Source organism: Roseomonas sp. E05 (assembly GCF_030063475.1).
In the GTDB taxonomy this organism is placed as follows: Bacteria; Pseudomonadota; Alphaproteobacteria; order Acetobacterales; family Acetobacteraceae; genus Pseudoroseomonas.
The window spans coordinates 1-55,165 of sequence record NZ_JASIRT010000033.1 but is presented as its reverse complement, the minus strand read 5'-3'; the positions used below and the strand labels follow the sequence as shown (position 1 = coordinate 55,165).

51 protein-coding genes, 2 tRNA genes and 1 pseudogene are annotated in these 55,165 nt (G+C 70.9%); 21 read left to right on the top strand and 33 right to left on the bottom strand.

Annotated elements, in window-relative coordinates:
• Nucleotides 1-955 precede the first annotated feature (955 nt).
• The 4 genes from QMO56_RS22350 to QMO56_RS22335 all read left to right on the top strand — a co-directional run bounded on the left by QMO56_RS22350 (nucleotide 956) and on the right by QMO56_RS22335 (nucleotide 4,744).
• On the top strand, nucleotides 956-2,257 hold the full coding sequence (locus tag QMO56_RS22350; protein WP_283529449.1) for a primase-helicase family protein: 1,302 nt from the start codon (nucleotides 956-958) through the stop codon (nucleotides 2,255-2,257).
• 159 nt (nucleotides 2,258-2,416) lie between these two features.
• Nucleotides 2,417-3,028, top strand: coding sequence for a hypothetical protein (locus QMO56_RS22345; protein WP_283529448.1), 612 nt, complete (start codon nucleotides 2,417-2,419; stop codon nucleotides 3,026-3,028).
• Between the two features lie 210 nt (nucleotides 3,029-3,238).
• A complete protein-coding gene (locus tag QMO56_RS22340) occupies nucleotides 3,239-4,432 on the top strand; it encodes a site-specific integrase (RefSeq protein WP_283529447.1) in 1,194 nt (397 codons plus the stop codon).
• Between the two features lie 75 nt (nucleotides 4,433-4,507).
• Nucleotides 4,508-4,744, top strand: a complete 237-nt coding sequence (locus tag QMO56_RS22335) for an AlpA family transcriptional regulator (RefSeq protein ID WP_283529446.1) — start codon at nucleotides 4,508-4,510, stop codon at nucleotides 4,742-4,744.
• A gap of 196 nt (nucleotides 4,745-4,940) precedes the next feature.
• Here the strand turns inward: QMO56_RS22335 and QMO56_RS22330 are convergent.
• From QMO56_RS22330 to ffh, 9 genes are all read right to left on the bottom strand, one after another.
• Nucleotides 4,941-5,017: transfer RNA gene (locus QMO56_RS22330), tRNA-Arg, on the bottom strand.
• Nucleotides 5,018-5,077: 60 nt separating this feature from the next.
• Nucleotides 5,078-6,190 carry a 3-isopropylmalate dehydrogenase gene (gene leuB / locus QMO56_RS22325; RefSeq protein WP_283529445.1) on the bottom strand — a complete coding sequence of 371 codons (1,113 nt, stop codon included), beginning with the start codon at nucleotides 6,188-6,190 and terminating at the stop codon, nucleotides 5,078-5,080.
• Between the two features lie 64 nt (nucleotides 6,191-6,254).
• Entirely contained in the window at nucleotides 6,255-6,866 is a 612-nt protein-coding gene (gene leuD / locus QMO56_RS22320) for a 3-isopropylmalate dehydratase small subunit (RefSeq protein ID WP_283529444.1), read from the bottom strand.
• A gap of 1 nt (nucleotide 6,867) precedes the next feature.
• Nucleotides 6,868-8,283 (bottom strand): 3-isopropylmalate dehydratase large subunit, encoded by a 1,416-nt coding sequence (gene leuC / locus QMO56_RS22315; RefSeq protein WP_283529443.1) that lies wholly within the window; start codon nucleotides 8,281-8,283, stop codon nucleotides 6,868-6,870.
• A gap of 280 nt (nucleotides 8,284-8,563) precedes the next feature.
• Nucleotides 8,564-8,932: a 50S ribosomal protein L19 gene (rplS, locus tag QMO56_RS22310; protein ID WP_283529442.1), complete on the bottom strand. Its 369-nt coding sequence runs from the start codon at nucleotides 8,930-8,932 to the stop codon at nucleotides 8,564-8,566.
• Between the two features lie 61 nt (nucleotides 8,933-8,993).
• Nucleotides 8,994-9,701: a tRNA (guanosine(37)-N1)-methyltransferase TrmD gene (gene trmD / locus QMO56_RS22305; protein WP_283529441.1), complete on the bottom strand. Its 708-nt coding sequence runs from the start codon at nucleotides 9,699-9,701 to the stop codon at nucleotides 8,994-8,996.
• Nucleotides 9,698-10,312 carry a ribosome maturation factor RimM gene (gene rimM, locus QMO56_RS22300; protein WP_283529440.1) on the bottom strand — a complete coding sequence of 205 codons (615 nt, stop codon included), beginning with the start codon at nucleotides 10,310-10,312 and terminating at the stop codon, nucleotides 9,698-9,700. The genes trmD and rimM overlap by 4 nt, the downstream gene beginning before the upstream one ends.
• Before the next feature lie 29 nt (nucleotides 10,313-10,341).
• The gene (rpsP, locus tag QMO56_RS22295; RefSeq protein WP_283529439.1) at nucleotides 10,342-10,683 is read right to left on the bottom strand and encodes a 30S ribosomal protein S16; all 342 of its coding nucleotides are present in this window, start codon (nucleotides 10,681-10,683) and stop codon (nucleotides 10,342-10,344) included.
• A 30-nt stretch (nucleotides 10,684-10,713) separates the two neighbouring features.
• Entirely contained in the window at nucleotides 10,714-12,117 is a 1,404-nt protein-coding gene (gene ffh, locus QMO56_RS22290) for a signal recognition particle protein (RefSeq protein WP_283529438.1), read from the bottom strand.
• A gap of 519 nt (nucleotides 12,118-12,636) precedes the next feature.
• On the opposite strand from ffh, the gene QMO56_RS22285 reads away from it, so the two are divergent.
• Nucleotides 12,637-14,799 carry an anthranilate synthase component I gene (locus QMO56_RS22285; protein WP_283529437.1) on the top strand — a complete coding sequence of 721 codons (2,163 nt, stop codon included), beginning with the start codon at nucleotides 12,637-12,639 and terminating at the stop codon, nucleotides 14,797-14,799.
• A gap of 265 nt (nucleotides 14,800-15,064) precedes the next feature.
• Complete coding sequence (locus QMO56_RS22280) at nucleotides 15,065-15,343, top strand: hypothetical protein (RefSeq protein WP_283529436.1); 279 nt, start codon at nucleotides 15,065-15,067, stop codon at nucleotides 15,341-15,343.
• A 114-nt stretch (nucleotides 15,344-15,457) separates the two neighbouring features.
• Here the strand turns inward: QMO56_RS22280 and QMO56_RS22275 are convergent, their stop codons facing one another.
• The 5 genes from QMO56_RS22275 to QMO56_RS22255 all read right to left on the bottom strand — a co-directional run bounded on the left by QMO56_RS22275 (nucleotide 15,458) and on the right by QMO56_RS22255 (nucleotide 19,935).
• Nucleotides 15,458-15,871 (bottom strand): hypothetical protein, encoded by a 414-nt coding sequence (locus QMO56_RS22275; RefSeq protein WP_283529435.1) that lies wholly within the window; start codon nucleotides 15,869-15,871, stop codon nucleotides 15,458-15,460.
• Between the two features lie 86 nt (nucleotides 15,872-15,957).
• Nucleotides 15,958-17,229 (bottom strand): EAL domain-containing protein, encoded by a 1,272-nt coding sequence (locus QMO56_RS22270; RefSeq protein ID WP_283529434.1) that lies wholly within the window; start codon nucleotides 17,227-17,229, stop codon nucleotides 15,958-15,960.
• A gap of 226 nt (nucleotides 17,230-17,455) precedes the next feature.
• The gene (locus QMO56_RS22265; RefSeq protein ID WP_283529433.1) at nucleotides 17,456-18,856 is read right to left on the bottom strand and encodes a M20 family metallopeptidase; all 1,401 of its coding nucleotides are present in this window, start codon (nucleotides 18,854-18,856) and stop codon (nucleotides 17,456-17,458) included.
• Between the two features lie 106 nt (nucleotides 18,857-18,962).
• The gene (locus tag QMO56_RS22260; RefSeq protein ID WP_283529432.1) at nucleotides 18,963-19,319 is read right to left on the bottom strand and encodes a hypothetical protein; all 357 of its coding nucleotides are present in this window, start codon (nucleotides 19,317-19,319) and stop codon (nucleotides 18,963-18,965) included.
• Nucleotides 19,309-19,935 (bottom strand): glutathione S-transferase N-terminal domain-containing protein, encoded by a 627-nt coding sequence (locus QMO56_RS22255; RefSeq protein WP_283529431.1) that lies wholly within the window; start codon nucleotides 19,933-19,935, stop codon nucleotides 19,309-19,311. Before QMO56_RS22255 ends, QMO56_RS22260 begins: the two co-directional genes overlap by 11 nt.
• A gap of 182 nt (nucleotides 19,936-20,117) precedes the next feature.
• Here QMO56_RS22255 and QMO56_RS22250 point away from each other — a divergent pair, with 182 nt between their 5' ends.
• Nucleotides 20,118-20,570, top strand: coding sequence for an Lrp/AsnC family transcriptional regulator (locus tag QMO56_RS22250; protein ID WP_283529430.1), 453 nt, complete (start codon nucleotides 20,118-20,120; stop codon nucleotides 20,568-20,570).
• A gap of 3 nt (nucleotides 20,571-20,573) precedes the next feature.
• On the opposite strand, the gene QMO56_RS22245 is transcribed toward QMO56_RS22250, so the two are convergent.
• The gene (locus tag QMO56_RS22245; protein WP_283529429.1) at nucleotides 20,574-21,494 is read right to left on the bottom strand and encodes a glycosyltransferase family 9 protein; all 921 of its coding nucleotides are present in this window, start codon (nucleotides 21,492-21,494) and stop codon (nucleotides 20,574-20,576) included.
• Nucleotides 21,491-22,627 carry a glycosyltransferase family 4 protein gene (locus QMO56_RS22240; protein WP_283529428.1) on the bottom strand — a complete coding sequence of 379 codons (1,137 nt, stop codon included), beginning with the start codon at nucleotides 22,625-22,627 and terminating at the stop codon, nucleotides 21,491-21,493. The genes QMO56_RS22245 and QMO56_RS22240 overlap by 4 nt, the downstream gene beginning before the upstream one ends.
• A gap of 133 nt (nucleotides 22,628-22,760) precedes the next feature.
• On the opposite strand from QMO56_RS22240, the gene QMO56_RS22235 reads away from it, so the two are divergent.
• Nucleotides 22,761-23,774 carry an alpha/beta fold hydrolase gene (locus QMO56_RS22235; RefSeq protein ID WP_283529427.1) on the top strand — a complete coding sequence of 338 codons (1,014 nt, stop codon included), beginning with the start codon at nucleotides 22,761-22,763 and terminating at the stop codon, nucleotides 23,772-23,774.
• Nucleotides 23,775-23,844: 70 nt separating this feature from the next.
• Here the strand turns inward: QMO56_RS22235 and QMO56_RS22230 are convergent, their stop codons facing one another.
• The 3 genes from QMO56_RS22230 to QMO56_RS22220 are packed head-to-tail and all read right to left on the bottom strand — an operon-like array spanning nucleotide 23,845 to nucleotide 26,911.
• The gene (locus QMO56_RS22230; protein ID WP_283529426.1) at nucleotides 23,845-24,663 is read right to left on the bottom strand and encodes a carbohydrate ABC transporter permease; all 819 of its coding nucleotides are present in this window, start codon (nucleotides 24,661-24,663) and stop codon (nucleotides 23,845-23,847) included.
• Nucleotides 24,660-25,580, bottom strand: coding sequence for a carbohydrate ABC transporter permease (locus QMO56_RS22225; protein ID WP_283529425.1), 921 nt, complete (start codon nucleotides 25,578-25,580; stop codon nucleotides 24,660-24,662). The genes QMO56_RS22230 and QMO56_RS22225 overlap by 4 nt, the downstream gene beginning before the upstream one ends.
• The gene (locus QMO56_RS22220; RefSeq protein ID WP_283529424.1) at nucleotides 25,580-26,911 is read right to left on the bottom strand and encodes a sugar ABC transporter substrate-binding protein; all 1,332 of its coding nucleotides are present in this window, start codon (nucleotides 26,909-26,911) and stop codon (nucleotides 25,580-25,582) included. Before QMO56_RS22220 ends, QMO56_RS22225 begins: the two co-directional genes overlap by 1 nt.
• A gap of 127 nt (nucleotides 26,912-27,038) precedes the next feature.
• On the opposite strand from QMO56_RS22220, the gene QMO56_RS22215 reads away from it, so the two are divergent.
• On the top strand, nucleotides 27,039-28,184 hold the full coding sequence (locus tag QMO56_RS22215) for a fumarylacetoacetate hydrolase family protein (RefSeq protein WP_283529423.1): 1,146 nt from the start codon (nucleotides 27,039-27,041) through the stop codon (nucleotides 28,182-28,184).
• A complete protein-coding gene (locus tag QMO56_RS22210) occupies nucleotides 28,181-28,948 on the top strand; it encodes a carboxylesterase (protein ID WP_283529422.1) in 768 nt (255 codons plus the stop codon). The genes QMO56_RS22215 and QMO56_RS22210 overlap by 4 nt, the downstream gene beginning before the upstream one ends.
• 45 nt (nucleotides 28,949-28,993) lie before the next feature.
• On the opposite strand, the gene QMO56_RS22205 is transcribed toward QMO56_RS22210, so the two are convergent.
• From QMO56_RS22205 to lipB, 3 genes are all read right to left on the bottom strand, one after another.
• Nucleotides 28,994-30,547, bottom strand: coding sequence for a UxaA family hydrolase (locus QMO56_RS22205; protein ID WP_283529421.1), 1,554 nt, complete (start codon nucleotides 30,545-30,547; stop codon nucleotides 28,994-28,996).
• 25 nt (nucleotides 30,548-30,572) lie between these two features.
• On the bottom strand, nucleotides 30,573-31,655 hold the full coding sequence (locus QMO56_RS22200; protein ID WP_283529420.1) for an Ldh family oxidoreductase: 1,083 nt from the start codon (nucleotides 31,653-31,655) through the stop codon (nucleotides 30,573-30,575).
• Nucleotides 31,656-31,878: 223 nt separating this feature from the next.
• Nucleotides 31,879-32,541: a lipoyl(octanoyl) transferase LipB gene (gene lipB, locus QMO56_RS22195; protein WP_283529419.1), complete on the bottom strand. Its 663-nt coding sequence runs from the start codon at nucleotides 32,539-32,541 to the stop codon at nucleotides 31,879-31,881.
• A 75-nt stretch (nucleotides 32,542-32,616) separates the two neighbouring features.
• Between lipB and QMO56_RS22190 the strand changes: the two genes are divergently transcribed.
• From QMO56_RS22190 to QMO56_RS22140, 11 genes are all read left to right on the top strand, one after another.
• Nucleotides 32,617-32,699 (top strand) — tRNA-Leu (locus QMO56_RS22190).
• Between the two features lie 90 nt (nucleotides 32,700-32,789).
• Complete coding sequence (locus QMO56_RS22185) at nucleotides 32,790-35,051, top strand: NADP-dependent malic enzyme (RefSeq protein WP_283529418.1); 2,262 nt, start codon at nucleotides 32,790-32,792, stop codon at nucleotides 35,049-35,051.
• A 70-nt stretch (nucleotides 35,052-35,121) separates the two neighbouring features.
• Nucleotides 35,122-35,823, top strand: coding sequence for a VWA domain-containing protein (locus QMO56_RS22180; protein ID WP_283529452.1), 702 nt, complete (start codon nucleotides 35,122-35,124; stop codon nucleotides 35,821-35,823).
• Nucleotides 35,824-35,833: 10 nt separating this feature from the next.
• Complete coding sequence (locus QMO56_RS22175) at nucleotides 35,834-36,511, top strand: DnaJ domain-containing protein (protein ID WP_283529417.1); 678 nt, start codon at nucleotides 35,834-35,836, stop codon at nucleotides 36,509-36,511.
• 140 nt (nucleotides 36,512-36,651) lie between these two features.
• Nucleotides 36,652-37,521 (top strand): UTP--glucose-1-phosphate uridylyltransferase GalU, encoded by an 870-nt coding sequence (gene galU, locus QMO56_RS22170; protein WP_283529416.1) that lies wholly within the window; start codon nucleotides 36,652-36,654, stop codon nucleotides 37,519-37,521.
• Nucleotides 37,522-37,530: 9 nt separating this feature from the next.
• Entirely contained in the window at nucleotides 37,531-38,835 is a 1,305-nt protein-coding gene (locus QMO56_RS22165) for a UDP-glucose/GDP-mannose dehydrogenase family protein (protein ID WP_283529414.1), read from the top strand.
• A 16-nt stretch (nucleotides 38,836-38,851) separates the two neighbouring features.
• Nucleotides 38,852-40,264, top strand: coding sequence for a phosphoglucomutase/phosphomannomutase PgmG (pgmG, locus tag QMO56_RS22160; RefSeq protein ID WP_283529413.1), 1,413 nt, complete (start codon nucleotides 38,852-38,854; stop codon nucleotides 40,262-40,264).
• A 38-nt stretch (nucleotides 40,265-40,302) separates the two neighbouring features.
• The gene (locus QMO56_RS22155) at nucleotides 40,303-40,599 is read left to right on the top strand and encodes a gamma-glutamylcyclotransferase family protein (protein ID WP_283529412.1); all 297 of its coding nucleotides are present in this window, start codon (nucleotides 40,303-40,305) and stop codon (nucleotides 40,597-40,599) included.
• The gene (locus QMO56_RS22150) at nucleotides 40,542-41,171 is read left to right on the top strand and encodes a nucleotidyltransferase family protein (protein WP_283529411.1); all 630 of its coding nucleotides are present in this window, start codon (nucleotides 40,542-40,544) and stop codon (nucleotides 41,169-41,171) included. The genes QMO56_RS22155 and QMO56_RS22150 overlap by 58 nt, the downstream gene beginning before the upstream one ends.
• 210 nt (nucleotides 41,172-41,381) lie before the next feature.
• Nucleotides 41,382-41,942, top strand: coding sequence for an Hsp20/alpha crystallin family protein (locus QMO56_RS22145; protein WP_283529410.1), 561 nt, complete (start codon nucleotides 41,382-41,384; stop codon nucleotides 41,940-41,942).
• A 93-nt stretch (nucleotides 41,943-42,035) separates the two neighbouring features.
• On the top strand, nucleotides 42,036-43,142 hold the full coding sequence (locus QMO56_RS22140; protein ID WP_283529409.1) for a DSD1 family PLP-dependent enzyme: 1,107 nt from the start codon (nucleotides 42,036-42,038) through the stop codon (nucleotides 43,140-43,142).
• Nucleotides 43,143-43,273: 131 nt separating this feature from the next.
• On the opposite strand, the gene metW is transcribed toward QMO56_RS22140, so the two are convergent.
• From metW to QMO56_RS22085, 11 genes and pseudogenes are all read right to left on the bottom strand, one after another.
• A complete protein-coding gene (gene metW, locus QMO56_RS22135; RefSeq protein ID WP_283529450.1) occupies nucleotides 43,274-43,894 on the bottom strand; it encodes a methionine biosynthesis protein MetW in 621 nt (206 codons plus the stop codon).
• Nucleotides 43,895-44,065: 171 nt separating this feature from the next.
• On the bottom strand, nucleotides 44,066-44,572 hold the full coding sequence (locus QMO56_RS22130) for a F0F1 ATP synthase subunit B (RefSeq protein WP_283529408.1): 507 nt from the start codon (nucleotides 44,570-44,572) through the stop codon (nucleotides 44,066-44,068).
• Between the two features lie 12 nt (nucleotides 44,573-44,584).
• On the bottom strand, nucleotides 44,585-45,190 hold the full coding sequence (locus QMO56_RS22125; protein ID WP_283529407.1) for a F0F1 ATP synthase subunit B': 606 nt from the start codon (nucleotides 45,188-45,190) through the stop codon (nucleotides 44,585-44,587).
• 79 nt (nucleotides 45,191-45,269) lie between these two features.
• A complete protein-coding gene (locus QMO56_RS22120; RefSeq protein ID WP_076959667.1) occupies nucleotides 45,270-45,497 on the bottom strand; it encodes an ATP synthase subunit C family protein in 228 nt (75 codons plus the stop codon).
• A gap of 85 nt (nucleotides 45,498-45,582) precedes the next feature.
• The gene (locus QMO56_RS22115) at nucleotides 45,583-46,338 is read right to left on the bottom strand and encodes a F0F1 ATP synthase subunit A (RefSeq protein WP_283529405.1); all 756 of its coding nucleotides are present in this window, start codon (nucleotides 46,336-46,338) and stop codon (nucleotides 45,583-45,585) included.
• Nucleotides 46,339-46,361: 23 nt separating this feature from the next.
• Nucleotides 46,362-46,670 (bottom strand): AtpZ/AtpI family protein, encoded by a 309-nt coding sequence (locus tag QMO56_RS22110; protein WP_283529404.1) that lies wholly within the window; start codon nucleotides 46,668-46,670, stop codon nucleotides 46,362-46,364.
• 99 nt (nucleotides 46,671-46,769) lie between these two features.
• The gene (locus QMO56_RS22105; RefSeq protein WP_283529403.1) at nucleotides 46,770-49,163 is read right to left on the bottom strand and encodes a bifunctional diguanylate cyclase/phosphodiesterase; all 2,394 of its coding nucleotides are present in this window, start codon (nucleotides 49,161-49,163) and stop codon (nucleotides 46,770-46,772) included.
• Between the two features lie 2 nt (nucleotides 49,164-49,165).
• On the bottom strand, nucleotides 49,166-49,588 hold the full coding sequence (locus QMO56_RS22100) for a molybdopterin-dependent oxidoreductase (protein WP_283529402.1): 423 nt from the start codon (nucleotides 49,586-49,588) through the stop codon (nucleotides 49,166-49,168).
• A 156-nt stretch (nucleotides 49,589-49,744) separates the two neighbouring features.
• A complete protein-coding gene (locus QMO56_RS22095) occupies nucleotides 49,745-53,743 on the bottom strand; it encodes a chromosome segregation SMC family protein (RefSeq protein ID WP_408906545.1) in 3,999 nt (1,332 codons plus the stop codon).
• Between the two features lie 104 nt (nucleotides 53,744-53,847).
• The gene (locus QMO56_RS22090) at nucleotides 53,848-54,465 is read right to left on the bottom strand and encodes a thioredoxin domain-containing protein (protein ID WP_283529400.1); all 618 of its coding nucleotides are present in this window, start codon (nucleotides 54,463-54,465) and stop codon (nucleotides 53,848-53,850) included.
• Between the two features lie 598 nt (nucleotides 54,466-55,063).
• A pseudogene (locus QMO56_RS22085) lies at nucleotides 55,064-55,165 on the bottom strand (IS5/IS1182 family transposase); the annotation flags it as partial.

Genomic DNA, 55,165 nt, shown 5'->3' with positions numbered 1-55,165 from the left:
GCGCAACGTCAATTACCGTCCCCTCTTGTCGCAGCGCGACATCTGGACAACCTTCACCACCGCATCCGCGGCGCTCATCATAGTTGACGCCCAGCGCTCATCCCAATCGACGTGCTACAGGCGCCAGTGACAGGTACCCGTGTCGTTCCGTCGCCTCCGCCAGAGTCCGGGCAGCAGGGCCGCAGCCGTTTGCCACAGATCCGGTCGGAAGCCTCCCAAGCGGCCACCAACGCCTCGCGCACCGCCGTATCATAGACCCCAGCGCCCGGGCGTGCCTGGCCGCCCGCACCAGCCCGCTGCGCCTCAGCAGCCGTATCAGCTGCTTGCGGTGGTGACGGGTCACCGACGCCAGTTCGTTCAGGATCCGGCCCCCTTCTACGCGGCCCACCCCACGGTGATGCGCCGCCGCCACGGCCGCCAACGCATCATGCTGCTCGCCTTCCTCATCCATCCGTCTGCGGTCTGCCGCCGCTCGGGAGCATGTCAGATGAGGCAACACCCGCTCCTTCGGGGGCGAATCAGGCGAGGCAATGCGGCAGGGCCGCAGCTTGTCCCGCCGAGAAGGTACTCAGATCCGCCTCGCTTGCCTCGCCACCTCGCCTTGGGACCGTCTCTTCGGGCTTCGTCCGCCGCTCGCCTTACCATTTCCTTCTCAGATTTGCCGAGTTTGCTGAGGCAGAAGGGGAAAGGTCTTCCGGGTCAAGGCCAGAGCCCCGGCTCGCCAAGGCGTCTGTTGCCGAGGCGCGGTGAGGCATGGCGAGGCGCATAGCTGGGCAGGACAGTTCCTCAGACCTCCTGAGAGGGGCCAAGGAGCACCTTCGGAGGCACTCACCCATGCCAAGCGAATCCAGCCACTTAGCCGACGAGGGATGCTTTTCGAACCAGTAGGTGTACCGAAATCGACGGTCGCTGCTCCGGGGAGCAGATAGGCCGCGGTTCCCTGAAGGGCCACCTCATGACCCGCAAATCCCGCCGTGCTCGTCCCTCCTGCCTCAGCCGCTACGTCTACGTCAAGGGCCGGGATCAGTTTTTCGATCGCCAGACACGTGACTTCCACACCCTGCGCGCGGTCAGCCGCGCCCATGCCCACGAGCTTCCCGAGGGTACCAACTTCACGCAGCTCCTCCTCTCGGGACCGGACGCGGTCGAGAAGGCTGACGGGGTGACGTTCTGGCCCGGGCAGCCCGAACTCGTCGAGGAGGATGGCGGCATGCGCCTGAACCTGTGGCGCCAGCCGGGGCTGACGGCCCGCGAGGGCCGCGTAGGGCCATTCCTGCGCCACGTTGCCCACATTCTGGACGACGACGAGACCGCCATCCATTTCGTGCTGAATTTCCTTGCCCACCTGGTCCAACAGCCCGACCAGAAGATGCGGTTCGCGCTGCTCATCATCGGCTCGCAGGGCACCGGGAAGAGCATGCTTGCCGACATGGCCCGTGAGTTGGTCGGTAAGGACAACACCAAGTCGCTCAACCCCTCTGGCTTGGTCGCGGACCACAACGAGTGGGTCCAGACGGCGCAGCTGGTCGTCGTCCATGAGCTCGTGGGCGACAATAGCCGCACCGCCGCAGCTCGCCTGAAGGAGCTGATCACGGAGGACATGACCCTGGTGAACCCCAAGGGGGTGAGCGCCTACCAGCAGCGCAACCGGGCGAACTTCATCCTGCTGTCGAATGAGGACGACGCCGCCAAGCTCGACCCGGACGACCGGCGCTACTTCGTCTGGAAGAGCCAGGCAGCCAAGCCCCACAGCCGCAACTACTTCGACCGCTTGTCGGCATGGTTCAAGGGCGGCGGGCGCGAGCGCGTGCTTCACTACCTCCTGACGCGTGACCTGTCCGGCTTCAGTCCCTTCCGGGCGCCTCCCAGAACCGCCTCCCGGGCTGACTTGGTGGCGGCCAGCCGCCATCCGGCCCACGACTACCTCCAGGAGAGGCTCGAGGCAGGCGAGGCGCCCTTCGCGTGCGACCTCTTCACCCTGCCTGACCTGAGTGACTATCTCGCCCGCGAGAAACAGATGCGCCTCGGACACAGACAGCTCGGTCCCATTATGAGATCGCTCGGAGCTGTGGACCTGGGACAGAAGCGCTTTCCCGAAGGCAAGCGCCGGATCTGGGCGGCGAGGCACGTGGAGAACTGGTCAAGCAAATCCGAGGACCAGATTGTCGCCGCCTTCCGTCGGCCGGGGGAACTTGCGCCGGCGTCTTCGGCCGCTGCGGCCCAGCCGCGGAGGCGCACGAAGCTGAGCAGTTTCTAGGCGCCTGCCCCGCCTTCGGCTACCGCGAGGGTACCAAGCCCATTCCAGCCAGTGTCGGACGAGCGGCTCCTCAGCCGCATTTCATGGTGCCGGCCACCCCACTGCGCGCTCGCGCAGATGAGGAGGAAGGCTGCTCCCATCCACTTCCCGGACGACCCCATGACCGACGCTCCGCACCCGGACGTCGTGGCCCTGCGCCGCGACCTCGCCGGGCGTTATGCCCTCTTCACCCGCACCAACATGCCCGCGGGCTGCCTGCTGCCCTGGCACCTCGCGGTGCTCGACGCCGGCGCCGGCACCCAGGCCACGCTGCGCCTCGGCCTCGACGAGAACACCGGACCGGGCGGCGCCTGGAGCGCCCGCGACCTCGCGGGCGTGGCCCGGCACCGGCAGCAGGCCGAGGCACGGCGCAAGCCGAACCTCCTCGCCCTGCAGTCGGCCGACCATCTCGAGAAGGTGGTGGAGATCCTCGGCGCCCGCCCCGGCCAGCCGATGGCGGCCCCGCTGAGCTTCCGCCCGGGCGATGCGCCCTCCCCCTACCCCTGGGACATCGCCCAGCGCGGCGGCGCCGTGCGCAGTCCCCTCGTCCTGTGCTCCGACCCCGACGGCCGGAGCACAGGCATCACCGCCAGCCTGCTGCTGCTGGTGCTCGACCAGCTGCTGATCGACGCGGCGCTGGCGCGGCCCGCCGACAACCTGGTCGGCCTTGCCAGCTCGCACGCCACCACCGCGCTCCGCTGCGAGGTGGCGCGCCGGCAGCACCAGGCCTGACCGCTGACTGAGGCGCGCGAAGCAACGCCAAGGCAGCTTGCCGGAGGACGGGCACAGGGCGGCGAGGGGCATTTTCGCCGCTCGTCCGCGATGCGCCGCTTTGCGCACCAAAGTCACGCCGCGAACACACCCTTGGGCCCCGGTACCCGCCATTCGGTGCGGCCGGCACCCATTCCCCAATTCTCGCGACCGGATGAAAGGCGGCCTCGCATGGCCACCGAGCTGATCACCCGCGCCCTCACCAAGGCACCCCCGCCGGTGCCGCCGGGGGCGCGGAAACTCCGCATCTTCGACACCCGTCTCCGCGGCTTCATCATGGAGGTCCGAGCCAGCGGACAGGTCACCTTCTGGCTGCGCTACGCCGACGAGCGCGGCCGCGCCCGGGAGGTTCGCCTCGGCCGCCTCGGCGACATCACCCTCGACCAGGCGCGCCAGAAGGCCGAGCAGCTCCGCGCCGCCGTCACCCTCGGCGGCGATCCCGGCGGCGAGCGCGACCGGCGGCGCGCCATCCCGACGCTCGCCGAGTTCGTCGAGCAGAAGTACCTGCCGCAGATCCGCGACACCCTGCGCGCCGCCTGGGACTACGAGGCGATGTGCCGCCGGCGGATCCTGCCCGCGCTCGGGCGCACGCCGCTCGACCGGGTGGAGCCGGGCGACGTGGCGGAGTTCCGCCGCCGGCTCCTCGCCGAGGGCCTGTCGAACCCGCGGGTGAACCGCCACCTCGCCGTGCTGCGCCGGATCTTCACCCTGGCCCTACGCTGGGGCGCCTACGAGGGCCGCAACCCGGCCGAGCGCCCGGGCATGCTGCCGGAGCGGCACCGCGAGGAGTTCCTCACCGACGCCGAGCACGTCCGGCTGCTGGCCGTGCTGGCCGAGGAGCCGGACCGCGTGGCCGCCGAGGCCATCCGCCTGCTGGCGCTGACCGGCGCGCGCAAGAACGAGGTGCTGCGGGCCCGCTGGGAGCACGTCGACCTCGGGCGACGCGTCCTGACGGTGCCGCTGGCCAAGCACGGCGAGCGGCGGCACATCCCGCTCTCCGACGCGGCGTTGGCGCTGCTGCGGGGCCTTCGGCGGGTGCCGGGCAACCCCTTCGTCTTTCCCTCGGCCCGCCGCCGCGGCCAGCCGATGGAGAGCGTCCGCGGCGCCTGGGCGCGGGCCAAGGCGGCGGCCGGGCTGTCGCCCACCCTGCGGCTGCACGACCTGCGCCACAGCTTCGCCAGCGCGCTCGCCAATCGCGGCCACTCGCTCTACGAGGTCGGCCGCATCCTCGGGCACAAGCAGGTCACCACCACCACCCGCTACGCCCACCTCAGCCAGGAGCGCCTGCTCGAGGCGGCGAACGCCGTCGGCCGCATCGGCCAGCCGGCCCAGCGGGCCGACGACGCATCCCCGGAGACAGCCTGACCGGAGGGCGGCCGCGCCGCCCTTCTCTCCGCGCCTGCGCCTTTTTTCTCATCTCATCCGAACAAGGACACCGTCATGGACCAGTCGCAGCCGTCCAGCCGCGCCACCGCCGCCGCCTCTACTCGCCCTGCCCTGCTGACGCCCGAGGACGTGGCCGCCCAGCTCGGCGTCAGCCGCAAGGCGCTGGAGCGCTGGCGCTGCACGGGCGACGGGCCGCGCTTCGTGCGCCTCGGCCACAAGACCGTCCGCTACCGCATGGAGGATGTGGAGGCTTTCGTGACCGGACGCCTCCACGCCAGCACGGCGGCCTGACCTAACGCTGCGCCGGACACTGCCTCTGACGCCCGTCGCGGCGTCAGGGCACCTCCGAGCCGGGCCGCAGGCTGGCCGCACCGGATCTCACGCAGGAGGGCAATTCCGTGGGACCTGCGTGGGACGCCCCAACGCGAAAAGCCCGGCGCGGGGGCCGGGCTTTTTCGGGATCTTCTTGATTTCCAAGGAGAAGATCTGGCGCGCTCGAGAGGATTCGAACCCCTAACCCCCAGATCCGTAGTCTAGTGCTCTATCCAATTGAGCTACGAGCGCTTGCCAGTGGCGCGGAGATAACCGAGGAGCTGTCCCCGCGCAAGAGGCCTTTTGAGGTTGTTACGCAGCCAGCTTGTCCAGCTCGCGCAGTACCGCATCGCCCATCACATTGGTGCCGACGCGGGCGGTGCCGGCGCTCATGATGTCGGCCGTGCGCAGGCCACCCGCGAGCACCTTCTCGATGGCCGTCTCGATCAGCTTCGCATCCTCCTCCATGCCGAAGGACCAGCGCAGCAGCATTGCGAAGGAGAGGAGCTGGGCGCAGGGATTGGCGATGCCCTTGCCGGCGATGTCCGGCGCCGAGCCATGGATCGGCTCGTAGAGCGCGCGCCGCCGGCCGGAGGCGTCCGGTGCCCCGAGCGTGGCAGAGGGCAGCATGCCGAGCGAGCCGGTGGCCGCCGCCGCCAGGTCGGAGAGCAGGTCGCCGAAGATGTTGCTGGCCAGAATGGTGTCGAACTGCTTCGGCCTGGCGCAGAGCTGCATGGCGCAGTTGTCGGCGTACATGTGCGACAGCTCCACCTCCGGATACTCGGCCTTGCCGACCTCGGAGACCACGGCGCGCCAGAGCCGGCCGGACTGCATCACATTGGCCTTGTCCACGCTGGTCATCTTGCCGGTGCGGCTCTTGGCCAGCTCGAAGGCCACCCGCGCCACGCGCGCGATCTCGTCCTCGGTATAGACCTCGGTATCCACGCCGCGGCGCTTGCCGTTGGGCAGCGTTTCCACGCCGCGGGGCTCGCCGAAATAGATGCCGCCGGTGGATTCCCGCACGATCATCAGGTCGAGCCCGCGCACCACGTCCGGCTTCAGGCTGGAGGCGTCCACCAGCGGGTCCAGCACCAGGGCGGGGCGGAGATTGGCGAAGAGGCCCAGTTCCTTGCGCAGCCGCAGGATGCCGAGCTCAGGGCGCTTCTCGAAGGGCAGCGAATCCCACTTCGGACCACCCACGGAGCCGAACAGCACGGCATCGGCGGCCAGCGCCCGCTCCACCGTGGCATCCGGGCAGGGCGAGCCGGCCGCCTCCAGCGCAGCACCGCCGACCAGCCCTTCCTCAAGCGCGAAGCTGACGTGGCGGCGGCGGTCCATCCATTCGATGACCCGCCGCACCTCACGCATCACCTCGGGCCCGATGCCGTCGCCGGGCAGGACCAGCAGCCTCTTGTTCGCCGTCATCGTCGCGGGTCGTCCTTCTTTCCTGGAGCGGCCCGCCGGCGGCGGGCCGGGCTTCTGGTGGATCTCAGCGGTACAGCCAGGGCTGGGCCGCGCGCTGCTTGGCCTCGAAGCCGTCGATGGCGGTCACCTGCTGCAGCGTCTGGCCGATATCGTCCAGCCCGTTCAGCAGCAGGTACCGGCGCAGCGGGTCGATCTCGAAGGGGATCTCCTCGCCATTCGGCCGCACCACCACCTGGCGCTCCAGGTCCACGGTGAGGCGGGCGTTGGCGCCGAGCTTCGCGTCCTCCATGAGCTGGTCGCAGACCGCGCGCGGCAGGCGCACGGGCAGGATGCCGTTCTTGAAGCTGTTGTTGTGGAAGATGTCGGCGAAGTCCGGCGCGATGACGCAGCGGATGCCGAAGTCGAGCAGCGCCCAGGGCGCGTGCTCGCGCGAGGAGCCGCAGCCGAAATTCTCGTGCGCGATCAGGATCTCCGCATGGCGGTAGGGCTCCTGGTTCAGCACGAAGTCCGGGTTCTCGCTGCCATCCTCCTTGTAGCGAAGGTTGGCGAAGAGCGACTTGCCGAGGCCGGTGCGCGCAATGGTCTTGAGGAAGCGCGCAGGGATGATCTTGTCGGTATCGACATTGGCCATCGGCAGCGGCGCGGCGATGCCGGTCAGCTTGGTGAAGGCGTCCATATCAGCCAATCTCCCGCACGTCGGTCAGGTGCCCGGTGATGGCGGCTGCCGCCGCCATGGCCGGCGAGCAGAGATGCGTCCGTCCGCCCGGCCCCTGCCGCCCCTCGAAGTTCCGGTTGCTGGTCGAGGCGCAACGCTGGCCGGGCTTCAGCTTGTCCGGGTTCATGCCGAGGCACATGGAGCAACCCGCCTCGCGCCATTCGAAGCCGGCCTCCTTGAAGATGGCGTCCAGCCCCTCCTGCTCGGCCTGGTGCTTCACCAGGCCGGAGCCCGGCACCACCATGGCGCGCACGCCCTCGGCCACCTTGCGGCCCCTGGCAATGGCGGCGGCGGCGCGGATGTCCTCGATGCGGCTGTTGGTGCAGGAACCGATGAAGACGACATCGACCTTGAGGTCGCTCAGCTTCTGGCCCGGCGTCAGGCCCATGTATTCCACCATGCGGCGGAGCTGGGTGCGACGCGCCTCGTCGGCGGCCGCCTCCGGGTCCGGCACGGCGGCGGTGATCGGCAGCACGTCCTCCGGGCTGGTGCCCCAGGAGACCATCGGCACGATCTCGGCGGCGTCGAGGAACACCTCCTTGTCGAAGACGGCGCCCTCGTCGGAGGGCAGGGTCTTCCACCATTCCACGGCGCGGTCGAAATATTCGCCCTGCGGCGCGAAGGGGCGGCCCTTGACGTATTCGAAGGTGGTCTCGTCCGGCGCGATCATGCCGGCGCGGGCGCCTGCCTCGATCGACATGTTGCAGATCGAGAAGCGGCCGGCCATGTCGAGCGCGCGGATGGTCGAGCCGGCATATTCGATGACATGCCCGTTGCCGCCGGCGGTGCCGATCTTGCCGATGATGGCGAGGATGATGTCCTTCGCCGTGCAGCCCACCGGCAGCGTGCCCTCCACCGTCACGCGCATGTTCTTCGCGCGCTTCTGCAGCAGGGTCTGGGTGGCCAGCACATGCTCGACCTCGGAGGTGCCGATGCCGAAGGCCAGCGCGCCCATCGCGCCATGCGTGGAGGTGTGGCTGTCGCCGCAGACGATGGTCATGCCGGGCAGCGACAGGCCCTGCTCCGGCCCGATGACATGCACGATGCCCTGCCGCGCATCCGCCAGCGGGATGTAGGGGACGTTGAACTCAGCGACGTTCTTCTCGAGCGTCTCGACCTGCACCCGGCTCTCGGGGTCCGCGATGCCGGTGAAGCGGGAGGCGTCGGTGGCGATGTTGTGGTCCACCACGGCCATGGTGCCGTCCAGGCGGCGCACCTGACGCTTCGCCATGCGCAGCCCCTCGAAGGCCTGCGGACTGGTCACCTCATGCACAAGATGCCGGTCGATGTAGAGAAGCGCGGTGCCGTCCGGGAGCGTCTCGACCACATGGGCGTCCCAGATCTTGTCGAACAGCGTACGCGGCTTCGTGGCCGACATGGTGCTTTCCTCTGGCAGATGGATCACTCATCCGCACGGCGACGGGGCTTGGGGCCCGGCGTCACGCGGGCGTCACTCTGGCGTCGCGGGGGGAGGCATCCCCCGGAACCCCTCCGGCCTGGCGTCGCGGGGGGAGGCATCCCCCGGGGGCACCCCCGGTCCTGATGCTCCGGGGGAAGCTTCTCCCGGCACGGTCCCGGCGCCCGAGGCGCCGGCTTCCTCCGGCCTTCCGGCCGGCAACCCGCGAGGGAGGAGGCGCGCCGGCCCCCTCCCCGCCGGCTCACGCCTTCGGCGCAGCCCGCTCGGCGATGCGGGCGGACTTGCCGGTGCGGCCGCGCAGGTAATACAGCTTCGCGCGGCGGACCTTGCCGCGGCGCAGCACGGCGATCTCGGCGACGTTCGGGCTGTAGAGCGGGAAGACGCGCTCGACGCCCTCACCGTAGGAGAGCTTGCGCACCGTGAAGTTGCTGTGCAGGCCCTTGTTGGAGCGCGCGATCACGACGCCCTCATAGGCCTGGGTGCGGGTGCGCTCGCCCTCGACCACCTTCACCATCACGCGCACCGTGTCACCGGCGGCGAATTCGGGGACGGCACGGGCCTCGGCGAGGCGGGCGAGCTGCTCGGCGTCGAACTGCTGCAGCAGGTTCATGGTTCAGGTCCTCTCGTCAACTCGTTTAGGCGGCCGCGGCCGCCCGTTCAATCCTGTGTTCTCAGCCCGCCGCACGATGCCGGGCCCAGAGGTCGGGCCGCCGCTCGCGCGTGGCCGCCTCCGCCATCTCCCGGCGCCAGCGCGCCACCGCCGCATGGTGACCGGAGAGCAGCACCTCCGGCACCCGCCGCCCCTGCCACTCCACCGGGCGGGTGTAGTGCGGGTATTCCAGCAGCGGGGCCGCGGCGTCGGAGAAGCTTTCCTCCTCCGCGCTCTCCGCCCCGCCCATCACGCCCGGCAGCAGCCGCACGCAGGCGTCCAGCAGCACCAGCGCCGCGGGCTCGCCGCCCGACAGCACGAAGTCGCCAACCGAAACCTCGCGCATGCCGCGCGCCTCGATCACCCGCTGGTCCAGCCCTTCGTAGCGGCCGCAGACCAGGATCACCCCCGGCCCCGCCGCCAGCTCCCGCACCAGCGCCTGGTCGAGCAGGCGCCCACGCGGGGTGAGATAGACCATCGGACGCTCCGGCCCGCCTTCCAGGGCGGTGGCGCAGGCGGCGTCCACCACGTCCGGCCGCATCACCATCCCGGCGCCGCCGCCGCAGGGGGTGTCGTCCACCGTGCGGTGCCTGTCCGTCGCGAAGTCGCGGATCTGCAGCGTGTCCAGGCTCCAGCGCCCCTCGCGCAGCGCGCGCCCGGCCAGCGAGTGGCCGAGCGTCCCCGGGAACATCTCGGGGAACAGCGTCAGGGCGGTGGCGCGCCAGGTCACGCGGCACCTCCGCGCACGCCACGCGGGCCGATGCGCTTCGGCGCATCCTGCCGGCGCGGCAGCGGGCGCAGCGGCTCCGGCGGCGCGGCCTCGGAAGCGGCCTCGCCGGCCTCCTCCGGCCGCACCACCACATCCTCGGGCGGCTGCACCACAATGTGCCCGGCGGCCACGTCCACCACCGGCACCACCGCCCTGGTGAAGGGGAGCAACGTCTCCCGCCCCTGCTCGTCGATGACGGTCAGGAAGGCGCCGGCGCCATAGTCGTCCACCATCCGCACCTCACCGAGCACTTGCCCTTCCGCATCGCGGACGGCGAGGCCGATCAGGTCGGCGAGGTAGAACTCGTCCTCCTCCGGCTGCGGCAGCTTCTCGCGCGGCAAATAGAGCCGCGTGCCGGTCAGCCTGGCGGCGGCGTCACGGTCGGCCACGCCCTCGATGCGCGCCAGCCCATTGCCCAGCCATTGCAGCACGAACGGCTTCCCACGCTCGTCGGAGAGCGGGCCATAGGCGGCGATATCCGCCGGCTCGGTGGTGAAGGACTGGATACGGACCAGGCCGCGCACACCGTGCGGCCGCCCGATCTCCCCTACCAGGATGCGGTTCGTGGACATGGCGGGTCAGCGCGCTCGTGGGGCTCCGCTCAGCCGGCCGCGGCGGCGGCCGCGGCGGCGCGCTCCTGCGCCTTCTTCTTCGGCGCGGACTGCTTCGGCTGCTCGCGGAACACCGGCATCGGGGCCAGCTCGGCCTTGCCGAGGAACTTCGCCACACGGTCGGTCGCCACGGCGCCGTTGCTCAGCCAATGCTTGATGCGCTCGTCCTGCAGACGGACGCGCTCGGCATGGTCGGAGGGCAGCATCGGGTTGTAGCTGCCGACCTTCTCGATGAAGCGGCCGTCGCGCGGGGAGCGGCTGTCGGCCACCACGATGTGGTAGTAGGGGCGCTTCTTGGCACCGGCGCGCGCGAGGCGGATCTTCAGGGACATATTCGGTTCCTTAGTAGGCTGTCAGGTTGATCAGAAGGGGCGCTTGCCGCCGCCCCCGCCACCGGGGAGAAGCGCGCCGAGCCCGCCGCGCATCAGCCCCTTCTGGCCAAGCTTGTTCATCCGCTTCATCATCACGGACATGTCGTCGAACTGCTTCAGCAGCCGGTTGACCTCCTGCACCGTGGTGCCCGAGCCCAGCGCGATGCGGCGCTTGCGCGACGCCTTCAGGATCTCGGGGTTGCGGCGCTCCTTCGGCGTCATGCTGCCGATGATGGCGGCCTGACGCTTCAGGATGGAATTGTCGAGATTGGCCCCTTCGAGCTGGGACTTCAGCTTGCCGATGCCCGGCAGCATGCCCAGGATGCCCGAGAGCGAGCCCATCTTGTTGATCTGCTTGAGCTGCGCCGCGTAGTCCTCCAGGTCGAACTGACCCTTCTGCATCTTCGCGGCGAGCTTCTCCGCCTCGGCCTTGTCGATCGTCTCGGCGGCGCGCTCGACGAGCGAGACGATGTCGCCCATGCCGAGGATGCGGCCGGCGATGCGGTCGGGGTGGAAGTCCTCCAGCGCGTCCAGCTTCTCGCCGGCGCCCAGCAGCTTGATCGGCGCGCCCGTCACCGCCCGCATGGACAGCGCCGCGCCACCGCGCGCATCGCCATCGACACGCGTCATGACGATGCCGGTGACGCCGACCCGCTCGTTGAAGGACCGCGCGGTGTTCACCGCGTCCTGGCCGGTCATGGCGTCCACGACCAGCAGGCTCTCATGCGGCTTGGTCGCGGCCTTCACGGCGGCGACCTCGGCCATCAGCTCCTCGTCGATCGAGAGCCGGCCGGCGGTGTCGAGGATGACGACGTCATACAGCTCGCCGCGCGCCACCTGCATGGCTCGCGCCGCGATCTCCAGCGGCGACTGGCCCTTGATGATCGGCAGACTGGTGACGCCAGCCTGCTTCGCCAGCGTCTCCAGCTGGAGCTGCGCCGCCGGGCGCTGCACGTCCAGGCTGGCCAGCAGGACCTTCTTCTTCTCCCGCGTCCGCAGCCGCAGCGCGATCTTGCCTGAGGTCGTGGTCTTGCCCGAGCCCTGCAGGCCGATCATCAGGATCGCCACCGGCGGCGCCGCATTCAGGCTGAGGCCGGGGACGTACTCCACGCCGTCCGCCCCCGGGGCGCCCCCACCGAGCGCCTCGACCAGGCAGTCGTTGACGATCTTGACGACCTGCTGCGCCGGGGAGACGGAGCGGATGACCTCCTGCCCCACCGCGCGCTCGCGCACCTTGTTGACGATGTCCTTGACGACGGGCAGCGCGACATCGGCTTCGAGCAGCGCGATGCGGACCTCCCGCAGCGCCTCCGACACGTCCGCCTCCGACAGCGCGCCGCGGCGGCGCAGCCGGTCAAAGACCCCGTTCAGCTTGCCCGACAAAGCCTCGAACATCGTGGCCGCCGCCGTCCTTTCATGCGGGCCGACACCCGCCCAAAACAAAACGCGCCGCTGCGCGAGCCTTCGCGGAGCGACGGAGCCGGGCCTCCCGTGAGGCGCCGACCAAGGATTCATCCGCCATCTTACTGGCAATGCCTCCCATAGGGCGGCGGCATCACCAAAGATTCGGCGGATCAGGGAGCGGTATCTACGGTCCGGCCTGTCCCTCGTCAAGGAAAACACTCTGGCGTCAAGGAAAACACCCTGGGCAGGGCAGGAATCGCGCCAGGCCGTGCGGCAGCCACGAGGAATTCGTCGGCCTTCCCCTGCGAATCCTCGCTTGCTTTCCTGACCCTCGCATGGAATAAGAAGCGCCATGATCACGCGCATTCCCCCTCAAGCTTGGTGGTGGCCGCTCTCCTAAGGCGGCCCGCGTTTTCCTGTTCCCACGGCCGCCACGGAGTTCCGGGCGGCTTTTTTTGATCCTGCAGCCGATCGTTCCGGACCCCGTGGCAGCCCAGCCCGGAGTTCCCGATGCAGACGACCTACCGAACCGAAGGCGGCCTGACGATCCAGCGTGAGGTGCTCGAGGCGGATGGCAGCCAGAGCATCGCCGCCCTTGCCCGCCGGCTGGACCGGCAGCGCGGCGTGCTGCTCTCCTCCTCCTTCGAGTTCCCGGGCCGCTACACCCGCTGGGATCTGGGCTTCTCCGACCCGCCGCTGATGCTCGCCGCCCGCGGCCGCGACGTCACGCTGCGCGCCCTGAACGAGCGTGGCACGCTGCTGCTCGCCGCCATCGCCCCCGCCCTGCGCGCCATGCCCGAGCTGGCCTCGCTGGAGGTCGGCACGGACCGCATCGCCGCCAGCGTGAAGGCGCCCGAGGGCCGCTTCGCCGAGGAGGAGCGTTCCCGGCAGCCTTCCGTCTTCTCCCTGCTCCGCGTGCTGCGCGACCTGTTCGGCAGCCCGGAGGACCCGCATCTCGGCCTCTACGGTGCCTTCGGCTACGACCTGGTCTTCCAGTTCGAGCCGATGCCGCTGCGCCTGCCGCGCGCCGAGGACCAGCGCGACCTCGTCCTCTACCTGCCGGACGAGATCCTGGTACGGGACCACATGCGCGGCGCGGCCATGCTGCACCGCTACGACTTCACCTTCGAGGGCCGCTCCACCGCCGGCCTGCCGCGCGAGACGCCGGCCGATCCGTTCCGCGCCGGCGGCAACACCACCCCCGCCGAGAGCGACTACGGCCCCGGCGAGTACGCCGCCATGGTCGAGCGCGCCAAGAAGGCCTTCGAGCGCGGCGACCTGTTCGAGGTGGTGCTCGGCCAGACCTTCGCCACCACCTGCGCCGACGCGCCGAGCGAGATCTTCGACCGCCTGCGCCGCGTGAACCCCTCCCCCTATGGCGCGCTGATGAATCTCGGCGAGGGCGAGTTCCTGATCGCCGCCTCGCCGGAGATGTTCGTCCGGGTCGAGGACAGGCGCATCGAGACCTGCCCGATCAGCGGCACCATCAAGCGCGGCCGGGACGCGCTGGAGGACGCCGCCAACATCCGCACCCTGCTCAACTCCACCAAGGAGGAGAGCGAGCTGACCATGTGCACGGATGTGGACCGCAACGACAAGGCGCGGGTCTGCGTCCCCGGCACCGTCAAGGTCATCGGGCGGCGGCAGATCGAGATGTATTCCCGCCTGATCCACACCGTGGACCATGTCGAGGGAACGCTGCTGCCGGAGATGGATGCGCTGGACGGCTTCCTCTCCCATGCCTGGGCGGTGACGGTGACGGGCGCGCCCAAGACCTGGGCGATCCGCCATGTCGAGGCCGAGGAGCGCTCGGCCCGCCGCTGGTATGGCGGCGCCATCGGGCGCATGACCTTCGACGGCAACATGAACACCGGCCTGACGCTGCGCACCATCCGCCTGAAGGAAGGCGTGGCCGAGGTGCGGGCCGGGGCCACCCTGCTGCATGACAGCGAGCCCGCCGCCGAGGAGGCCGAGTGCCGCCTGAAGGCCAGCGCCATGTTCGCTGCCATCCGTGGCGAGGTGCCGGCCGCCGCCGGCGCCTCCGCCGCGCCGCGCCCGGCGGTCTCCGGCATGCAGGTGCTGCTGGTGGACCACGAGGACAGCTTCGTCCACACGCTGGCCAGCTACTTCCGTGCCGCCGGTGCCACCGTCCGCACCCTGCGGCCGGACCTGGCGCGCGAGGAGCTGAAGCGCGGCACGGCGATTGACCTGGTGCTGCTCTCCCCCGGCCCCGGCCGCCCTGCCGACTTCGCCATGTCCGAGACGCTGGACCTGGTGGTGAAGCGTGGCCTGCCGGCCTTCGGCGTCTGCCTTGGGCTGCAGGGGATGGTCGAGCATTTCGGCGGCGCGCTGGACATCCTTCCGCTGCCGATGCACGGCAAGCCCTCGGTGGTGCGTAATCTCGGCGGGCGCCTGCTGGAGGGGCTGCCTGAGCAGTTCCCGGTCGGCCGCTACCACTCGCTGCATGCACGGCGCGTGGCGCTGCCCAAGGAGCTGATCGCCACCGCCGAGACCGAGGACGGCGTGATCATGGCCATCGAGCACCGGAGCCTGCCGCTCTCCGCCGTGCAGTTCCATCCGGAATCGTTGATGACGGATCCGGCGCGGATCGGCATGCCGCTGGTGGCGGGCCTGCTGACGCGGCTGGCGGCGGCGCCGGCCGCCGCCGAGTAGGCGCCGTCACATCCGCGTCAGAGGGGAAGGGCGGCGCGCGCCCTCCCCCTCCCCCGGCTTCGGTCGGGCTGCGGCGGCGAAGGGGCGAAGGCTTTGTTGCGGACCATTTTTCCCCATTTTGCGCCGTCTGGCAGGCACAGGATTCCGGCCTGCGCGGGGCCACATCCTCCCGCCCCTGTGAGTTGATCGGCAGCCTGAAGAGATAAACCCTCTCGTGCTGAGGCTTGGCTTCCCAGGCCGCCCCCATCCCCCGTGGACAACCCCTATGAATGCAGCCGCGCCTGCCCTCGCCCCTGCGCCGTATGACGGCGCCTTCCTGCACACCCCCCGCGCGGCCGGCCGCTGGCCGCTGCTGATCTTCCGCTGGGGGCGCTTCGAGGCGGAGATCGACGGCCCGCTCTCCGGTTTCTTCCGGCTCGGCAGGCTTGAGACCTACAGCCGCTGGGAGCAGACCAGCGCCTGGCTCTGGCAGCGCGAGCCTGGCGCGCTTGAAGTCGGGCTGGGGCGGTACCGCGTCACCATCTCCCGCAGCCCGGAGCCCTAGAGCAGATCCCGTTCCGATGGCATCACCGGAACGGGTGAAGATGCTCGTCAAAACAAATGGCTGGAGCGTTTTCCGTGAGCCAGGGCGAACGGAAAATGCTCTAGGCGCCCGCCATCAGCGGCAGCCGGCCAGGCTCAGCCAGCCCAGCGGCTGCCCTGCCGCGTCCGGCACCGGCTTCGCCGCGGCGCAGGGGCGCGTGAGGGTGAAGCGCCGCTCGTCCTCCCCCGGGAGGGGCGGCGCCGCCCCGAGGGGCTTCAGGCTCTCGGGCCGCGCCGGCTGGCCGGGCGGCGCAAGCTCGGCGACACATTCCAGCCGTTCCCCATCGGGCCGCTCCAGCCGCACCAGCGCGCGGCCGTGGTTCATCGGCAGTGCGGCGCTGACGGCGCCTCCCGCCTGCCCCTGCAGGCAGGCCACCATGGCAGGGGCCAGATCGGGCAGGAAGCGGGTCCAGCCCTCGTCCTCGGCCCGTGCCGGCAGAGCGGCGGCGGACAGTAGCAGGGCGAAGGCGAGGCGCGGCGCGGCAATCATGCTCGGGGCTTCTCCGGAGAAACGCATTGTCGTCGGGCAGCGCCAGGGGCGGACGGCCTCGGCCAGCCGCTGGGGGGAGGCGCCGTTCAGCCGTTCTCGCCCGAAGAGAGATGGCACCGGTCCAGGATCGTCTCACTCGGCCGTCCGAGCAGGTAGCCCTGTACCAGGTCGCAGCCTTCCTGCTGGAGAAAGGCGAGCTGCTCCTTGTCCTCGACGCCCTCGGCGCAGACCGTCATGCCCAGTTCGCGGCCAAGCCGCAAGGTGGCGCGCAGCACCACCTCCGCCCGCGGCTCCTGGCCCAGGCGCCTCAGGAAGCTGCGATCGATCTTCAGCACGTCGAAAGGAAAGCGCTCCAGATAGCTGAGGGAGGAGTAGCCCGTCCCGAAATCATCCAGCGCCACGCGGACGCCCAGGGAGCGCAGCGCCTGGACCTTGGCCAGAGCGCAATCGGGATGGTCGATCAGCACCCCCTCGGTGATTTCAACCACCAGACGATCCGCCGCGAGGCCGCTGCGGGCAAGTTCCTGCTCCACCAGATGCGGCAGGGTCGTCCCCGCCTGCCGGACCCAGTCGGCGGAGAAGTTCACCGAGACCCGCATCGGCTGCGGCCAGCCGACGGCCTGGGCGCAGGCCTTGCGCAGCATCGCGATATCGATGCGCCCGACCAGCCCATCCTGTTCCGCCAGAGGGATGAAGCGGCCCGGCGGCACCGCGCCATGGAGCGGCCGCTGCCAGCGGGCCAGGGCCTCGTGGCCATAGACGCGCAGGGACCGAGCCCCGACGATCGGCTGCCAGTGGAGGCGCAATTCGTCATTCGCCACGGCCAGCCGCAAATCCTGCATCAGCGCCTGCCGCTCCTGGCGGCGGCTCTGGTGCTCCGCGATCAGCGCCTCGATCTCGCTGGCAAGCCGATGCAGCATCCCGCGCTGCTCGGGCGAGAGGCGGCCGGGCTGCTGATCAAGCACACAGAGCGCACCGAGCGGCAGGCCTCCGGGCGCGCAGATCGGCCTGCCCGCATAGAAGCGCAGCCCCAGCTCGCCACGGACCAGGGAAAGCCGGGTGAAGCGCGGATCATCCCGCGCATCCTCCACCACCAGGACCTCGCCGGGCCGGCGCAATGCCTCGGTGCAGAAGGATTCCTCCCGCGGCACGGACCCGCGCAACTCCGGGCTGCCGAACCGGACGAGCTGCCGGTTTGCCTCGATCAGCGTCACGGCCGAAAAGGGGCGCTCGAGCAGCATCGCGGCCCGGCGCGCCACGTCCTCGATGCGCGGATCCGGCAGTCCCGTGGTCAACCCCGTCATTTCCAGGGCCACGAGGCGTGCCTGCTCTCCGGCCGGTGCGGACGGCACCTTCATGTGGTTTTCCGCGCCTGCTCCGGAGCGGAGTAGGCCCCCCAGGCGGTGCGGGGATCCGCAGCGGAGGATAGCTTCACCGTCACTGTGCCTATTTTGTCGCTGAAAAAGGCAAGGTCGCCAGCAAGCTCAATAGCTGAAAGTTGATTAAAACCCCAGAAAATTTGTCCAGACGATCGGAAAACGCCCCCGGCAGGGCAGCCGCGCTGCCCTGCCGCGCATGCTCCGCTCAGCGATCGGGCGTGCCTGCCTCGCCCAGATCCCACCACATGCCAGCGAAGCCAGCGATGCCCTCGCGCGCCGGGCCGATCAGCAGGTGCTCATCAGGGCCATGCTGCTTGCAGCCGTTATAGCTGTGCGGCACCCAGACCAGCGGCACGCCGAGATGGTCCACGAAGACGTCGCCGGGCAGGCCCCCACTGCTGTTGGGGATGATCTGCACCCGCCGGCCGAGGCTTCGTTCCATGCTGGCCTGCGCCCAGCGCACCCAGGGGTGATCCGGTGCGGTGCGGCTGGCCGGCATGCGGATGCCGGCATTCTCGATCCGCACCAGACCGAGCCCATGCGCATCCAGGTGCTGCCGCAGCGCAGCCTCGAACTGCGCCGGGTCGCTGTCCACGGTATAGCGGATCTGGCAATGCGCCCGCGCATCCGGCGCCACGGCATTGACCGGGTTGGCCGGCACGCCGCTGGTCATCGCCAGCACGATGAAGCTGTTCCAGCCATAGATCTTCTCGGCGGCGGTGAGGCCCGGCTCACCCCAGCCCTCGTCGATGCTGGCCGCGCCGTCGCCACCGCCCACAGGGCAGCCCTCCAGCACCGCGCGCACCGCAGCGGGCACCGCGCCGCCGGCGGGCAACCAGCTGCGCACCAGGATCTTGCCGTTGCGGTCCATAATGGTGGAGAGCGCATGCGCCAGCACCACCGCCGGATCGGTCGTCAGGCCGCCCCAGTGGCCGGAATGCACCCCGCCCTCGCGCAGCCGCACGGCGAGGTCGAAATGGAAGGTGCCGCGGGTACCGGAGGCGATGGTCGGCAGATCCGGCGCGACGCGTGGCCCGTCCGAGGCGATCAGCACGTCGGCGGCCAGCGTCCCGGCCTGCTGCGCGACGAAGGCGCGCAGGCCCTTGCTGCCACGCTCCTCAGCCATCTCCAGCACCAGCTTGACGTTGAAGCCGAGCCGGCCGTCCCGTTCGGCGAGCACTGCCTCCAGGGCGGCGATGTTCAGCGCGTGCTGGCCCTTGTTGTCGGCGGTGCCGCGGCCGTACCAGCGGTCGCCGCGATCGGTCAGCACCCAGGGCGAAAGCCCGGCCGACCACTGGGTATCGAGCCCCGCGACCGTGTCGCCATGCCCGTAGAGCAGCACGGTCGGCCGGGCCGGGTCCTCGATGCGCGTGGCGGTCAGGATCGGGCCGAAGTCCGGCTCGGGGTTCTCGTGCAGGGCGATGGTGAAGCCGAGCCGCTCCAGCCAGGGGCGAATCGCGGTCTCCAGATAGCGTCCGAGCGCCTCGGCATGCTGCGCCTCCTGCGAGGTGGAGGGAATGGCCACCAGCCCCGCCAGGAGATCGCGGAAGCCACCGCGGTCAAAGAAATCCAGTGCGCGCCCGATGGCGCCTTCGCGTGTGGCCATTGCGACCCCTCCTGCTCCCCGCCGCCCGGACGGACGGCTTCCCTCGCGGAAATGCGGCAGCAGAATGCGGCCACGCCCAGGCGGCGTCGAGAGGGAGGGAACCGGGTCAGCGCGTGCGGACGGGGCCTGAGCTGGAGCCGCTGCCGCCGCCTGCCACGCCGACCCCCAGCAGGGCGCCCGCCGCCATCGGCAGGATGAGGCCAAGCGGCGCCGCCAGCCCCTGCCCGCCCGCTGGCAGCTGCAGCGGGGCGGGCGCCTCGGCCGCGGCGTCCGAGAGCGCAGCCGGTGGCCGCACGAGGCGCGGCTGCGCCTGGCCACGCGGGGCGACGACCACGCCCGCCCCGGCCGGCACCGACAGGCTGCGGAGCTGTGCCCGGGCTCCACCGGCAGGCAGCAGCAGCGCCATGCCGAGCAGCGCCGCGAGGCAGGCCTGGGCGCGGCGGCGCCGGCGATCATCCGACATGAAGCATCTCCGGGTGGACCTGGCGGAAGGCGGGCAGCGTCATGCAGGCCGCCTCGGCCGCCAGCAGGCGGGGAAAGGCAAGGTGGACGCTGAGCTGCCGGGCCGCATGCAGTTGCGGCACGAGGCAGGCATCCGCGAGGCCGGGCACGTCACCGAAGCAGAACGGGCCGGCCATGCCGCAGAGCATCGTCTCGCAGACATCCAGCCGCTCAGCGCTCATCTGCCGCATCCAGCCCTGCACCTGCCCTTCCGAAAGCCCGGCGGCCGTAAGGCGGGCCTGCATGCGAGGCGCGTGCAGCGGCTGCACCTCGCAGGCGATGGTCATGGCGAAGGCCCGCACCCGCGCGCGCGTCAGCGGGTCGGGCGGCAGCAGCGGCGGGCTGGGCCAGATCTCCTCCAGCCACTCGAGAATGGCGAGGGACTGCGTCAGGATGGTACCGTCGGGAAGCTCCAGCGCCGGCAGTCCGCCGGGCACGCCGAGGGAGGCCTCCCCAGGCGGGCAAGGCGAGCCGTCCGGCAGGCGGTGCAGCACCTCCGGCACCGTCAACCCCTTCAGGGCCAGGGCCGCACGAACCTGCCAGGTTGCCGAAGACTGCAAATAACCATGCAACCGCATCACATAACCCTCAATCGCGATTCTGTTACGGTTCCAACACTTTGTCAATAACCTCCGCCAATTCTCGCTCTTTGGTTGCATTGCGAGGGCCAATTGCGCTGTTCTCGCGCCGCGGAACCGCTTCGCTCACGTTTGTGCGATGATGCCGCTCCAGCCCGGCACCAGCCTCGAGAGGGATCGCAATGGACCAGACCGACCGCCGAATCCTCCGCACGCTGGCGCGCAACGCCCGCGTGACCAATGCCGAACTGGCGGAGCAGGCCGGGATCTCCCCCTCCCCCTGCTGGACCCGCGTGCGCCGGCTGGAGCAGACGGGGGTGATCGAAGGCTATGTGGCCCTGCTGAGCCAGGCCGCGCTGGGCCTGCCGGACACGATCTTCGTCGAGATCATGATGGAGAAGCATGACGAGGCCGCCCTCGGCCGCTTTGAGCAGGCGGTGCTGGAAATGCCGGAAGTGCTGGAATGCCATCTCACCACCGGGGAATACGACTATCTCCTCAAGGCGGCGGTCAGCGGTACGGCGGGCTATGAGGCGCTGCTGCGGGAGAAGCTGTACCGGCTGCCCGGCGTGCGCCACACCCGCACCGCCTTCGCGCTGCGCTGCCTGAAGCGCAGCCTCTCGCCTCTGCCCTGAGGCTCAGCCCTCCGCCGCCAGTCCCGCCACAACCCGCCGCACCGCCTCAACGGGCAGGGCGGCGAGCGGAACATGCCGCAGCACCGCCACCGCCGGGCCGCGCGGCGCGCAGAGGTCCGGGTTGCTGGCATCTCCGAACAGCGCGACCGTCGGGCAGCCGGCGATGGCGACCAGATGCGTCGGGCCGGTGTCGTTGCCGATGGCGAAGGCGGCACGCCGCGCCAGCGCACCGATCTGCAGCAGGCTGGTGCGCCCGGTGAGGTCCAGCGTCGCCGGCGCCGCCTGCCGGATCGCCTGGGCGAGCGGCTTCTCCGCGCCGCCCCCGAGAACCGCGACCGGGCAGTCGAGCTGCGCCGCCAGCGCGGCATAGCGCTCCACCGGCCAGCGCTTGCCTGGATGGCCCGGCGAGGCACCGGGAATCAGCAGCCCGAGGCGCGGCGGCAGGCCGAAGGCGGAGAGGTCGCTCTCCAGCCAGGCCATGTCGGGCGGCGGGAAGTCCGTGATGCCGGCGATGCGCAACTGCTCGCGTTGCCGCTCCACCGTGTGCATGTGGTCGCGCGCCGGGTTGTCGTGCCGGTGGCTGGCGCCTGCGGCGATGCCCGACCATTCCGGCCGGCTGCCCGTCAGCCAGCGGTAGCGCGAGGAGCGGCCGGAGGTCTGCAGGTCATAGACACGGTCGAAGTCCGGGCGGCGCAGCTTGCGGGCCAGGCGCCACACCGCCGGCAGGTCGCCCCAGGAGGGGCGCCCGTCCTCCCAGACCTGGTCGAACCAGGGGGAACGGCGAGCCAGGGGCGCGAAGGGCGGGGTGGTCAGCAGGGTGATCTCGGCATCCGGGTGGTGCGACCGGATGGCGGCGAAGGGGCCGAAGGCCTGGATGAAGTCGCCCAGCGCCGAAAGCTTGATGACCAGGATGCGCTGCGTCACGCCAGCAGTTCCCGATAGACGGCGAGCGTCGCGCGCTGCATCGCCGCGGTGGTGTACTCGGCCCGCACCACGGCCTGGGCACGGGCGCCGATGGCGGCGCGCTCCGCCGGCGGCAGGGCCAGGGCGTGGGCGATGGCGGCGGCCAGCGCCGCCGGGTTGCCGGGCGGCACGCGCCAGCCGGTCTCGCCCTGCCGCACCGTCTCGCGCGGGGCGCCGAGATCGGCGGCGATCACCGGCCGGGCCATGGCCTGAGCCTCGACGATGGTGCGGCCGAAGGCCTCGGCATCGGTCGAGCAGTGCAGCGCGAGGTCGGCCAGCAGGAAGGCGGCGGGCAGGTCGTCGCTGTGGCCGGGCATGGCGACGTCGCCGGCAAGGCCGAGCTCGACGGCGCGCCGGCGCAGCTCCTCCGCGAAGGCGCCCCGGCCGGCCTCGCCGAGCAGCAGCGCGAAGGGGCGCGGCGCCGGCAGGCGGGCCAGCGCCTCCAGCAGCACACCCTGCCCTTTCCAGCGCGTCAGGCGGCCGGGCAGCAGCAGCACGGGCCGCCCTTCCGGCACGCCCCAGGCTGCGCGCAGCGCCGCCACCCGCTCCGGCGGCACGGCGGCCGGATCGAAGGCCCGCACATCCACGCCGCGCGGGATCAGCCGGATGCGGGCGGGATCGGTGCCGTGCCGCGCCCGGATCAGCTCGGCGATGAAGTGGCTGACGGCGATGACCCGCTCGCCGCGGGCCATCACCGAGTTGTAGAGCCGCTTCCCCGGGAAGCCCTCGTTGTAGGTGCCGTGATAGGTGGTGACGAAGCGCGCGCCCGTGCGCCGGGCGGCGAGCAGCGCCGACCAGGCCGGGAAGCGGCTGCGGGCGTGGATGATGCGCACGCCCTCGGTCCGCACGAGGCGCTCCAGCGCAGCGGCGTTGCGCAGCAGCGCGGCGGGCGACTTGCCGCCCAGCGGCAGCAGGAGGTGCCGCCCGCCCAGCCGCTCCAGTTCCGGCACCAGGCGCCCGCCGGCGGAGGCGACCAGCGGGCGAAATCCTCCTTCCGCCAGGGCGGCCGCGATTTCGAGCGTGCCGCGCTCCACCCCGCCCGCGTTCAGCGCGGGGAGGACCTGCAGGACGGCGGGACGATCCGGGACGGACATGGCGATGCGCCATAGCGCCTGAGGGCGCCGCTGTCAGCCTGCGCGGCCGGCTTTGCTGGCGTCATCGTGAGCGGCCCGGGCGGGGGCGCCTCCCATATCCGGCACGACGCCACCTCAACCGGAGATGACGACCATGCGCCCAGCCCTTCTTCTCGCCGCATCGCTTCTGCTCGGCGCGTCGCCGACCCTGGCGCAGCCCGCCGATAGCACGCCCCCTTATGGGGCGCGGCTGGAGGGCTTCACCTATCCCTACCCGACCCGGGACTTCGCGCTGACCTCGCAGCGTCAGGCGCTGAGCATGGGCTACATGGATGTCCGCCCCGAGCGCCCCAACGGGCGCAGCATCGTCCTGCTGCATGGCAAGAACTTCTGCGGCGCCACCTGGGAGGCCACGATCGGCGTGCTGCGCGACCAGGGGTGGCGCGTCATCGTGCCTGACCAGATCGGCTTCTGCCGCTCGACAAAGCCGGAGGGCTACCAGTTCAGCCTGCACCAGCTCGCCGCCAACACGCATGCGTTGCTGCATTCGCTGGGCATCGAGCGTGCCGTGGTGATGGGCCATTCGATGGGTGGAATGTTGGCCGCACGCTACGCCCTGACCTTTCCGGAGGCGACCGAGGCGCTGGTGATGGTCAACCCGATCGGGCTGGAGGACTGGGAGGCCAAGGGCGTCCCCTACCAGACCGTGGACCAATGGCTCGCCGGGGAGCGGAAGACGACGGCGGCCGGCATCCGCAACTACCAGCGCAACACCTACTATGCGGGCACCTGGGAGCCGCGCTACGACCGCTGGGTGGAGATGCTGGCCGGCATGTATGCCGGCTCCGGCCGGGAGGCGGTGATGTGGAACCAGGCGCTGACCAGCGACATGGTCTTCACCCAGCCCGTGGTGCAGGACTTCCCGCGCATCCGCGTGCCGACGCTGCTGCTGATCGGCGAGAAGGACAACACCGCCATCGGCAAGGGGGCCGCGCCGCCGGAGGTGCAGGCGCGCATCGGCAACTATGCCGAGCTCGGGCCGCGCACCGCCGAGGCCATTCCCAACGCGCGGCTGGTGCGCTTCCCCGAACTCGGCCATTCGCCGCAGATCCAGGCGCCGGAGCGGTTCCACGAGGCGCTGCTGCGGGAGCTGCCTTCGCTGAAATGATCGGCGGGGTCCGGGGCGACAGTGTCGCCCCGGCGGGGGTTCCAAGGGGGCGGCGCCCCCTTGGTCTGTTCTAGCCGCCCTTCACCCCGCCTGTCGTCAGTCCTGCGATGATCTGCTTCTGCGCCAGGAGGGTCAGCAGCAGCACGGGGAGCGTGACGAGCAGCGCCGCGGCGGCGAGCGGGCCCCAGGAGATCTGCTCGAAGGTGAGCATGTTGTTCACCGCGACCGGCAGGGTGCGCGTCTCGCGCCCCGCCAGCACCACGGCGAAGATGAAGTTGTTCCAGGAGAAGATGAAGGCGAGGATGGTGGCCACGGTGATGCCCGGCCGCGCCAGCGGAAAGGCGACATGGCGGAAGGCCTGCCAGATGGTCGCGCCATCCACCAGTGCCGCCTCTTCCAGCTCGCCCGGCAGCCCTTCGAAGAAGCCGATCATCACCCAGACCACGATGGGCACGGTGATGACGAGGTGGGTGATGACGATCGGTGCCAGCGTGCCGGTCAGCCCGAGCCACTGGAACAGCAGGAAGAGCGGAATGAGGTAGGAGAGCCCCGGCGTGATGCGCGCGATCAGGATCACCATGGCTGCGCGGGTGGCGCGCATCTTGGCGATGCCGTAGCCGGCAGGCACGCCGATCAGGATGGCCAGCCCCGTGGCCGAGAAGGAGACGACGACGCTGTTCCAGGTGTAGAGCAGGAAGTCGTTGCGGGCGAAGACGGCGGCGAAGTTGTCCCAGACCGGCGGGTTGGGGATGAAGACCGGCGGCCAGGCGGTGTTGTCCAGCTCGGTCTTCAGCGAAAGCGAGAGCATCCAGAGGAAGACCAGCGCCGCCGGCGAGACCAGCACCAACACGGCCAGCGCGAAGCCGAGCTTCTCCAGCAGGCGCATCATGCGCTCCGCACCCGGTTTCGCGTCCAGAGCAGCAGCGCCGCGAGGGAGACGATCAGCGCGAAGAACACCACCACGACCGCGCTGGCATAGCCCATGTTGTAATAAGCGAAGCCCTGCAGGTAGAGAAAGATGTTGATGGTCTCGCTGCTCGTTCCCGGCCCGCCCTGGGTGATGACGTAGATGGTGTCGAAGGCCTTCAGCGCGTCGATGGTGCGGATGATCAGCGCCACCACGAGGAAGGGCATCAGCAGCGGCAGGGTGATGTGGCGGAAGGCCTGCCAGGCGCTGGCGCCGTCGATCTTCGCCGCCTCGTAGGGATCGACCGGCAGCGAGGCAAGGCCGCCGAGCACGATCAGCATGACCAGCGGCGTCCAGTGCCAGACCTCGACAAGGACGAGGGTCGGGATCACCGTGCGCGCGTCATAGACCCACATGCTGGGCGGCAGGCCGAGCTGTGTCAGCAGCCAGTTCAGCACGCCGAGTTGCGGGTGGAACATCATTGTCCAGACCAGCGCCACCGCCACCGGCGTCGCCATCATCGGCAGGATGAAAATGGTGCGCGCCAGGCCACGCAACGGGAAGCGGCGGTTGAACACCAGCGCGGCGGCGGTGCCGAACAGCATTGGCAGGATCACGGCGAGCGCCGTGAAGTACAGCGTGCGCAGCACCGACCAGAGGAAGCGCTCGTCGGTGAAGAGCTTGCGGTAGTTCTCCAGGCCCACATAGAGCCGGCCGCCGCCGATCTTCCAGTCATGCGCGGACATGAACAGGGTGAAGGCCCAGGGAAAGAGAATGACGGCCAGCACCACCGCCCCGGCCGGCACGATGAACCAGCCGTAGTGGCGGGCGTAGTTGCGGCGGCGGCCGGGGGCCGCCACCGCGGTGCTGTTCGGCAGCGCGGCGGCGGAATTGCCCATCAGGTGGCGCGCTCCGACTGCTCCAGCACCGGGCGGAAGGCCTCGGTGGCGCGCTTCAGCTCGGCCGCCGGGTCGGCGCCGCCCACCATGTTGGTCAGCGCCGCACCGATGGTGTCGCGGAACTCGGTGACGGGCACGATCTCCGGCAGGCCCGGGCGGGCGATGCTGGCGCTCTTCACCAGGGTGTCGAAGAACTCGCGCGGGAAGCGGCTGTCCTTGATTGCCTCCTCGTTGCGGAAGGGGCTGCTGCGGGCCGGGGCACCGGCGCCGGAGGTCAGGAAGCGGAGCTGGTTCGTCTTGTTGACCGCCCATTGCACATAGTACCAGGCCGGCTCCTTGCGGCTGCTCTGCTCGCTGACGCCGAGGCCGGTGCCGAACATGCAGCAGTTGTGGTGCGCCGGCCCGGCCGGCACCACCCCGTAGCCCACCTTGCCGGCGACGCGGGAGCGCGTCTTGTCCTCCAGCGGGGCGGCGAAGCCCACGCCGTCGATCCAGAAAGCGGCGCGCCCCTGCATGAAGGTGGTCTGGCACTCGTTCCAGTTGAAGCCGATGCTGCCGGGCGGCGCGCAGTCCCGCATCAGCTTCTGATACATCTCGCCCGCCCAGACGGCGTCCGCCGTGTCGGTCAGCAGCTTGCGGTCGGCGCTGACGGTGTCACGCTGCGACGTGCCGAGCAGGAAGGACGTCCAGAGCACCACATTGGCGTTGCGCAGCCCGCGCCCGACGAAGCCGTATTGCTGCTTGGAAGGGTCGGTCAGCGCCTTGGCGGCGGCGTAGAGCTCATCGAAGGTCCTGGGCAGGGCGATGTTCTTCGCCGCCAGCAGGTCCTTGTTGTAATAGAGGATGAAATAGTCGGTGAACTCGGGCAGCGTGTCCATCCGCCCGTCCGCCTGGGTCGAATAGGCGACGGCGCCCTTGCCGAAGTCGGCGAAGTCGAAATCCGGCGCGGTCAGCGCGGCGTCCTGGATCATCGGCCGCAGGTCGGCGCACCACTTCGCCCGGCCGACCTGCCGCTTGTTCACGTGCAGGCTGATGCCGATCACGTCGAAGGAGGGCCGCCCCGAGGCGAACTCGATGACGAATTTCTGCCGGTGCTGCTGTTCCGGGATCTGCTCGGCGCCGACCTTGATGCCGGTCAGCTCCTCGAACTCCGGCTGGTGCTTGAGCAACAGGGCGGAGCGCGGGTTGGCGGTGAGGCTCACCTCCACCTTCTCGCCCTTGAAGCGCTTCCAGTCGAAAGCCTGCTGGGCGCCGGCGCGCTCCACCAGAGCCGGGGCCGCCAGCAGGCCGGCAGCCGCGCGCAACGCGGTGCGCCGCGTGATCTCGGACATTGTTTGCACTCCCAAGCGCCGGGCTTCGCCGGCTTGTTTCGTTATGCTTCCATCCTCATGCGCCGGATGGCAAGCGGGATTGGTTGGGGCTAGGACGGAGGGACACGTCGCAATGGAGGAAACCCGCATGAGCACCCTCTCCACCGCCCTGCCCGCGGACTGGCGCGAGGGGCATTTCGCGCTCCGCATCGAGGGTGCCGAGGGCCCGCAGGCGGTCGCCCTCGCCAAGGGCCGCGCCTTCGACATGACGCCCGCCTTCGGCACCGCCAGCGTCTGGCTGAACGCCGAGGACCCGCTGGGCGCCATCGCCGCGCGCGGCGAGCCGCTCTCCCTTGACGTGGAGGCCCTGCTGGCCGGCACCGGCCCCGCCCGGCTGCTGGCGCCCTTCGACCTGCAGGCGCTGAAGGCCTGCGGCGTGACCTATGCCCGCTCCATGCTGGAGCGCGTCATCGAGGAGCGCTGCCGCGGCGACGCCACCCAGGCGGATTCGATCCGCGCCGAGGTGCGCGGCATCATCGGCGACGAGCTTTCGGCGCTCCGCCCCGGCAGCCCCGAGGCCATGGCGCTGAAGGAGAACCTGGTCGCCCGCGGCTGGTGGAGCCAGTACCTGGAGGTCGGCATCGGGCCGGACGCCGAGATCTTCACCAAGGCCCAGCCGCTCTCCGCCGTGGGCGGCGGCGCGCGCATCGGCATCCATCCCTCCAGCGCCTGGAACAACCCGGAGCCCGAGGTGGTGCTGGCGATCGACGCGCAGGGCCGCATCCTCGGCGCCGCGCTCGGCAACGACGTGAACCTGCGCGACGTGGAGGGCCGCTCCGCCCTGCTGCTGGGCCGCGCCAAGGACAACAACGCCGCCTGCGCCATCGGCCCGGCCATCCGCCTGTTCGACGAAGGCTTCACCCTGGAGGACATCCGCGCCGCCGAGATCCGCCTGACCATCGAGGGGCCGGAGGGCTTCCGGCTGGAGGAAAGCGGCAGGGTCGGCGCCATCAGCCGCGACCCGACCGAGATCGTGGACCAGGCCGTCAACCCGCACCACCAGTACCCGGACGGGCTGGCGCTGTTCCTCGGCACGCCCTTCTCCCCCTCCAAGGACCGCGACGCGCCGGGCATGGGCTTCACCCACCACATCGGCGACGTGGTGAGCATCGCCAGCGAGCGTCTCGGCGCCCTGGTCAACACGGTGGACCGCACCGACTCCTGCCCGCCCTGGCGCTTCGGCATCGGCGCGCTGATGCGCAACCTCGCGCAGCGCGGCCTGCCGCGCGCATGAACGCCGAGGAAACCGGTCGCCTCGACCGCGGCGACGGCACCCACCTCGCCTGGGCGCGCCTGCCCGGGCGGGGGCCGACCACCGTCTTCCTGACCGGCTTCCGCTCGGACATGGAGGGCAGCAAGGCCACCGCCCTGCGCGACTTCTGCGCCGCCGAGGGCCGCGCCTTCCTGCGCTTCGATTATTCCGGCCACGGCGCCTCCGAGGGCCGCTTCGAGGAGGGCTGCATCGGCGAATGGGCGATGGACGCCGCCACCGTCATCGAGACGCTGACCGACGGGCCGGTGGTGCTGGTCGGCTCCTCGATGGGCGGCTGGATCTCGCTGCTGCTGCTGCGCCATCTGGCCGCGCGGGTGCAGGGCTTCATCGGCATCGCCCCCGCGCCGGACTTCACCGAGCGGCTGATGTGGCCGGCGCTGACCGAAGAGCATCGCGCCGCCATCCTGCGCAACGGCATGGTGCTGGTGGAAAGCCCCTACGGCCCGCCCGTGCCGCTGACCCGCAAGCTGTTCGAGGATGGGCGCAACCAGCTCGTCCTGAACGCGCCGATTTCCTTCGACGGGCCGGTGCGCATCCTCCAGGGCATGCGCGACAACGAGGTGCCCTGGCAATACGCGCCCGAGATCGCCCAGCGGCTCGAAGCGCCGGATGTGCGGATCACCTTGGTGAAGGAAGGCGATCACCGGCTGGCACGCGAGGAAGATCTCGCGCTGCTGGTCGAAACGCTGCGCGGGCTGCCAGGGGGAGGCGCCGCCTCCCCCTGACCCCCACCGCCGGGGGGACAGTGTCCCCCCGGACCCCGCCGCAAGTCAGCCGGTGATGCCGATGATCCACGGCGCGAATTCGTGCCTGCCCACGCCGAGGTCCTCGCTCTTGGTCTGCTCGCCCGAGGCGATGCGCAGGATGTGCTCGAAGATGCGCTGACCCATCTCCTGCAGGCTGGCCGTGCCGTCCAGGATCTCCCCGCAGTTGATGTCCATGTCCTCCTCCAGGCGGCGGTACATGGGGGTGTTGGTGGCCAGCTTGATCGAGGGCACCGGCTTGGAGCCGAACATCGAGCCGCGCCCGGTGGTGAAGCAGATGACGTTGGCGCCGCCGGCGATCTGCCCGGTGGCGGAAACCGGGTCGAAGCCCGGGCTGTCCATGAAGACGAAGCCCTTCGTCGTCACCGGCTCAGCATACTTGAAGACGTCCATCAGTGGCCCGGTGCCGCCCTTCATCGAGGCGCCGAGCGACTTCTCGAAGATGTTGGCCAACCCGCCCGCCTGGTTGCCTGGGCTGACCACGCCGTTGATCTGCGTGTCGCGCCCGACTGCGTACTCGTCCTTCCACCAGCGGATGCGCTCGATCAGCTTCTCCGCCACATCAGGACGGGCGGCGCGCCGCGTCAGCGTGTGCTCCACGCCGTAGATCTCCGGCGTCTCGGAGAGGATGGCCGTGCCGCCATGCCGGGTCAGGATGTCCATGGCATGGCCGAGCGCCGGGTTGGCGGTGATCGAGGAGAAGCCGTCCGAGCCGCCACATTGCAGGCCCACCATGATGTGCTCGGCCGAGCAGGGCTCGCGCGTCACGGCGTTGGCCTCGGCCAGCATCTCCTTCACCATGGCGATGCCGGCCTCGATGCTCTTCCGGGTGCCGCCCATCTCCTGCATGCTGTAGTGGCGCAGGTGCGGGCCGCCCTGCAGCCCCTGCTCGGCCATCAGCCCGGCGATCTGGTTGCGCTCGCAGCCCAGCCCGATCACCAGCACGCCGGCGATGTTGGGGTGGCGGATATAGCCGGCCAGCGTCCGCCGCAGCAGCTGCATCGGCTCGCCGGAAAGCTCCATGCCGCAGCCCGTCTGGTGCGTGAAGGCGGCCACGCCGTCCACGTTCGGGTACTCCGCCAGCCGCTCGGCGGTGAAGTGGTCGGCGATGCTCTGCACCACCGTCGCCGAGCAGTTCACCGTCGAGACGATGCCGATGTAGTTGCGCGTCGCCACGCGCCCGTCGGGGCGCTTGATACCCATGAAGGTGGCGCGCTCTTCCGGCGGCACCATGGCGAGCGGCTCGTAGTCGGCGCCGATGGCGTAGTCGCGGTCGAACTCGGTGAAGGCGATGTTGTGGCCGTGCAGCATGGTGCCGGCCGGCATGTCGTCCGCCGCGAAGCCGATCGTCACGTTGTACTTCAGGATCGGCTCGCCCTTGCGCAGGTGCCGGGTGGCGATCTTGTAGCCCGGCTGCACCGCCTCCCGCGCGACGATGTTCTCGCCGGGGATCGAGGTGCCCGGCTCCACGGGGATCCGCGCCACCACCACGTTGTCATTGGGGTGCAGGCGGATCACGGGGCCGTTCAGGCGCTTGGCGGAAAGGTCGATGATCGACATGGCGGCAGGGATTCCTTGGACGTTGTCAGTGGCCGAGCGGCCCGGGCAGGGGAATGCCATGGCGCTCGGCGCGCGGTTGCAGCGCGGCCATGATGCCTTCGGCGAGCGGAACGCCCCGCGCGAGCGCCTCCTCCCGCAGCTTCAGCCCGCGTTCGCCGGGCAGGCGGACCGGCGGCTGGCCCGGGCGCGGCGCCGCGGCGCGGCAGGCGGCGGCGGTGTGGCCGGTCTGCCGGGTGAAGGCCTCAAGCCCGGCGAAGGCCGCCGGGTCGAGCACCTGCAGGAACACGCTGGCCATCATGCCGGAGGGCTTGTCCGCCCGCCCATGGCCGGAGAGCCCCTGGGTCAGCGCCTCGGTGGCCAGCGCCATGGCATAGCCCTTCTGGCCATGGTCCAGCCCGCCGGCCGGCAGGATGGTGCCGCCCTTGCCGATGAGCGAGGGGTCGTCCGAGGGGTTGCCCTCGGCATCCAGCAGCCACGGATGCGGGAAGCGCTGGCCGAGGCGGGTGAGCCGCTGGCTCATGTTGTTGGTGGTGATGGAGGCGCTGATATCGGTCACCACCGGCAGGTCTGCCCCCGCCGGGCCCGTCGGGTAGCCGACCGAGACCGGGTCCGGCGAGAGCACCGCCTGCCGCGCGCCGAAGGGGGCGACGCTGGCGGTGCCGGGGGCGCTGCTGTGCAGCACGCACACCATCCCTGCCGCCGCGGCGCGCGCCGGATAGACCGCCAGACAGCCGATATGGTGGCTGTTGCCGATGGCGATGGTGCAGGTGCCATGCACCCGCGCCCGCTCCGTTGCCAGGTCCAGCGCCTTCATGGTCAGCCAGCCGCCGGGCAGGCCACGGCCATCCCAGGTGGCGCAGGCGCCGCGGTCGGCGATGATCTCCGGCTCGCCCTCGACCCGCATCAGCCCGGCGTCGATCTCGTCGAGGTAGCGCGGCAGCAGGCCGAGGCCATGGGTGACATGCCCCATCAGGTCCGACTCAACCAGCACCTCCGCCATCACCGCCGCCTTGCCGGCGGGCGTGCCGTGCGCCTGGAAGAGGGCGGCGGCGACTTCCCGAAGGGCGGAGGCGGCGTAGCGCGGCCGCTGTTCCTGGGCGGCGCTCACAGCGCAGGACACCGGCGGGGGTTCGGCACAGGGGAGCGACGCATTCCGGTTCCTTCCTCCAATTCGTATGATGATCGCATGAGGCGCCGCCCGCCGCAACGCAACGGCGGAGGATGCGGCCAGGCGCCGCGGTCAGGAACGGCTTTTCCGATCACAGCGCGTTGCGCCCCCCGGTGGAAGGGCCAGGCGCCCCGTGCCGCCCGCCTCCCCTCCTCCGGCCTCTTCAGCCTGCCCCGAACACCTCGCCCCAGGCCGCCTTCAGGGCGCTGTCCACCTCCTCCATCGTCGCCGTGATGCCGAGCGCCCAGAGGCTGGTGACGCCGTGCTGCCGGATGCCGCAGGGGACGATGCCGGTGAAGTGGGAAAGGTCCGGCTCGACGTTCAGCGCGATGCCGTGCCAGCTCACCCAGCGCGTGACCCGCACCCCGATGGCGGCGATCTTGTCCTCCCGCCCGCTCGCGCCATCGGCGACCCAGATGCCGACGCGCCCCTCGCGCCGCTCCCCCTTCACGTTGAAGCGGTCCAGCGCGCGGATGATCCACTCTTCCAGCCCGTGCACATAGGCGCGGATGTCACGCGCCGGCACGGTGCCGTGCGGCCGGGTGAGGTCGAGCATCACATAGGCGGTGCGCTGACCCGGCCCGTGATAGGTCCACTGCCCGCCCCGTCCGGCGGCATAGACGGGGAATCGGGGGTCCACCAGGCCCTCGGGGGTGGAAGAGGTGCCGGCGGTGTAGGTCGGCGGATGCTCCACCAGCCAGAGCCGCTCGGGCGCGCCCTCGGCGCGGATCGCCGCCGCGTGGGCCTGCATTTCCGCCAGGGCCACGGGGTAGTCGGTCAGGCCCTCGGCCACCCGCCATTCGGGGGAAGAAGAAATATCCGTCATAAACGCCGCTGGGGTTGTTGCTGTCTCTGAGATCATCGGCTATACGCCCGGCCCTGTCTGATACTTTAACCACGTGCGGTCGTGGCGGAATGGTAGACGCGTCAGCTTGAGGTGCTGGTGGGGGCAACCCCGTGGAAGTTCGAATCTTCTCGACCGCATTTTCCCAATCACTCGCCCCGCTTGCCATCCGGTCCCGGTCCTTGTGACCAGACGCCGGCTCCGTCATCGTCCGGGGCCCGGAGGTGCCAATGGACGAGGATTTCCGTAAAGCAGCGCTCGACTACCACCGGCTCCCCCGCCCTGGGAAGCTCAGTGTCGAAGCGACCAAGCGCATGGCAACCCAGCGCGATCTGGCCCTTGCCTATTCGCCCGGCGTCGCCGCCGCCTGCGAGGCCATCGCCGAGAACCCCCGCGCCGCCTATGAGATGACCACCCGCGGCAACATGGTCGCGGTGATCACCAATGGCACCGCCGTGCTCGGCCTCGGCGCCATCGGCGCCCTGGCCTCGAAGCCGGTGATGGAAGGCAAGGCGGTCCTCTTCAAGAAGTTCGCCGGCATCGATTCCATCGACCTGGAGGTGGACGAACTGGACCCCGCCCGCTTCGTCGAGGCGGTGGCGGTGCTGGAGCCCTCCTTCGGCGCCATCAACCTGGAGGACATCAAGGCCCCCGAGTGCTTCGAGATCGAGCGGAGCCTGCGGGAGCGGATGAAGATCCCGGTCTTCCACGACGACCAGCACGGCACCGCCATCATCGTCGCCGCCGCCGTCCGCAACGGCCTGCTGCTGCAGGGCAAGAACCTGGCCGAGGCGAAGATCGTCACCTCCGGTGCCGGCGCCGCCGCGCTCGCCTGCCTCGACCTGCTGGTGGCGATGGGCGCGCAGGCGGAGAACATCACCGTCACCGACATCAAGGGCGTGGTCTATGCCGGCCGCGCCGAGCTGATGGACCCCTACAAGGCGCGCTACGCCCGCGAGACCGAGGCGCGCACGCTGGAGCAGGTGCTGGAGGGCGCCGACGTCTTCCTCGGCCTCTCCGCCCCGCGCGTGCTGAAGGCCGAGTGGCTGCCCCGCCTGGCTCCGCGCCCGCTGGTGCTGGCGCTGGCCAATCCCGAGCCGGAGATCCTGCCCGAGGCGGTGCGCGCCGCCCGGCCGGACGCCATCGTGGCGACGGGCCGCTCAGACTATCCGAACCAGGTCAACAACGTCCTCTGCTTCCCCTTCATCTTCCGCGGCGCGCTGGATGCCGGCGCCACCACGATCAATGAGGCGATGAAGGTCGCGGCGGTGGAGGCCATCGCCCGCCTCGCCCGCATCGAGGCCTCGGAGGTGGTGGCGGCGGCCTATGGCGGGCAGGCGCCGGTCTTCGGGCCGGACTACATCATCCCCAAGCCCTTCGACCCCCGGCTGATCCTGGAGATCGCCCCCTCCGTGGCGCGTGCCGCCATGGAATCGGGCGTCGCCACCCGCCCGATCGCCGACTTCGACGCCTATCGCGAGACGCTGGAGCGCTTCGTCTACCGCTCCGGCGACCTGATGCGGCCGGTGATCCACGCCGCCCGCAAGGCGCCGAAGCGCGTCGTCTACAGCGAGGGCGAGGATGAGCGCGTGTTGCGCGCCGTGCAGAGCGTGCTCGACGACGGCACCGCCGAGCCGGTGCTGATCGGCCGCCGCAGCGCCATCGAGGCCAAGGTGAAGGCCATGGGCCTGCGGATGGACCTTGCCGAGAGCGTCCGTCTGCTCGACCCGGCGGAGGACGAGGCGGTGTTCGGGCCGCTGGTGGACCTTTACCGCCAGAAGGTGGGCCGCCGCGGCGTGCCGCCCGACACGGCCGAGCGCGCCGTGCGCCTGCGCCCGGCCGTGGCCGCCGCGCTGCTGCTGGAGTCCGGCCAGGTGGATGCCGCCCTGGTTGGCGGCCAGGGCGAGTGGATGCGGCTGTGGCACCAGGCCTATGACGTCATCGGCAAGCAGGAGTCGGCCAGCCGCGTCTACGCCATGACCGGCGTGATCCTGCCCGCCGGCACGCTGTTCTTCGTGGACACCCACCTGCTGGTGGACCCCACCGCCGAGCAGGTGGCCGAGATGACGCTGCTGGCCGCCGAGCAGGTGCGCGCCTTCGGCCTGCACCCGCGCGTGGCGCTGCTCTCGCACTCCTCCTTCGGCGCCAGCCAGGCTCCCTCCGCCCGCAAGATGCGCGAGGCGCTGCAGCTCATCCAGGCTGCCGCGCCGGATCTGGAGGTGGATGGCGAGATGCACGCCGATGCCGCCCTGGTGCCGGCCATCCGGGAGCGCGCGGTCCATGATTCGCCGCTGACCGAATCCGCCAACCTGCTGGTGATGCCGAACCTCGATGCGGCCAACATCGCCTACAACCTGGTGAAGGCCGCGGCGGACGGGCTGCAGCTCGGCCCGCTGCTGCTCGGCATGCGCAAGCCGATCCATGTGCTGGTGCCGAGTGTCACCGCGCGCGGCATCGCCAACCTGACGGCGGTGGCCAGCACCCAGGCCTGACCGTCCCGGCGCGAAAATCCCCTTGCCCGAGCCTTGCCTCGGGCGGGGGCGCCTCGCCATCTTGCAGGGCATGGCGAACCTCCCCGACCGTCCTGCCTCGGCCGCCGTCGCCGCCTTCCTGAAGCAGGTGGAGAGCCTGCCGGCGGTGAAAGCGGGCGTGCACCGCCCCGGCCGGCTGGTTTTCGCCATCGACGCCACGGCCAGCCGCCAGCCGAGCTGGGACCGCGCCTGCCACCTGCAGGCCGAGATGTTCCAGGCCGCCGCCGCGCATGGCGGGCTCGCGGTGCAGCTCGCCTATTACCGGGGCTATGGCGAGTTCGCCGCCACCCCCTTCCTCACCGACGGCACCGAGCTGGCGCGGCGCATGACCGGCGTCACCTGCCTCGGCGGCCGCACGCAGATCGGCAAGGTGCTCGCCCATGCCCTGGCCGAGACGGCGCGCGAGCGGGTCGCCGCCCTGGTCTTCGTGGGCGACGCGGTGGAGGAGGCGCCGGACCCGCTCTGCCACGCGGCGGGCCAGCTCGGCCTGCGCGGCACGCCGGTCTTCGCCTTCCAGGAGGGGCATGACGCCACCGCCGGAGCAGTGCTGCGGCAGATCGCTCGGCTGTCCGGCGGCGCGCACCGTGCGCTGGACGAGGGCAGCGCCGCCGCGCTCGGCGAGCTGCTGCGCGCCGTCGCGATCTTCGCCGCCGGCGGGCGGGAGGCACTCGCCCGCCTGCCCGGCGCGGCGGCGCGCGGGCTGATGGCGCAGCTTCCCGCCCCCGGGCGATGACCCGGCGCCGATGAGCTGGCTGCTGGGCGGCCTGGCGCTGCTGCTCCTGCTGGCCCTGCTGCTCTGGGGCTTCGCGACGGCCAGCGTGGCGCAGGTGAAGCGCACCGGCGCGGTGCTGCTGGCGATCGCCGGCGTGCTCGCCTTCCTGCTGCTGCTGCGCGGCGGCCGGCTGCTCCAGGCCCTGCCCGCCCTCCTGCCACTGCTGCCGCTGGCGCTGCGCCTCTGGCGGGGCTGGCGGGCCGCGCGGCGCTTCGGCGCCCCCGGGAGCGGCGCGCAGGAGACCACGGTGGAAACCGCCAGCCTCGCCATGCGCCTGGACCTCGGAAGCGGTGCGCTCTCCGGCCAGGTCCGGCAGGGTCGCTGGGCCGGGCGGGAACTGGGCGAGATGCCCCTGGAGGATCTTCTGGCGCTGCGGAGCGAGTGCGCCGTGAACGACCCGGAAAGCCTGCCGCTGCTGGAGACCTGGCTGGAGCGGGCCCATCCAGCCTGGCGGGCCGCCGCAGCGCCGGCCGGCGAGACAATGGACCGCGCCGCCGCCCTGGCGGTGCTGGGACTGCGGGAGGGCGCCAGCACGGCGGAGATCCGCGCGGCGCACCGCCGGCTGATGCGGCAGGCACACCCGGACCACGGCGGCTCGGCCGAACAGGCGGCCCGCCTGAACCGGGCGCGCGACGTCCTGCTGCGCTGAAGTTCATCAAGAAGCTATCTGCGGATCAATTGCCGTGACGGTGCCCTCGTGGCAATGCTTCCGCGAAGAAAGCCTTTTTTCTGCCGCCTCCGCGTGGCGGAGTGCGCTGGACGCCGTTTCGAGACTTGGAGGAGCCCTGCGTGACGAAACCGCTGAAGAAAGCCGTGCTTCCGGTCGCCGGGCTGGGAACGCGCTTCCTGCCGGCCACCAAGGCCATGGCCAAGGAGATGCTGCCGATCGTCGACAAGCCGCTGATCCAGTACGCCGTCGAGGAGGCCCGCGCGGCGGGCATCGACCAGTTCTGCTTCGTCACCGGCCGCGGCAAGACCGCCATCGTCGAGCATTTCGACGTGGCCTACGAGCTGGAGCGGACGCTGGAGGAGCGCGGCAAGCAGGATATCCTGGACGACCTGCGGCGGCAGGCCTCGCTGCCCGGCAGCATCACCACGGTGCGCCAGCAGATCCCGATGGGCCTGGGCCACGCCATCTGGTGCGCCCGCGCCTTCATCGGCGACGACCCCTTCGCCATCCTGCTGCCGGACGACCTGATGCTGTGCAAGACCCCCTGCACGCAGCAGCTCGCCGAGGCCTATCACGAGACCGGCGGCAACGTCGTCGCCGTCGAGGAGGTGCCGATGGAGCGCGTCAACAAGTACGGCGTGCTGGACATCGCGGAGGACAAGGGCCGGCTGGTCTCGGTGAAGGGCCTGGTCGAGAAGCCAAAGCCGGAGGATGCGCCCTCCAACCTCACCGTCATTGGCCGCTACGTGCTGATGCCGGAGGTGCTGGAGCACCTCTCCAAGATGGAGAAGGGTGCCGGCGGCGAGGTTCAGCTCACCGATGCCATGGCCAAGCTGATCGGCAGGCAGCCCTTCCACGGCCTGCGCTACGAGGGCCGGCGCTTCGACTGCGGCGATAAGGTGGGCTTCCTGGAGGCGCAGATCGCCTTCGCGCTGCAGCGGCCCGACATCGCCCAGGCGGTGCACGACTTCCTGCCGAAATACGTCTGAGGCGCCGCAATGCGCATTGCCATGGTCGGGGCCGGCTATGTCGGTCTGGTCTCCGGCGCCTGCTTCGCGGAATTCGGCGTGGACGTGTGCGTGATGGACACGGACGCGTCCAAGGTTGAGGCGTTGCGGGCCGGCCGGATTCCCATCTACGAGCCCGGGCTCGACCGGCTGGTGGCGGAGAACGCCGCCGATGGCCGCCTGACCTTCACCACCGAGCTGGCCGAGGCGGTGCGCGGGGCGGATGCGGTCTTCCTCGCCGTCGGCACGCCCACCCGGCGCGGCGACGGCCATGCCGACCTGACCTATGTCTTCGCCGCCGCCGAGCAGGTGGCGAAGGCGGCCGAGGGGCCGCTGGTGCTGGTCACCAAGTCCACCGTGCCGGTCGGCACCGGGCGGCAGGTGAAGGAGATCGTCCGCCGGGTGCGCCCGGAGCTGGAGATCGAGGTCGCCTCCAACCCCGAGTTCCTGCGCGAGGGCAGCGCCATCGGCGACTTCATGCGGCCCGACCGCGTGGTGATCGGCGTGGAGAGCGAGCGGGCGCTGAAGGTGCTGAAGCGGCTCTACCGCCCGCTCTACCTGATCGAGACGCCCGTCGTGGCGACCTCGATCGAGACCGCCGAGCTGATCAAATACGCCGCCAACGCCTTCCTGGCGGTGAAGATCACCTTCATCAACCAGATGGCCGATCTCTGCGAGCGGGCCGGCGCCAACGTGCATGACGTGGCGCGCGGCATGGGGCTCGATGGCCGCATCGGCCGCAAGTTCCTGCATGCCGGGCCGGGCTATGGCGGCTCCTGCTTCCCCAAGGACACGCTGGCGCTCGCCCGCACGGCACAGGAGCTGGGCGCGCCGGCCACCATCGTCGAGCAGACCATCGCCGCCAACGAGGCACGCAAGGCGCAGATGGCCGAGCGCGTGGTGGCCGCCTGCGGCGGCTCGGTGGCGGGCAAGACCATCGCGGTGTTCGGGCTGACCTTCAAGCCCGAGACCGACGACATGCGCGACGCCCCCTCGCTGGTGATCATCCCGGCGCTGGTCGCCGCCGGGGCGCGGGTCCGCGCCTATGATCCGCAGCCCGGCCATGCCCGCCAGATGCTGCCGGCGGCGGTGCACTATGCCGAAAGCGCGCTCGGCGCCGCCGAGGGTGCCGATGCCCTGGTGCTGGTCACCGAATGGAACGAGTTCCGCGCCATCGCGCCGGAGAAGCTGCGCCGCACCATGGCCGGCCGCGTCGTCTGCGACCTGCGCAACGTCTGGGACCCTGCCGCCATGCGCGAATGCGGGTTCGACTACTCCTCGATTGGCCGTCCGTAAGTTCAAGGAATCCGGAATGACCGCCTTCCGTCACGAGTTCCACCCCACCTCGCTCCGCGAATACGACATCCGCGGCATCGTCGGGAAAACCCTCTCCGGCGCGGACGCCTTCGCCATCGGCCGCTGCTTCGGCAGCATCGTGGTGCGCGGCGGCGGCAAGAAGGTGGCGGTGGGCTATGACGGCCGCCTCTCCTCACCCGAGCTGGAGGCGCAGCTCGTCGCCGGCCTCGTCGCCTGCGGGCTGGAGGTGGCGCGCATCGGCTGCGGCCCGACGCCCATGCTCTACTACGCCGCCTATGCCCTCGGCGCCGACGGCGCGGCGATGGTGACCGGCAGCCACAACCCGCCGGACTACAACGGCTTCAAGATGATGCTGGGCAAGAAGCCCTTCTTTGGCGCGCAGATCCAGGAGATCGGCAAGATGGCCGCCGCCGGGGACGTGGTGCCGGAAGCCTCCGGCTCCTCCACCCAGGTGGACATCTCCGAGGAGTACATCGCCCGCCTGCTGAAGGACTATGACGGCGGCGACCGCGCGCTGAAGGTGGTCTGGGACCCGGGCAACGGTTCCGGCGCCGCGATCACCAACCATCTCGTCGCCAGGCTGCCGGGCCAGCACACCGTCATCAACGGTGAGATCGACGGCCGCTTCCCCAACCACCACCCCGACCCCACGGTGCTGAAGAACCTCGAGCAGATCATCGCCGAGGTGAAGAAGCAGAAGGCGGACCTCGGCATCGCCTTCGATGGCGACGCCGACCGCATCGGCGCGGTGGATGGCGAGGGCAACATGCTCTTCGGCGACCAGCTCCTGGTGGTGCTGGCGCGCGACGTGCTGAAGGCCAACCCGGGCGGCACCATCATCGCCGACGTGAAGGCCAGCCAGGTCCTGTTCGACGAGGTGGCCAAGGCCGGCGGCACGCCGCTGATGTGGAAGACCGGCCACTCGCTGATCAAGGCGAAGATGGCCGAGACCAAGGCCCCGCTGGCCGGCGAGATGTCGGGCCACATCTTCTTCGCCGACAAGTGGTACGGCTTCGACGATGCGCTCTACTCCGCGGCGCGCCTGCTCGGCATCGTGGCGCGGTCCGGCGACTCCCTGGCCGCCATGCGCGCCGCCCTGCCGCAGGTGATCAACACGCCGGAGCTGCGCTTCGACTGCCCGGACGAGCGCAAGTTCGGCGTCATCACCGAGGTGAAGGAGCGGCTGGCCAAGTCCGGCGCCAATGTGCAGGACGTGGACGGCGTGCGCGTGTTGACCGAGGATGGCTGGTGGCTGCTGCGCGCCTCCAACACCCAGGCGGTGCTGGTCGCCCGCGCCGAGGCCAAGACCGAGGAAGGGCTGGAACGCCTGAAGGCCCTGCTGGCCGAGCAGGTCGAAGCCTCGGGCCTGCAGGCGCCGGACTTCTCCGGCGAGAATGCGGGGCACTGACCCCGCTTTTCCTCTACGGCACGCTGCTGGACCGCGGCGTGCTGACCCGCGAGGCCGGCGATGCCCACCTGCATCGCCGCGCCATCCCGGCCGAGGCGCCGGGCTTCCGCCGCGTTGCCCTGCGCGGCACTCCCTATCCCACTCTGGCGCGCGGGCCCGGCACGGTGGCCGGGCTGCTGGTCCGTCCTCCGCCCGCCGCCCTGGTCCGCCTGCACGTCTATGAAGGGCCGTTCTACCGGCTGGCGCCGCTGCGGGTGCGCACGGCGCGCGGGCCGCTATGGGCGCGCGCCTGGATCGCGCCGCCCTGGCGCGCCTCTGGCCGCCCCTGGCCGTGAACGCCGCCTGGATGGCCCGCCTGCTGGCGGAAACCCCGGCGCTGCATGCTCCCCTGGCCGCCCTGGCACGCCTTGATCTGCCGGACGCCTGGATCGGCGCCGGCTTCGTCCGCAACGCGGTCTGGGATGCGCTGCACGGCCGCCCGCCGGGCTTGCGGCCGGGTGCCGACCTCGACGTGGTGTTCTTCGCCCCGCAGGAAGCCGTGCCCGAGACCGCCGTGGAAGCGGCGCTGCATGCCGCTCTGCCCGGCCTCGCCTGGTCCGCGCGGAACCAGGCGCGCATGCACCGCCGCAACGGCGATGCGCCCTATGCCGATACCGCCGACGCCCTGCGGCACTGGCCCGAGACGGCCACGGCCATTGCCGCGCGCTGCGGTCCGGCCGGCATCGAGTTCCTCGCGCCTCTTGGACTGGAGGATCTGTTCGGACTCGTGGTGCGGCCCGGCCCTGCCTTCGCCGGCCGCCCGGAGAAGCTGCGCCTCGTGGCGGAGCGTATTGTCCAGCGGGGGTGGTGCGCGCGCTGGCCGAAGCTGCGCCTGATCGGCCTGCCGCGCCTTCGGCCGGAAGCCTGAGCGCCTTCGCCAAGGCTCCCGGGCCCGGCAGGCTGCTGTCGCCGGCGCAGCCAGGCCCCCTTCCTCCTCCCTCAGCCGTTACCCTTGGCTGCTGATGCATATCAGGGCGGTACCGGCGCTGCGGGGTCGAAATGTGCCTGTGAGGGGCGCCGTTCCCGAACAGCGCATTCTCGCAACCCGACCGAACGACAGTCTGTCTGGAGGATCACCATGGCTGAAGGCTCGATCACGGCATCCGAGAAGTCCACGCAGCAGCCCTCCGCACCGCCCCCCGCCGTGCGGCAGGACCCCTTCTGGCAGCCGCTCGCCACCCTTCGTGAGGAGGTTGATCGCCTGTTCGACGGCTTCTGGCGCGGCGCCGGTCCGGGGCAGGCCCGGCGCGGTGCCGCGGCGCCCGTGGCTGCCTGGCGCTTCGACACCGCCTTCGGTGCCGCGGTCCCGGCCATTGACGTGGTGGAGAGCGAGAAGGAGTACCGCATTACCGCCGAACTGCCCGGCATGGGCCCGGGCGATGTGGATCTCGGCATCTCCGGCGACCTCCTCACCATCAAGGGCGAGAAGAAGGAAGAGAAGGAGGAGAAGACGGAAAGCTACTATCTGTCCGAGCGGCGCTACGGCTCCTTCCAGCGCGCCTTCCAGCTTCCCGAGGGGGTGGACCGTGAGAAGATCGATGCCAGCTTCGACAAGGGCGTGCTGACCGTCGTCCTTCCCAAGACGGCCGAGGCGGCGCAGAAGCAGCGCAAGATCGAGGTCAAGGCAGCTTCCAAATAGGCTGCCCGACCGGCCGGAAGAGGGTCGGGGGGGGGTTTGACGGCGGCGTGACCCGCCCTACCCTTCCGCCCTTCCCTGTGCCGGAGTCCTGCCATGCTGCAACCGCCCCCCGCCGAGCCTGGCATGCGCGAGGAGGAGGTGGACACTCCCGCCCTGCTCCTCGATCTCGACGCCTTCGAAGCCAATCTCGACGCCATGGCGAGCTTCCTCGCTCCGACCGGTGCGAAGCTGCGCGCCCATGCCAAGACCCACAAGTCGCCCATCGTCGCCCTGCAGCAGATCCGTCGCGGCGCCGTCGGGCAGTGCGTGCAGAAGGTGGCGGAGGCCGAGATCCTCGCCTGGGGCGGCGTACCGGACATTCTGGTGAGCAACGAGGTGGTCTCGCCGCGCAAGCTGGCGCGGCTGGCGGCCCTGGCGCGCATCAGCAAGGTGGCGCTCTGCACCGACAATGCCGAGGCCCTCGCCCTGGCGGAGCAGGCCGCCGAGGCGGCCGGCATCCGCCTGCCTGTCCTGGTGGAGATCGATGTCGGGGCCGGCCGTTGCGGGGTGGCGCCCGGGCCGGAGGCGGTGGCGCTCGCCGAACGCATCGCCGGCAGCCGCCATCTCACCTTCGGCGGGCTGCAGGCTTATCATGGCAGCGCCCAGCACATCCGCACGCCCGAAGGCCGGGCGGAGGCGATCAACGGTGCCATCGAGCGCACCCGCCGCACGGTGGAGCAGTTGCGCCAGCGGGGGCTGGACTGCGGCATCGTCGGCGGCGCCGGCACCGGCACCTTCCCGCTGGAGGCCGCCAGCGGCGTCTTCACCGAAATCCAGGCCGGCTCCTACGCCTTCATGGACGCGGACTATGCCGCGAACCAGGAAGCGCCCCCTTTCCGCCACGCCCTTTTCATCCTGACCCAGGTGATGAGCACGCCCAAGCCGGACCTCGCCGTGGTGGATGCCGGGCATAAGGCGGCGCCGACCGATTCCGGTTTCCCGCAGCCCTGGCAGCGGCTGGGCCTGCGCTATGCCGGCGCCTCGGATGAGCATGGCAATATCCGCATCGAGGGCGGTACGCCGCCGAAGCTGGGCGAGAAGCTGCGGCTGGTGCCCGGCCATTGCGACCCGACCATCGATCGCTACGACTGGTTCGTCGGCCTGCGCAACGGTCGGGTGGAGTGCCTGTGGCCGATCGCCGCGCGCGGCGCCATGGCCTGAAGCAGGGCTGGGGGAAGGAATTCCCCCAGACCCCCATCTTTCTTTTGTCAGCTTGGCGCTGCGCTGCCAGCCCGCGCGGGAAACTCCAAGAAGAAGGAAGGGGATCGGACGCACGGCGTCCGGCAGGGAATTCATTCCCCCGGGCTTTTCTTGTCCTTCCTGGTGAGGCGGAACAGCGCCTGCTCGCCGAACAGGTTGGCCAGCCGCACCGTGCGCTCCCAGGGCGCGCGCAGCCCCTTCTCGTCCACCGCCAGCCACTGCTCGACGGCGTAGCCATCCGCCTCGCAGAGGTCGAAGAAATCCAGGATGGTGCAGGGATGGATGTTGGGCGTCTCGTGCCAGGGGCGGCCCCAGGTCTCGGTCATCGGCATCCGGCCGGTGAGGAGGAGCTTCATCCGCACCTCCCAGTGGCCGAAATTCGGGAAGGAGACGATGGCGTAGCGGCCGATCCGCAGCATCTGCCGCAGCACCTCGCGCGGCTTCTCCACCGCGTGCAGCGTGCGCGAGAGCACGACGTAATCGAAGGCGTCGTCCGGATAGAAGGCGAGGTCGGTGTCGGCATCGCCCTGGATCACCGCCAGGCCCTGGGCGACGGCCGCCGTCGCCTGCGCCATGTCGATCTCCATGCCACGCGCATCGGCGCCCTTCTCGCGCGTCAGATGCTCCAGCAGGGCGCCGTCGCCGCAGCCGATGTCGAGCACCTTCGTCCCGGGCGCGATCATGCCCGCGATCAGCCGCAGGTCGAGACGCATGTTCTTGGCGACGTAGCGCACCGGTGCCGTGGTGTCGGGCAATGCGGGAAATCCTGGCCGTGCGGAGATCTCGCCGGGAGCGATACTCCCTGCCCCGCCACAAGGCAAACACCGGAAACGCAAACGGGGGCCGTGAGGCCCCCGCTTTCAGTGCGCCGATAGGTGAGGCGCTCAGGCGGCGCGCAGCACCTTCGGCAGTTCGGCCACCGCGGCGTCGATGAGCTTGGCATCGGCGCTCGCGTCCAGCTTGTCGGCGATCACGTCGCGCGCCGCGGCGGCGGCAATCGCGATGGCGGCGTTGCGCACCTCGGCCAGGGCGCTGGCCTCGGCCGCCTGGATGCGGTCCATCGCCATCCGCTCGCGGCGCTTGGCAGCGGCCTCGGCCTCCGCGGCGGTCGCGGCGGAAACCCGCTCGGCCTCGGCCCTGGCGCGGGCGACCAGCGCCTCGGCCTCGGCCATGGCGGCGACACGGTCCGCCTCGGCCTGACGACGCATCGCCTCGGCCTCGGCGCGCAGGCGGGCCGCCTCATCGAGGTCGGCGCGGATGCGGTTGGCGCGTGCATCGAGCGCCTCGGTCGCCTTGCCCCAGATCGTGCGGCCCAGCAGGACCACGAAGATGACGAAGGAGACGGCGACCCAGAAAACCGGGTTGAGCCAGAAATGCTCGTAATGGTGCATGGCGCCCTCCCTTTACGCCCGGCCCTGGGCGGCCAGCTGGCGCTGCACGGCGGTAGCGGTGGCGGATTCCTGCTTCAGGCCGGTCAGGCGCGTCACCATCGCATTGGCGGTGTCGGTCGCCACCTCGCGCAGCGCGGCCATGGCGGTGTCGCGGGCCGTGCTGATGCGGGCCTCGGCGGCCTCGATCTGTTCGGCGAGGCGGGCATTCAGCGCCTCGTTCTTCGTGGAGGCCTCGGCCTGGGCGGCCTGCAGGGCGCCGGCGATGGCGGCCTGGCTGTCGGCACGCGCCTTGGCGGTGGCATCCTGATAGGCACGAGCGGCGGTATCCGCCTCGGCCTTGGCGGCGCGGGCGGCCTCGAGGTCACCCTCGATTCGCTGGCGGCGCTCCTCCAGCACGGAGGTGACGCGCGGCAGCGCCACATTGGCCAGCACGTAGTACAGGACGCCGAAGATGATCAGCATCCAGACCACCTGCGCCAGCATCAGCGGATTGGAAAAATCCAGCTGCGGCATGCCGCCGGTGGAAGTTTCCTCCATGGCGCCGCCGGCTGTCTCGACCGCGCGCGCGGCGGAAGTCGCCAGCAGGGCCAGCATCCCGGCGAGGGGCATCGGCTTCATCATCTGCATCCCTGTCGTCTTGAGCCCCAACCTTGGTGGTGCGGCGCCGGCCAGAAGCCGGCGCCGCACCGCCGCGGCATCAGGTGAACAGGATGAGGAAGGCGATCAGCAGCGCGAACAGCGCGACGGCTTCCGTCAGGGCGAAGCCCAGGATGCCGATCGGGAACACGGTGTCGCGGGAGGCCGGGTTGCGGGCCACGGACGCGATCAGCGTCGAGAAGATGTTGCCCAGCGCCAGACCGACGCCAAACAGGGCGAGAACGGCAATACCGGCGCCGATCGCCTTCGCAGCAAGCACGATTTCCATCAGAAGAATCCCTTCGCTGATCTGATGTTAAGTCCGCGGGACGCGGGTCGGCAAAGACGTGGCCCCTTTGTGAGGACTGACCCCGTCAGTGCAGATGCACCGCGTCATGCAGATAGATGCTGGTCAGGATGGCGAACACATAGGCCTGCAGGAAGGCCACCAGGAGTTCGAACCCGATCAGGAGAACATTGACCGCCAGCGGCAGCGTCGCGACGAGCGGACCGACGATGCCCAGGCCGCCCAGCAGCACGACGAAGGTGGCGAAGACCTTCAGCAGCACGTGGCCGGCAACCATGTTGGCGAACAGACGGACGGAAAGGCTGATCGGCCGCGAGAGGTAGGACACCACCTCGACCGGCACGATGATGGGCGCGAGCCAAAGCGGCGCGCCCTCGGGGAAGAAGTAGCCGAAGAACTTCTTGCCGTGCAGGGCCAGCGCCACCAGCGTCGTCAGGACGAAGACGATGGCGGCCAGCCCGAAGGTCACGGCGATGTGGCTGGTGTAGGTGAAGGCGTAGGGGAACAGCCCGATCACATTGCCCAGCAGGACAAACATGAACAGGGTGAAGACGAACGGAAAGTACCGCTTGCCCTCGTGCCCGACCTGCCCGACCACCAGGTTCTCGACGAATTCGTAAAAGGTCTCGGCAGCCGCCTGCAGGCGCCCCGGAACGATGGCGCGCGGCGCCATGCCGACGGTCATGAGCAGCACGATGACCGCTGCCGCGATCAGCATGAAGGCATTGGACTGCGTGAAATTCACCGCGGCGCCCACAGGCCCGAGGGCATGCGTCAGCTCGAACTGGCTCAGCGCGTCGATCGTTTTGCCTTCCGCGGCCACTGCGGCTCTCCCGTCATCCGGTGCTACTTGCGCGCGCCCTTCCGGGGGTTGAACAGCCGATAGACGTTCAGAACCCCGGCGACACCACCTATGGCGAAGAACAGCATGAAGAGCCAGGGGAACGTGCCGAGCAAGCGATCGATCAGCCAACCGATTCCGGCCCCGGCGATCAGCGCCGAGACGACCTCGGCGCCGGCCCGCAGGCCGATCCGCAAGGCGCTTGGGGGCAGGCCACCCTGACCGTCCCCATCGGCACCCCGAGTACTCCGCTCAAGACCCTGGCGCTGCCGGGCCTTGCGCAAGCGCTCGTTGAAGTCGTCGCGTCCGTTCACCTTCGCTCCCGCGGTTGCCCCGCCGGTAGGCTGGACGGCTCGTAAGGGGGCGTTCATGTGGTGTCAAGGGCGTGAAGGCCTTGCCGCCGCCGGCGCGGCCTAAGCCACCTGCCGCCCGCTCGGGCCGGTGGTGCGGAACACCTCAGCCAGCGCGGCGGGCGCCATCGGCAAGCCGAGCAGGAAGCCCTGCGCCGCGTCACATCCCAGCTCGTGCAGTGCCGCGAGCTGGGCCGGGGTCTCCACCCCCTCGGCCACCACCTCGGCGCCCAGACCATGCGCCAGCCGCAGGATGGTCTCGACGATCAGGCGGCTGCTGCTGCCCTCCACCTGCAGGGCGCCGATGAAGGCCCGATCCACCTTCAGCACGCTGAAGGGCAGGTGCTGCAGATAGCTGAGCGAGGAATAGCCGGTGCCGAAATCATCCAGCGCCACCCGGACGCCGAACTGCTGCAGCCGCGTCAGCGCCTCCCGCGCGGCCGCGGGGTCCCGGATGAATACGCCCTCCGTCAACTCAACCTCCAGCAGATGAGGCGGCATGCCGCTCTCCCGCAGCGCCGCCTCGACCAGGGCCGGCGCCTGGTCGTTCGCGAAGAGCGCCGCCGAGAGGTTCACCGCCACGCGCACCTCCAGCCCTTCCCCCTGCCAGGCAAGCACCTGTGCGCAGGCCTGCCGCAGCACGTACCGGGCGAGCAGGGCGGCCATCCCCGCTTCCTCCGCCACCGGCACGAAGCGTGCCGGCGAGATCGGCCCGCGCTCCGGATGCATCCAGCGCAGCAGCGCCTCGCAGCCGACCGGCCGATCGGTGCGCAGGCAGAATTTCGGCTGGTAGACCAGGGTCAGCTCCCCCCGCTCCAGCGCCAGGCGCAGCTCCGCCTCCAATAGGCGCTGCTCCAGCCAGGCCTGCTCCATGCCGGTGTCGAACATCACCGCGCAGCCACGCCCCTCCGCCTTGGCGTGGTAGAGCGCCCGATCGGCCCGCTGCTGCAGCAGCTCCAGCGAGTTTCCCTGCTGCGGCCCCAGCACCGTGCCGATGCTGGCGCCACAGCGGACGACCGAACCCTCGATGGTGAAGGGCTCCTCCAGCAGTCGCACCAGCCGCCCGGCCAGGCGCCGCGCGTCCTCCGGGCTCCAGACGTCGCGCTGGATCACCGCGAACTCGTCGCCGCCAATCCGCGCGGCCATGTCGCCGCGGCGCAGGCAGGTGCGCATCCGCTCGGCTGCCGCCACCAGCAGCTTGTCGCCGACGGGATGGCCCAGGCTGTCGTTGATCGTCTTGAAACGGTCGAGGTCGATCAGGTGCAGGGCGAAATCGCCCGTGAGCCCGAGCTTCGCCTGCCCGAGCATGGCGCGCAGCCGGGTGGTGTAGAGCACCCGGTTGGGCAGGTCGGTCAGGGCGTCATGCTCGGCCAGGTAGCGAATGCGGTCCTCGGCCTGCTTGCGCTCGGTGATATCGAGCGAGATGACCACCACCCGCTCCGCCTCACCCGCATCGTTCTTCACCGCCACGGCCGTGGTCAGCAGGGTGCGCGGCTCGCCGGAGGCGTTGCACAGGCTGTCCTCCTGGAAGGGCAGCGGCCCGGGTGAGGACAGCACCAGATGGACCAGTGCCAGCACATTGCCGGCGCCCCCCGTCTCGTCACACTGCGGCGTCGCCTCCTCGCTCCCGTGGAAGCTCGCATGCGCCTCGTTCACGAACAGGCAGCGGCCTTTCCGGTCGAAGGTGCTGATCATCGCCGGGACACTGTCCATCAGGATGCGCAGGGTGCGCTCCGCCTCGGACTGGCGCGCCGCGGCGGCCTCGGCCTGCTGCCGCAGGCGCAGCGCCCGGCGCGTTTCCACCATCAGCAGGGCGATCAGCAGCCCTGCCGAGAGCAGCAGCCCCATCGCGGAGGCGATGAAGGTCCAGTGCAGGCTGCGCAGCCCGGTGACGGCATGGTCCGCCGCCTCCTGCTGGTCGAGGTGGAGCATCCGCAGCGCGGCGGCGAGTTGCACCTCCAGCTCCCGGTAGCTGGCGTAGAGGCGCGGCAGCGCCGTGGCCTCGCCGGCGAGCAGCTTCTGCAGGTCCTCGTCCAGCACCCGCAGGATTCCGGCGATCCGCGGCAGCACCCCGTGCAGGCGTTCCAGCTGGGTGTATTCATTCGGGTCGTCGCCGCTGCCGAGCAGCTTGATGCGGCTGTAGAGGATCTCGAAACGCTGTTCGAGCTGCCAGGCCGGCAGGGCCTGGGCGGCGTAGCGGCTGAGCGCGGCGTCGAAGCGCGCCGCCTCGAAGGCGGCCTGGGTGGTCATCCACAGCCCGCTGCGCAACAGCTGCCCCTCCCGCCGGTACTGGGCACCGATATGCAGGAACGAGGCGCCGAGCGAGATGAGGAACAGCAGCGCGGCGATCCCCAGGCCGAACTTGAACAGCAGCCGCCCATGGCGGAGCTGGGCTGCCAGCCCCGCCAGCAGCCAGGCGCGCGACGCGGCTGCCGAAAGGCCACCGCCGGATGGCACGGTTACCGGACCTCGATGCGCTGCAGCTGCCAGATCGACCGCTCGTGGTACGTCATCTGGTCAAGCGCCGGCCGCTCCGACCAGGGGTAGACGAGCCAGATCGGCCCCCGGTCGCGGATGCGCATCGGCCTTCCATCCAGCCGCGTGGCCAGGAAGGCGCCATGCAGCCGGGCGTCCTCCTCGGGAATGACCACGGTGTAGTCGTTCAGGGCAACGGTATGCAGCACCGTGCCATGGGCGCCGACGGCCTGCAGCAGCCGTGCCAGCGGCACGCCGGAGAAGACCTGCATGCCGGCCGTCCAGGGGGTGGTCGTCCGCAGCTCCTGCAACCCAAGCGCCTCCAGCTCTTCCAGGCCGAAGCGCCGCATGCCCTCCGGCGCACCGGCGATCAGCCCGGTCACGACGAGGGAGGGAGGCGGAGCCATCTCGGCGGCCCGGGTTACGCCTGGAAACAGGCTCAGCAACCCTGGCAGGAGCGTGAAGACACGGCGACGAGGAAGCATCTTCCTTCTCCGAGCGGCAGGTAGGGAGAAGATGTGCCGCTACGGAGAGCTAAACAACACAGATTCGTGATGATGCGGTTAACGCCCACCCTCCACCAACTCCGCTGCCACACCCAGGTCTACCGAGAGCAGCCGGCTGACCCCCCGCTCCTGCATCGTCACGCCATAGAGCCGGTGCATCCGCGCCATGGTCAGCGGGTGGTGGGTGACCACCAGGAAACGGGTGCCCGCCTCCTCCGCCATCGCCTCCAGCAGGCCGCAGAGCCGCTCGACATTGGCGTCGTCCAGCGGCGCGTCCACCTCGTCGAGCACGCAGACCGGCGCGGGCTGGCAGCGGAACACGGCGAAGATCAGCGAAAGCGCCGTCAGCGCCTGCTCGCCGCCCGAGAGCAACGAGAGGGTGGCGAGCTTCTTGCCCGGCGGCTCGGCATAGATCTCCAGCCCGGCCTCCAGCGGGTCCTCGCTGCCGACCAGCGCCAGATGCGCCCGCCCGCCGCCGAACAACCGGCCGAACAGGGCGCGGAATTCGGCATCCACCCGGTTGAAGACGGCGCGCAGCCGCTCCCGCCCCTCGCGGTTCAGATGGCCGATCGAGCCGCGCAACTTGGCAATGGCGGTGCCGATCTCGTCGCGGTCGCGATCGATGGCGCCGATCCGCGCTTCCATCTCCGCCACCTCCTGCTCGGCCCGCAGGTTGACGGGCCCCATTTCCTCGCGCTCGCGCGCCAGCCGCTCGGCCTTGCGGCGCGCCTTGTCCTCCGCCGCGTCGGAGAGATCCTCCGGCGGTTCCGGCAGGGCGGCGTCCTCCCCCAGCCGCTCGACGAGGCGGGCGGCCACCGAGCCCGCCGCCTGCTCCGCCTGCTCCACCGCGGCCTGGGCGCGCACCTGCGCCTCGCGCGCCGCGGCGAAGGCGGCATCCGCCTGCCGCCGGCCCTCCGCCGCCTCGCGATCCTCCGTCTCGGCGGCCCTCAGCTTCGCGGCGGCGGCCTCGTGCCGGGCCTTGGCCTCAGCCAGCACCCTTCCGGCGGCGGCGCGGCGGGCGGCCGCCTCCTCCGGGGCACTGACGGCCGCCTCGCGGGCGGCGGCCGCTTCCTCGGCGCGGCGATCCAGCTCGGCCAGGCGCGCCGCAGCGGTCTCCCGCCGCTCGGCCCAGGAGGTGCGCTCCTGCGCCAGCGCGGCGAGCCGTCCGGCAGCGCGCTCCGTCTCCGCGGCCAGCGCGGCGGCGACGTCACGCGCCGCCCCTGCCCGCGCGCGGCCGGCGGCCAAGGCCTGCCGCGCCGTCTCCACCGCCTGCCGCATCCCATCGAGGTCCGGCAGCGCGGTCAGGGCGGCCTCCGCCTCGGCCTGCAGGCGCTCGGCCTCGGCGCGATCCTCCGTCACGCGGGCGAGCTGCGGCGCCAGCGCGCGCAACCGGCTCTCCGCGCTGGCGGCCCGGCTGGCCAGCCGGGATTCCTCCGCCCGCGCCCCCTCCAGCCCCGCCTCGGCCTTGCGTCGCGCATCCCGCGCGCCGGCCTCGGCAGCCTGGGCGGCGCTTTCCTCCTGCGCCGCCGCCTCGCGCGCCACGCGGGCGGCGGTGGCATCCGGCAGGGTGGCGAGCACCCCCTCGGCGGCCTCGCGGGCCGCCTGCGCCGCCTGCAGCTCGGTCTCCAGCCGCTCCAGCTGCGGCCCGAGCGCGGCCAGCCGGCTCTCCGCCCGCTCGGCCTGGGCGGCGAGCCGCGCCTCGGCTTCGCGCGCACGGGCCAGCGTGGTCTCGGCGGCGCTGCGCGCGGCGCGGGCCTGGGACTCGGCCCCGGCCGCCTGCGTCTCGGCGTGCTTCGCCGCCTCGGCGGTGGCGGCGACCTCCTTCGCGGCGGCCACCGCCTGCTCCAGCGCCTGCTCGGCGGCCCGCAACCGGTTGCGCTGGGTCAGCCGCACCGCGCCCGGGCTGGGCGCTCCGGCCTGGATGCCGTGCCCATCCCAGCGCCACAGCGCGCCCTCGCGGGAGACCAGGCTCTGCCCCGGCGCCAGCCGCGCCTGCAGCGCCGCGCCATCGATTCCCGCATCCAGCAGCCCGACCTGCGACAAGGCGCGCGCCAGCTCCGGCGGCGCCTCAACCAGCCGGCCGAGGGGCGTGGCACCCTCCGGCAGCGGTGCCGGCGCCTCCAGCGGCGGCAAGCGGCGCCAATGACGCGGCGCGCGCGGATCGGCGGGGCTTTCCAGCGCCTCGCCCAAGGCCGCGCCGAGCGCCGCTTCCAGCCCCTGCGGCACCACCACGGCTTCCAGGATCGGTGCCGCCGCGCCCGGCTCGCCGGAGCGCAGCAGGTCGGCGAGGCCCTGCCGCTCGGCCCCGGCGCGGGCGCGGGCGGCCTCGGCGGCGCTGGCATTGCCGCGGGCCAGCGCATGCGCCCCGGCGGCGGCGCTGCGCGCGCCCTCCGCCTCGGCCAGCGCCTTGCGCGCCGCGGCGAGCCGGGCCTCCGCCTCGGCGGTGGCGGTACGGGCGGCGTCCAGCGCGGTGGGATCCGGCTGCTCGGCGGCGGCGGCGTCGCGCTCGCGGCGCAGCCGGTCGCGCTGCTCCGTCACCTGCCGCGCGCGGTTGGCGGCGGCGTCGCGTTCAGCGGTGGCGCGGCTGCGCCCCGCCTCGGCCTCGGCGACCGCGCGCCGGGCGGCGGCATGCCGCTCCTGCGCGGCGGCGCGGGCGGTCTCGGCCTGCTCCAGCGCGGCACGCGCCTCGGCCAGCGCCGCCTCGGCGGCCTGCCGGGCGGCGCCGGCGGCCTCGATCGTCTCAGGCGCGACATGGGCGGCCTCGGCCTCGCGCTGCTGGCCCAGAAGGGCCTCATGCTGCTGCCGCAGCCGCTCGGCGCGCTGCCGGGCCGCGTTCACCTCGCCACTGACCCGTGCCTGCTCGGCAGCCGCCTCGGCGGCCTGCTGCGCGGCGCGGTCGGCCTCGCGCTCCAGCCTGGCCACGGCCTCCTCGGCCTCCACCTGCTCGGCCCGCGCGGCCTCGCGGCGCTCCGGCAGGGCGGCGGCCACGCCTTCCAGCGTCCGCGCCTCCTCGGCCAGCCGCCCCTCGGCGGCGCCGGCATCCTCGACCAGCCTCCGGGCATGGCCGAGATCGTCCCGGATCTGCGCCAGCCGCGCCTCGGCATCGGCCAGGGTGGCGCGGGCGCGGCGCTCCTCCGCCTCCAGCCCTTCCGACTCGACGCGGTGCCGCTCCAGCGCGGTGCGCGCCTCGGCCTCCTCGGCGCGCGGCGCGGGCAGCGCCCGCTCAGCCGTGAAGGCGCGCTGGGTGGCCTCGGCGGCGGCCTGCTCGGCGCGGCCGGTGGCGGCGCGGGCGGCGGCGTAGGCGTTGCGGCTGCCGGTCAGCGCCTTCTCGGCGCGGGCGACCAGCAGCGAGAAATACTCGGCCTCCGCCTGCCGGGTCAGGCCGGAGAGGTTGCGGTAGCGCGCCGCCTGCCGGGCCTGGCGCTGCAGCGACTGCCGCTGCACCTCGAGCTGCCCCTTCAGGTCGTCGGCGCGGGTCAGGTTCTGCTCGGCCTGGCGCAGCTTCAGCTCGGCCTCGTGCTTGCGGGCGCGCAGCCCGGCGATGCCGGCGGCCTCCTCCAGCACCTGCCGGCGCTCCTCCGGCTTGGCGGCGATCAGCGTGGCCACCTTGCCCTGGCTCACCATGGCCGAGGAGCGGGCGCCGCTGCCGATATCGGCGAACAGCGTCTGCACGTCCCGCCCGCGCACCTCGCGGCCGTTGATGCGGAAGCCGGTGCCCTCGCCGCGCACGATGCGGCGGGTGATCTCCAGCTCGGCCGCCTCCTGGTGCGGCGGCGGGGCGAGGCCGGAGGCCTCCTCCAGCAGCAGCGTCACCTCAGCCTGGTTGCGGCCCGCGCGGGTGGCGGTGCCGGCGAAGATGACGTCGTCCATCTCGCCGCCGCGCATGGCGCGGGCATTGGTCTCGCCCATCGCCCAGCGCAGCGCCTCGACGACGTTGGACTTGCCGCAGCCATTCGGGCCGACGATGCCGGTCAGGCCCGGCAGCACGTCCAGCGTGGTCGGCTCGGCGAAGGACTTGAAGCCGGCGATGCGCAAGCGCGACAGCACCGCCCGCAGGGCCGCGGCGCGTGCCGCGGCCTCCGTGGCGGCGTCCCGCGCCGGCGCGTTCTCCTCGGGCGCGGTGCCCTCTTCCCGGGCGCCGCCTTCGGACACAACCTCGGTCAAGTGCCGGAGGCCTCCTGGACCAGTTGCGCGAAGCGGTCGAAGGACAGAGCACCCGGCACCACCTTGCTGCCGAAGACGAAGGTGGGGGTGGAGTTCACCTTGTACTGCTGCTCGGCCTTCAGCCGCTCCTCCAGGATGGCGCGGCGCAGCGCCTCATCATTGATGGCGGCGTCCACCTGCTGCCGGTTCATCCCCGCCAGGGCGGCGACCTTGGCGATCTCGGCGATGTTGTCGGCGTTGCGGTTGAAGGCCCAGCGCTCCTGGCTGGCGAGCAGCGCGCTGATGAAGCCCTCGTAGCGCTCCGGCGGCAGGGCGCGCGCCACCTGCGCGGCGGCCAGGGCGAGCTGATCCAGCGGGAAGTCGCGCCAGACCATTCGCATCTTGCCCTTTTCCACCAGCTCCTGCTTCACGCGCGGCCAGGTCTCGCGGTGGAAGGCGGCGCAATGCGTGCAGGTCAGCGAAAAGAATTCCTGCACCGTCACCGGCGCGTCGGCCGGGCCGGCCGAGCGCTCGCCGAGGCGCGGGTCGGTCCCCTGCGTGGTCCCCTGGGCGGTGGCGGCGACCGGGAGCAGGATGGCCGGAGCCAGCATCAGCGTGCGGCGGGAGAGGGACATGGAAGCTCCTTCGGCTTGACGATGGCGGCACCCCGTCCGGGTGGCCGGGCTGCGCTGTCTCTACCGCAGAACCCCACCCCGAGGCGATCCCGCCGCAGATGGCCGGGCGGCGGGCGCCTGTCCATCCACCGTTGCACTTCGCCACGCAGGCGGAGGCCCGCCGGGGACCCGCCAAGACCCGATCAGAAGGGCGGCTCACCGTCCAGAGTTGTTCTATCTATAGCGAGGCGGCTGGGCTTGCGGCAGCCTTCGCATCTTTCTGGCCGCAATGCGGCATGAGCGTAGATCGTGTATCTGGCGAACCTTGCCACAGCGCGGGTAGACGCAGGCCATGGACCAGAAACTACAGGAAATTTCCACCCCTGACGGAAATAACGGACCTTGAAAGGCGATCCTGTTGTTTTTATCGCGGACAGATGTTGAGCAGGAGAATCCGAACAAACGGTCACGACTATAAAAAAAATCCTGTTATTATCCGTCATGATGAGAAGAGCATTATTCTGTCTTTTTCTGCATTTCGCTGCTTTGTGGATTTTTCTAAGGGATAATATTTCTATGCGCCATATACATTGCTGCCTTTTCTAGGTTGCCGACTCAATCAGGGGAGCCAGAAACAAGCGGTTGCGACGAGCGCGATGGCGGAGAGGAAGTTCCTGGCCAAGCGGTCGTAGCGCGTAGCGATGCGCCGCCAGTCCTTCAT

Bases quoted from the DNA above. Each gene is read 5' to 3' on its own strand.
- QMO56_RS22250 (WP_283529430.1), top strand. From the start codon at position 20,118: ATGGACCAGACCGACCGCCGAATCCTCCGCACGCTGGCGCGCAACGCC.
- QMO56_RS22225 (WP_283529425.1), bottom strand. From the start codon at position 25,580: ATGGGCAATTCCGCCGCCGCGCTGCCGAACAGCACCGCGGTGGCGGCC.
- QMO56_RS22150 (WP_283529411.1), top strand. From the start codon at position 40,542: ATGGGCGCGCGCCTGGATCGCGCCGCCCTGGCGCGCCTCTGGCCGCCC.
- QMO56_RS22210 (WP_283529422.1), top strand. From the start codon at position 28,181: ATGAACGCCGAGGAAACCGGTCGCCTCGACCGCGGCGACGGCACCCAC.
- QMO56_RS22120 (WP_076959667.1), bottom strand. From the start codon at position 45,497: ATGGAAATCGTGCTTGCTGCGAAGGCGATCGGCGCCGGTATTGCCGTT.
- rplS (WP_283529442.1), bottom strand. From the start codon at position 8,932: ATGAACCTGCTGCAGCAGTTCGACGCCGAGCAGCTCGCCCGCCTCGCC.
- QMO56_RS22280 (WP_283529436.1), top strand. From the start codon at position 15,065: ATGAATGCAGCCGCGCCTGCCCTCGCCCCTGCGCCGTATGACGGCGCC.
- lipB (WP_283529419.1), bottom strand. From the start codon at position 32,541: ATGACGGATATTTCTTCTTCCCCCGAATGGCGGGTGGCCGAGGGCCTG.
- QMO56_RS22145 (WP_283529410.1), top strand. From the start codon at position 41,382: ATGGCTGAAGGCTCGATCACGGCATCCGAGAAGTCCACGCAGCAGCCC.
- QMO56_RS22340 (WP_283529447.1), top strand. From the start codon at position 3,239: ATGGCCACCGAGCTGATCACCCGCGCCCTCACCAAGGCACCCCCGCCG.
- QMO56_RS22205 (WP_283529421.1), bottom strand. From the start codon at position 30,547: ATGTCGATCATCGACCTTTCCGCCAAGCGCCTGAACGGCCCCGTGATC.
- leuC (WP_283529443.1), bottom strand. From the start codon at position 8,283: ATGTCGGCCACGAAGCCGCGTACGCTGTTCGACAAGATCTGGGACGCC.
- ffh (WP_283529438.1), bottom strand. From the start codon at position 12,117: ATGTTCGAGGCTTTGTCGGGCAAGCTGAACGGGGTCTTTGACCGGCTG.
- leuB (WP_283529445.1), bottom strand. From the start codon at position 6,190: ATGACGGCGAACAAGAGGCTGCTGGTCCTGCCCGGCGACGGCATCGGG.
- QMO56_RS22260 (WP_283529432.1), bottom strand. From the start codon at position 19,319: ATGTCGGATGATCGCCGGCGCCGCCGCGCCCAGGCCTGCCTCGCGGCG.
- QMO56_RS22235 (WP_283529427.1), top strand. From the start codon at position 22,761: ATGCGCCCAGCCCTTCTTCTCGCCGCATCGCTTCTGCTCGGCGCGTCG.
- rpsP (WP_283529439.1), bottom strand. From the start codon at position 10,683: ATGTCCCTGAAGATCCGCCTCGCGCGCGCCGGTGCCAAGAAGCGCCCC.
- QMO56_RS22125 (WP_283529407.1), bottom strand. From the start codon at position 45,190: ATGAAGCCGATGCCCCTCGCCGGGATGCTGGCCCTGCTGGCGACTTCC.
- QMO56_RS22180 (WP_283529452.1), top strand. From the start codon at position 35,122: ATGGCGAACCTCCCCGACCGTCCTGCCTCGGCCGCCGTCGCCGCCTTC.
- QMO56_RS22275 (WP_283529435.1), bottom strand. From the start codon at position 15,871: ATGATTGCCGCGCCGCGCCTCGCCTTCGCCCTGCTACTGTCCGCCGCC.
- QMO56_RS22140 (WP_283529409.1), top strand. From the start codon at position 42,036: ATGCTGCAACCGCCCCCCGCCGAGCCTGGCATGCGCGAGGAGGAGGTG.
- QMO56_RS22130 (WP_283529408.1), bottom strand. From the start codon at position 44,572: ATGCACCATTACGAGCATTTCTGGCTCAACCCGGTTTTCTGGGTCGCC.
- QMO56_RS22240 (WP_283529428.1), bottom strand. From the start codon at position 22,627: ATGTCCGTCCCGGATCGTCCCGCCGTCCTGCAGGTCCTCCCCGCGCTG.
- QMO56_RS22270 (WP_283529434.1), bottom strand. From the start codon at position 17,229: ATGAAGGTGCCGTCCGCACCGGCCGGAGAGCAGGCACGCCTCGTGGCC.
- QMO56_RS22165 (WP_283529414.1), top strand. From the start codon at position 37,531: ATGCGCATTGCCATGGTCGGGGCCGGCTATGTCGGTCTGGTCTCCGGC.
- QMO56_RS22350 (WP_283529449.1), top strand. From the start codon at position 956: ATGACCCGCAAATCCCGCCGTGCTCGTCCCTCCTGCCTCAGCCGCTAC.
- QMO56_RS22230 (WP_283529426.1), bottom strand. From the start codon at position 24,663: ATGATGCGCCTGCTGGAGAAGCTCGGCTTCGCGCTGGCCGTGTTGGTG.
- QMO56_RS22090 (WP_283529400.1), bottom strand. From the start codon at position 54,465: ATGTCCCTCTCCCGCCGCACGCTGATGCTGGCTCCGGCCATCCTGCTC.
- QMO56_RS22175 (WP_283529417.1), top strand. From the start codon at position 35,834: ATGAGCTGGCTGCTGGGCGGCCTGGCGCTGCTGCTCCTGCTGGCCCTG.
- metW (WP_283529450.1), bottom strand. From the start codon at position 43,894: ATGCGTCTCGACCTGCGGCTGATCGCGGGCATGATCGCGCCCGGGACG.
- QMO56_RS22215 (WP_283529423.1), top strand. From the start codon at position 27,039: ATGAGCACCCTCTCCACCGCCCTGCCCGCGGACTGGCGCGAGGGGCAT.
- QMO56_RS22345 (WP_283529448.1), top strand. From the start codon at position 2,417: ATGACCGACGCTCCGCACCCGGACGTCGTGGCCCTGCGCCGCGACCTC.
- QMO56_RS22100 (WP_283529402.1), bottom strand. From the start codon at position 49,588: ATGGCTCCGCCTCCCTCCCTCGTCGTGACCGGGCTGATCGCCGGTGCG.
- QMO56_RS22220 (WP_283529424.1), bottom strand. From the start codon at position 26,911: ATGTCCGAGATCACGCGGCGCACCGCGTTGCGCGCGGCTGCCGGCCTG.
- QMO56_RS22255 (WP_283529431.1), bottom strand. From the start codon at position 19,935: ATGCGGTTGCATGGTTATTTGCAGTCTTCGGCAACCTGGCAGGTTCGT.
- leuD (WP_283529444.1), bottom strand. From the start codon at position 6,866: ATGGACGCCTTCACCAAGCTGACCGGCATCGCCGCGCCGCTGCCGATG.
- QMO56_RS22265 (WP_283529433.1), bottom strand. From the start codon at position 18,856: ATGGCCACACGCGAAGGCGCCATCGGGCGCGCACTGGATTTCTTTGAC.
- QMO56_RS22185 (WP_283529418.1), top strand. From the start codon at position 32,790: ATGGACGAGGATTTCCGTAAAGCAGCGCTCGACTACCACCGGCTCCCC.
- QMO56_RS22285 (WP_283529437.1), top strand. From the start codon at position 12,637: ATGCAGACGACCTACCGAACCGAAGGCGGCCTGACGATCCAGCGTGAG.
- pgmG (WP_283529413.1), top strand. From the start codon at position 38,852: ATGACCGCCTTCCGTCACGAGTTCCACCCCACCTCGCTCCGCGAATAC.
- QMO56_RS22335 (WP_283529446.1), top strand. From the start codon at position 4,508: ATGGACCAGTCGCAGCCGTCCAGCCGCGCCACCGCCGCCGCCTCTACT.
- rimM (WP_283529440.1), bottom strand. From the start codon at position 10,312: ATGTCCACGAACCGCATCCTGGTAGGGGAGATCGGGCGGCCGCACGGT.